This is a genomic window from Streptomyces sp. AC602_WCS936, from assembly GCF_019049125.1.
GTDB lineage: Bacteria > Actinomycetota > Actinomycetes > Streptomycetales > Streptomycetaceae > Streptomyces.
The window spans coordinates 78222-134271 of record NZ_JAGMUF010000035.1; the positions used below are offsets into that span (position 1 = coordinate 78222).

At 72.2% G+C, this 56050-nt stretch carries 57 protein-coding genes (1 of these 57 running past the window's edge); 30 read left to right on the forward strand and 27 right to left on the reverse strand.

Annotation, left to right across the window (positions count from 1 at the left end; all coding sequences use genetic code 11):
- Positions 1-128: 128 nt before the first annotated feature.
- From KUM03_RS13615 to KUM03_RS13640, 6 genes are all read right to left on the reverse strand, one after another.
- A complete protein-coding gene (locus KUM03_RS13615) occupies positions 129-1502 on the reverse strand; it encodes an amino acid permease (RefSeq protein ID WP_254399291.1) in 1374 nt (457 codons plus the stop codon).
- A gap of 140 nt (positions 1503-1642) precedes the next feature.
- Positions 1643-2101, reverse strand: coding sequence for a MoaF N-terminal domain-containing protein (locus tag KUM03_RS13620; RefSeq protein WP_217247697.1), 459 nt, complete (start codon positions 2099-2101; stop codon positions 1643-1645).
- Between the two features lie 125 nt (positions 2102-2226).
- Entirely contained in the window at positions 2227-3102 is an 876-nt protein-coding gene (locus KUM03_RS13625) for a tyrosinase family protein (RefSeq protein WP_217248059.1), read from the reverse strand.
- Positions 3103-3166: 64 nt separating this feature from the next.
- Complete coding sequence (locus tag KUM03_RS13630; protein ID WP_217247705.1) at positions 3167-3601, reverse strand: tyrosinase cofactor; 435 nt, start codon at positions 3599-3601, stop codon at positions 3167-3169.
- 32 nt (positions 3602-3633) lie between these two features.
- Positions 3634-5169, reverse strand: coding sequence for an FAD/NAD(P)-binding protein (locus KUM03_RS13635; RefSeq protein WP_217247708.1), 1536 nt, complete (start codon positions 5167-5169; stop codon positions 3634-3636).
- Positions 5170-5212: 43 nt separating this feature from the next.
- Positions 5213-6022 (reverse strand): class II aldolase/adducin family protein, encoded by an 810-nt coding sequence (locus KUM03_RS13640; protein WP_217247710.1) that lies wholly within the window; start codon positions 6020-6022, stop codon positions 5213-5215.
- A 481-nt stretch (positions 6023-6503) separates the two neighbouring features.
- Between KUM03_RS13640 and KUM03_RS13645 the strand changes: the two genes are divergently transcribed.
- Complete coding sequence (locus KUM03_RS13645) at positions 6504-7397, forward strand: glycosyltransferase family 2 protein (RefSeq protein WP_217248065.1); 894 nt, start codon at positions 6504-6506, stop codon at positions 7395-7397.
- 30 nt (positions 7398-7427) lie between these two features.
- Here the strand turns inward: KUM03_RS13645 and KUM03_RS13650 are convergent, their stop codons facing one another.
- Both KUM03_RS13650 and KUM03_RS13655 read right to left on the reverse strand, forming a co-directional pair.
- Positions 7428-9122 carry a bifunctional 3'-5' exonuclease/DNA polymerase gene (locus KUM03_RS13650; RefSeq protein WP_217247712.1) on the reverse strand — a complete coding sequence of 565 codons (1695 nt, stop codon included), beginning with the start codon at positions 9120-9122 and terminating at the stop codon, positions 7428-7430.
- Positions 9123-9182: 60 nt separating this feature from the next.
- Positions 9183-9944 (reverse strand): Clp protease N-terminal domain-containing protein, encoded by a 762-nt coding sequence (locus KUM03_RS13655; protein WP_217247714.1) that lies wholly within the window; start codon positions 9942-9944, stop codon positions 9183-9185.
- 91 nt (positions 9945-10035) lie between these two features.
- Here KUM03_RS13655 and KUM03_RS13660 point away from each other — a divergent pair, with 91 nt between their 5' ends.
- Positions 10036-11175, forward strand: a complete 1140-nt coding sequence (locus KUM03_RS13660; RefSeq protein WP_217247716.1) for a DUF2786 domain-containing protein — start codon at positions 10036-10038, stop codon at positions 11173-11175.
- 24 nt (positions 11176-11199) lie between these two features.
- Here KUM03_RS13660 and KUM03_RS13665 read toward each other — a convergent pair whose 3' ends face one another.
- Genes KUM03_RS13665 through rpmB form a run of 3 tightly spaced genes read right to left on the reverse strand, consistent with a single transcriptional unit; the run spans position 11200 to position 12457 of the window.
- On the reverse strand, positions 11200-11862 hold the full coding sequence (locus tag KUM03_RS13665) for a hypothetical protein (protein WP_308406318.1): 663 nt from the start codon (positions 11860-11862) through the stop codon (positions 11200-11202).
- 53 nt (positions 11863-11915) lie between these two features.
- Positions 11916-12221 (reverse strand): 30S ribosomal protein S14, encoded by a 306-nt coding sequence (rpsN, locus tag KUM03_RS13670; RefSeq protein WP_217247719.1) that lies wholly within the window; start codon positions 12219-12221, stop codon positions 11916-11918.
- Complete coding sequence (gene rpmB, locus KUM03_RS13675) at positions 12221-12457, reverse strand: 50S ribosomal protein L28 (RefSeq protein ID WP_217247721.1); 237 nt, start codon at positions 12455-12457, stop codon at positions 12221-12223. The genes rpsN and rpmB overlap by 1 nt, the downstream gene beginning before the upstream one ends.
- A 73-nt stretch (positions 12458-12530) precedes the next feature.
- Here rpmB and rpmG point away from each other — a divergent pair, with 73 nt between their 5' ends.
- The 5 genes from rpmG to KUM03_RS13700 all read left to right on the forward strand — a co-directional run bounded on the left by rpmG (position 12531) and on the right by KUM03_RS13700 (position 14962).
- A complete protein-coding gene (rpmG, locus tag KUM03_RS13680) occupies positions 12531-12695 on the forward strand; it encodes a 50S ribosomal protein L33 (RefSeq protein WP_019329852.1) in 165 nt (54 codons plus the stop codon).
- Positions 12696-12700: 5 nt separating this feature from the next.
- Positions 12701-12955, forward strand: a complete 255-nt coding sequence (locus KUM03_RS13685) for a type B 50S ribosomal protein L31 (RefSeq protein ID WP_100046021.1) — start codon at positions 12701-12703, stop codon at positions 12953-12955.
- Positions 12952-14139: a GTP-binding protein gene (locus tag KUM03_RS13690; RefSeq protein WP_217247723.1), complete on the forward strand. Its 1188-nt coding sequence runs from the start codon at positions 12952-12954 to the stop codon at positions 14137-14139. Before KUM03_RS13685 ends, KUM03_RS13690 begins: the two co-directional genes overlap by 4 nt.
- 5 nt (positions 14140-14144) lie before the next feature.
- Positions 14145-14378: a 30S ribosomal protein S18 gene (rpsR, locus tag KUM03_RS13695; protein ID WP_217247725.1), complete on the forward strand. Its 234-nt coding sequence runs from the start codon at positions 14145-14147 to the stop codon at positions 14376-14378.
- A gap of 305 nt (positions 14379-14683) precedes the next feature.
- On the forward strand, positions 14684-14962 hold the full coding sequence (locus KUM03_RS13700; protein ID WP_217247727.1) for a DUF397 domain-containing protein: 279 nt from the start codon (positions 14684-14686) through the stop codon (positions 14960-14962).
- Between the two features lie 75 nt (positions 14963-15037).
- Here KUM03_RS13700 and KUM03_RS13705 read toward each other — a convergent pair whose 3' ends face one another.
- The gene (locus KUM03_RS13705) at positions 15038-15538 is read right to left on the reverse strand and encodes an ATP-binding protein (protein ID WP_217247729.1); all 501 of its coding nucleotides are present in this window, start codon (positions 15536-15538) and stop codon (positions 15038-15040) included.
- A 356-nt stretch (positions 15539-15894) separates the two neighbouring features.
- Here KUM03_RS13705 and KUM03_RS13710 point away from each other — a divergent pair, with 356 nt between their 5' ends.
- The 5 genes from KUM03_RS13710 to KUM03_RS13730 all read left to right on the forward strand — a co-directional run bounded on the left by KUM03_RS13710 (position 15895) and on the right by KUM03_RS13730 (position 20738).
- Positions 15895-16719 carry a helix-turn-helix transcriptional regulator gene (locus tag KUM03_RS13710; RefSeq protein ID WP_217248075.1) on the forward strand — a complete coding sequence of 275 codons (825 nt, stop codon included), beginning with the start codon at positions 15895-15897 and terminating at the stop codon, positions 16717-16719.
- 83 nt (positions 16720-16802) lie between these two features.
- Positions 16803-18263: an aldehyde dehydrogenase family protein gene (locus KUM03_RS13715; RefSeq protein ID WP_217247737.1), complete on the forward strand. Its 1461-nt coding sequence runs from the start codon at positions 16803-16805 to the stop codon at positions 18261-18263.
- Positions 18264-18294: 31 nt separating this feature from the next.
- Complete coding sequence (locus tag KUM03_RS13720; RefSeq protein ID WP_217247739.1) at positions 18295-18939, forward strand: PadR family transcriptional regulator; 645 nt, start codon at positions 18295-18297, stop codon at positions 18937-18939.
- A gap of 99 nt (positions 18940-19038) precedes the next feature.
- The gene (locus KUM03_RS13725) at positions 19039-19980 is read left to right on the forward strand and encodes an ATP-binding cassette domain-containing protein (protein WP_217247742.1); all 942 of its coding nucleotides are present in this window, start codon (positions 19039-19041) and stop codon (positions 19978-19980) included.
- On the forward strand, positions 19977-20738 hold the full coding sequence (locus KUM03_RS13730) for an ABC transporter permease (RefSeq protein ID WP_308406319.1): 762 nt from the start codon (positions 19977-19979) through the stop codon (positions 20736-20738). The genes KUM03_RS13725 and KUM03_RS13730 overlap by 4 nt, the downstream gene beginning before the upstream one ends.
- 6 nt (positions 20739-20744) lie before the next feature.
- On the opposite strand, the gene KUM03_RS13735 is transcribed toward KUM03_RS13730, so the two are convergent.
- Complete coding sequence (locus KUM03_RS13735; RefSeq protein ID WP_217247744.1) at positions 20745-22172, reverse strand: glutamate decarboxylase; 1428 nt, start codon at positions 22170-22172, stop codon at positions 20745-20747.
- A 99-nt stretch (positions 22173-22271) separates the two neighbouring features.
- Here KUM03_RS13735 and KUM03_RS13740 point away from each other — a divergent pair, with 99 nt between their 5' ends.
- Positions 22272-23033, forward strand: coding sequence for a MerR family transcriptional regulator (locus KUM03_RS13740; RefSeq protein WP_217247752.1), 762 nt, complete (start codon positions 22272-22274; stop codon positions 23031-23033).
- Positions 23034-23054: 21 nt separating this feature from the next.
- Here KUM03_RS13740 and KUM03_RS13745 read toward each other — a convergent pair whose 3' ends face one another.
- Positions 23055-23420 carry a YbjQ family protein gene (locus KUM03_RS13745; protein ID WP_073726677.1) on the reverse strand — a complete coding sequence of 122 codons (366 nt, stop codon included), beginning with the start codon at positions 23418-23420 and terminating at the stop codon, positions 23055-23057.
- 132 nt (positions 23421-23552) lie between these two features.
- Here KUM03_RS13745 and KUM03_RS13750 point away from each other — a divergent pair, with 132 nt between their 5' ends.
- A complete protein-coding gene (locus tag KUM03_RS13750) occupies positions 23553-24404 on the forward strand; it encodes a DedA family protein (RefSeq protein WP_217247761.1) in 852 nt (283 codons plus the stop codon).
- A 118-nt stretch (positions 24405-24522) separates the two neighbouring features.
- On the opposite strand, the gene KUM03_RS13755 is transcribed toward KUM03_RS13750, so the two are convergent.
- Positions 24523-26229, reverse strand: coding sequence for a threonine/serine exporter ThrE family protein (locus KUM03_RS13755; protein ID WP_217247763.1), 1707 nt, complete (start codon positions 26227-26229; stop codon positions 24523-24525).
- A 126-nt stretch (positions 26230-26355) separates the two neighbouring features.
- On the reverse strand, positions 26356-26847 hold the full coding sequence (locus tag KUM03_RS13760; RefSeq protein WP_007452023.1) for an inorganic diphosphatase: 492 nt from the start codon (positions 26845-26847) through the stop codon (positions 26356-26358).
- Positions 26848-26971: 124 nt separating this feature from the next.
- On the opposite strand from KUM03_RS13760, the gene dacB reads away from it, so the two are divergent.
- The 7 genes from dacB (at position 26972) to KUM03_RS13795 (ending at position 35657) form a co-directional block, all read left to right on the forward strand.
- Positions 26972-28531: a D-alanyl-D-alanine carboxypeptidase/D-alanyl-D-alanine-endopeptidase gene (dacB, locus tag KUM03_RS13765; RefSeq protein WP_217247773.1), complete on the forward strand. Its 1560-nt coding sequence runs from the start codon at positions 26972-26974 to the stop codon at positions 28529-28531.
- Between the two features lie 104 nt (positions 28532-28635).
- On the forward strand, positions 28636-29763 hold the full coding sequence (locus KUM03_RS13770) for a zinc-dependent metalloprotease (RefSeq protein ID WP_217247776.1): 1128 nt from the start codon (positions 28636-28638) through the stop codon (positions 29761-29763).
- Positions 29764-29954: 191 nt separating this feature from the next.
- Entirely contained in the window at positions 29955-31001 is a 1047-nt protein-coding gene (tilS, locus tag KUM03_RS13775; RefSeq protein WP_217247778.1) for a tRNA lysidine(34) synthetase TilS, read from the forward strand.
- A gap of 96 nt (positions 31002-31097) precedes the next feature.
- Positions 31098-31637, forward strand: a complete 540-nt coding sequence (gene hpt / locus KUM03_RS13780; protein ID WP_229831030.1) for a hypoxanthine phosphoribosyltransferase — start codon at positions 31098-31100, stop codon at positions 31635-31637.
- Between the two features lie 194 nt (positions 31638-31831).
- Positions 31832-33871 carry an ATP-dependent zinc metalloprotease FtsH gene (gene ftsH / locus KUM03_RS13785; RefSeq protein WP_217247786.1) on the forward strand — a complete coding sequence of 680 codons (2040 nt, stop codon included), beginning with the start codon at positions 31832-31834 and terminating at the stop codon, positions 33869-33871.
- Between the two features lie 122 nt (positions 33872-33993).
- Positions 33994-34599, forward strand: a complete 606-nt coding sequence (folE, locus tag KUM03_RS13790) for a GTP cyclohydrolase I FolE (protein WP_217247788.1) — start codon at positions 33994-33996, stop codon at positions 34597-34599.
- Between the two features lie 98 nt (positions 34600-34697).
- Positions 34698-35657 (forward strand): hypothetical protein, encoded by a 960-nt coding sequence (locus KUM03_RS13795; protein ID WP_217247790.1) that lies wholly within the window; start codon positions 34698-34700, stop codon positions 35655-35657.
- A gap of 10 nt (positions 35658-35667) precedes the next feature.
- On the opposite strand, the gene KUM03_RS13800 is transcribed toward KUM03_RS13795, so the two are convergent.
- From KUM03_RS13800 to KUM03_RS13825, 6 genes are all read right to left on the reverse strand, one after another.
- Positions 35668-36156, reverse strand: coding sequence for a DUF3180 domain-containing protein (locus KUM03_RS13800; protein WP_217247792.1), 489 nt, complete (start codon positions 36154-36156; stop codon positions 35668-35670).
- A gap of 71 nt (positions 36157-36227) precedes the next feature.
- Positions 36228-36839 (reverse strand): 2-amino-4-hydroxy-6-hydroxymethyldihydropteridine diphosphokinase, encoded by a 612-nt coding sequence (folK, locus tag KUM03_RS13805; protein ID WP_217247794.1) that lies wholly within the window; start codon positions 36837-36839, stop codon positions 36228-36230.
- A complete protein-coding gene (folB, locus tag KUM03_RS13810; RefSeq protein WP_217247809.1) occupies positions 36836-37195 on the reverse strand; it encodes a dihydroneopterin aldolase in 360 nt (119 codons plus the stop codon). The genes folK and folB overlap by 4 nt, the downstream gene beginning before the upstream one ends.
- Positions 37196-37423: 228 nt before the next feature.
- The gene (locus KUM03_RS13815) at positions 37424-37957 is read right to left on the reverse strand and encodes a nuclear transport factor 2 family protein (RefSeq protein WP_217247812.1); all 534 of its coding nucleotides are present in this window, start codon (positions 37955-37957) and stop codon (positions 37424-37426) included.
- Positions 37954-38820 (reverse strand): dihydropteroate synthase, encoded by an 867-nt coding sequence (folP, locus tag KUM03_RS13820; RefSeq protein WP_217247814.1) that lies wholly within the window; start codon positions 38818-38820, stop codon positions 37954-37956. Before folP ends, KUM03_RS13815 begins: the two co-directional genes overlap by 4 nt.
- 335 nt (positions 38821-39155) lie before the next feature.
- Positions 39156-40961 carry a phosphatidylglycerol lysyltransferase domain-containing protein gene (locus KUM03_RS13825; RefSeq protein WP_217247822.1) on the reverse strand — a complete coding sequence of 602 codons (1806 nt, stop codon included), beginning with the start codon at positions 40959-40961 and terminating at the stop codon, positions 39156-39158.
- Between the two features lie 170 nt (positions 40962-41131).
- Here KUM03_RS13825 and KUM03_RS13830 point away from each other — a divergent pair, with 170 nt between their 5' ends.
- Positions 41132-42256, forward strand: coding sequence for an esterase family protein (locus KUM03_RS13830; RefSeq protein ID WP_217247824.1), 1125 nt, complete (start codon positions 41132-41134; stop codon positions 42254-42256).
- A 129-nt stretch (positions 42257-42385) separates the two neighbouring features.
- Positions 42386-43642, forward strand: coding sequence for a hypothetical protein (locus KUM03_RS13835; RefSeq protein ID WP_217247828.1), 1257 nt, complete (start codon positions 42386-42388; stop codon positions 43640-43642).
- 25 nt (positions 43643-43667) lie between these two features.
- On the opposite strand, the gene KUM03_RS13840 is transcribed toward KUM03_RS13835, so the two are convergent.
- Together KUM03_RS13840 and KUM03_RS13845 are read right to left on the reverse strand one after the other, a co-directional pair.
- Entirely contained in the window at positions 43668-44957 is a 1290-nt protein-coding gene (locus KUM03_RS13840) for a PH domain-containing protein (protein ID WP_217248079.1), read from the reverse strand.
- Between the two features lie 446 nt (positions 44958-45403).
- Positions 45404-45925 (reverse strand): PH domain-containing protein, encoded by a 522-nt coding sequence (locus KUM03_RS13845; RefSeq protein WP_217247836.1) that lies wholly within the window; start codon positions 45923-45925, stop codon positions 45404-45406.
- 31 nt (positions 45926-45956) lie between these two features.
- Here KUM03_RS13845 and KUM03_RS13850 point away from each other — a divergent pair, with 31 nt between their 5' ends.
- Positions 45957-47108 carry an NADH-quinone oxidoreductase subunit D gene (locus tag KUM03_RS13850; protein ID WP_217247838.1) on the forward strand — a complete coding sequence of 384 codons (1152 nt, stop codon included), beginning with the start codon at positions 45957-45959 and terminating at the stop codon, positions 47106-47108.
- Here KUM03_RS13850 and KUM03_RS13855 read toward each other — a convergent pair.
- Positions 47073-48224, reverse strand: a complete 1152-nt coding sequence (locus tag KUM03_RS13855) for an SAM-dependent methyltransferase (RefSeq protein ID WP_217247859.1) — start codon at positions 48222-48224, stop codon at positions 47073-47075. The two genes, KUM03_RS13850 and KUM03_RS13855, sit on opposite strands and share 36 nt — an antisense overlap.
- 118 nt (positions 48225-48342) lie before the next feature.
- Here KUM03_RS13855 and KUM03_RS13860 point away from each other — a divergent pair, with 118 nt between their 5' ends.
- Positions 48343-49548, forward strand: a complete 1206-nt coding sequence (locus KUM03_RS13860) for a sensor histidine kinase (RefSeq protein ID WP_217247861.1) — start codon at positions 48343-48345, stop codon at positions 49546-49548.
- Positions 49549-49619: 71 nt separating this feature from the next.
- Positions 49620-50294 carry a response regulator transcription factor gene (locus tag KUM03_RS13865; RefSeq protein ID WP_073726709.1) on the forward strand — a complete coding sequence of 225 codons (675 nt, stop codon included), beginning with the start codon at positions 49620-49622 and terminating at the stop codon, positions 50292-50294.
- Between the two features lie 48 nt (positions 50295-50342).
- Here the strand turns inward: KUM03_RS13865 and KUM03_RS13870 are convergent, their stop codons facing one another.
- Entirely contained in the window at positions 50343-51449 is a 1107-nt protein-coding gene (locus tag KUM03_RS13870) for a DUF5937 family protein (RefSeq protein WP_217247864.1), read from the reverse strand.
- Positions 51450-51606: 157 nt separating this feature from the next.
- Here KUM03_RS13870 and KUM03_RS13875 point away from each other — a divergent pair, with 157 nt between their 5' ends.
- Positions 51607-51822: a hypothetical protein gene (locus KUM03_RS13875; protein WP_217247866.1), complete on the forward strand. Its 216-nt coding sequence runs from the start codon at positions 51607-51609 to the stop codon at positions 51820-51822.
- A 41-nt stretch (positions 51823-51863) separates the two neighbouring features.
- Here KUM03_RS13875 and KUM03_RS13880 read toward each other — a convergent pair whose 3' ends face one another.
- Positions 51864-53030 carry a low specificity L-threonine aldolase gene (locus KUM03_RS13880; RefSeq protein ID WP_217247874.1) on the reverse strand — a complete coding sequence of 389 codons (1167 nt, stop codon included), beginning with the start codon at positions 53028-53030 and terminating at the stop codon, positions 51864-51866.
- Between the two features lie 198 nt (positions 53031-53228).
- Here KUM03_RS13880 and KUM03_RS13885 point away from each other — a divergent pair, with 198 nt between their 5' ends.
- The 3 genes in view from KUM03_RS13885 to KUM03_RS13895 are tightly spaced (each overlapping or abutting the next) and all read left to right on the forward strand, a layout consistent with a single transcriptional unit that may run on beyond the window.
- Positions 53229-54386, forward strand: a complete 1158-nt coding sequence (locus tag KUM03_RS13885; protein WP_217247876.1) for a Rossmann-like and DUF2520 domain-containing protein — start codon at positions 53229-53231, stop codon at positions 54384-54386.
- Positions 54383-55390: a pantoate--beta-alanine ligase gene (panC, locus tag KUM03_RS13890; protein ID WP_217247879.1), complete on the forward strand. Its 1008-nt coding sequence runs from the start codon at positions 54383-54385 to the stop codon at positions 55388-55390. Before KUM03_RS13885 ends, panC begins: the two co-directional genes overlap by 4 nt.
- Positions 55387-56050: the beginning of an L-aspartate oxidase gene (locus KUM03_RS13895; protein ID WP_217247881.1), read on the forward strand. It continues 1070 nt past the right edge of the window; 664 of the gene's 1734 nt are visible here — the first part of the coding sequence; the start codon lies at positions 55387-55389; its stop codon lies beyond the right edge, outside the window. The genes panC and KUM03_RS13895 overlap by 4 nt, the downstream gene beginning before the upstream one ends.

Here is a 56050-nt window from a genome sequence, read left to right on the forward strand (position 1 = left end):
CGCGCACGTACGAGCCCGGACCCGCGCACGTACGAGCCCGGACCCGCGCACGTACGAGCCCGGACCCGCGCACGTACGAGCCCGGACCCGCGCACGTACGAGCCCGGGCCCTCGCCGCCTCGCCGCCGTCAGCCGGCCCCCCTGCGCTGCCGGATCCAGCCCGCGAGCGCGGGCACCACGGCCACCGCCGCGGCCGAGAGCACCTGACCGCGGGTGCTGTCCTGCAGGTACATCGTCACGACGATCACCACGATCGCGAGCGCGCAGGAGACCGCGAGCGGTGAGACGCGGCCCAGCGCGCGACGGTGCAGCACCAGATACGACACGGTGATCGCCAGCCACATGAACAGCATGGTCCCGCCCATGGTGCGCGCGAGAAGGTCCAGCACCGCGCCCGGCCACACCGCGGTCGCCGCCACGGAACCGTAGCCGACGACCGCCGAGGCAAGCACGGCGCGGCGCGGCGTCCCGGACCGCGAGGTGCGTGCGAGGGCCCCTGGCGCGTCGCCGCGCCGCGCGAGCGAGTGCACCATGCGGGACGTGCCGTACAGGTTGGCGTTGAGCGCGGACAGCAGGGCGATCAGGACGACCGTCTCGGTGACCCGGCCCGCCCCGGGGATCCCCAGCCGGTCGAGGACTTGGGCGTACGGGCTGACGCCGGGCCGCGCCGCCGTCCAGGGCAGCAGGGCGACGACGACGGCCCCCGACCCCAGGTAGAAGAGCGCGATCCGCCAGATCGCCGAGCGGACCGCACGCGCGATGGCCCGGCCCGGCTCGGCGGACTCGGCGGCGGCCATGGCGATGACCTCCATCCCGCCGAAGGCGAAGACCACGGTCAGGAGTCCCGTGAGAATGCTGATCGGTCCGTTCGGGAGCAGCCCGCCGTGGCCGGACAGCGCGCTGGGCCCCGGCTCCGGGTGACCGGGCAGGCGGCCGGCCAGGGCCACCACGCCGATCGCGATGAAGACGACGACGGCGCTCACCTTCAGGGCCGCGAACCAGAACTCCGCTTCCCCGAAGGACTTCACCGACGCCAGGTTCACGCCGACCATGACGCTCAGCAGGACCGCCGCCGCCAAGGTCAGCGGGATACACGGCAGCATCCCGTGGACGATCCCCGCGGCCGCGAGGGACTCCACGGCGATGGCGGCCGCTGTGATCACCGCGTACATCCAGCCCGTCATCACTCCGGCCCAGCGGCCCAGGGCGCGCTCGGCGTAGACCGAGAACGCGCCGGAGACGGGTTCGCGGATCGCCAGGGTGCCGAGCATCTTCATGATGCCCAGCGCCAGGGCGGCGGCCAGCAGGAACGAGATCAGCACCGCGGGCCCTGCCGCGGCCAGGCCCTGTCCCGAGCCGACGAACAGCCCGGCGCCGATGACTCCGCCCAGGGCCAGCATGGTCAGATGCCGCTGGGCAAGACCGGCGCGCAGGCCGTCACCCCGCTGCGGGTCGCCGTCTTGCTGCGGGTCGCGGTCTCGCTGCGGGTCGCCGTCTCGCAAGGTGCGCTCTTGGGCGGATGGGGTTCCGCTCCCCCGTACGGTCACTTCACGTGCTCCCTCGATGCATCGCGGACGCCGGGCACGCCCGTGCTGCGAGGGCAGGGGCGAACCCGGCGTCCGCGAATGGGTCGGGCGAAACCTCAGAGGATGCGCTGCAGGGTGGCCGTGTGCGCCTCGCCGACCCGGCCCTGCTCGGTCTCGAAGGTCATGAAGATCGAAACGGTGTTGTGCACGGTGTCGAAGACATGCGAGACCGTGATGCCGGAGTCCTCGATCCAGTTGACGTGGTAGACACCGTCACCCACCCGCGTCACGGTGATGTCCTCATCGCCCGACTGCCCCTTCATCGGGCCCTCCAGGGCCTCCCAGTGGAGCTTGGCACCGTCCGCGGAGTACGAGTTGCGGAAGACGATGCCGTTGTCGAGCCGCAGGTAGTACGCGTGGCCCGCGAAGGCCGGCAGCTCGGTGTGGTGCGTGGTGGCCACTGAGGCCACCGGAGCCGCGGTGGAGTGAGGGGTCGCGGAGGCCACCGGGGCGGCGGTGGCGAGTGCCACGGCGGCGACCGGGAGGACGGCGGCGGTCAGGATGCGCTTGCGCATGATGCTCCTCAGCGTGGAAGGAAATAGATGTAAGGGGAGATGAAGTATGTGAAGACCGCTGACGCGAGACGTCAGGCGTGGACGGCGGGCGTGGACGTCAGGGGTGAGATCTCACTCCTGAGACCTCACGCGTACGTGTAGAACCGCGTGTGGTCCAGCATCTGAGCGGGCGAGACACCCCACGGTTCGAGCCGCTCGTCGAGCGAGACCACACGCCCGTACTGCGGGTCACCCGAGGCGATCGGCTGCTCGGGCAGATACGGCGGCTCCGCGGGGTGCCGCTTCTGCCAGCGCGCCCACAGCAGGTCGATGAAGGCGTGGTGGAGCCAGAAGGTCGGGTCGTTGGGCGAGGTGCCGCCCGTCATCTGGCCGCCCACCCAGGCGTGCACCCGGTTGTGAAGTGTCCAGCCGACGTTGGCGCCCACCGTCCAGCCCTCGGCCTGGTTGCGGAAGCCGCGGGTGCTGATGGTCGAGTCGTACGGGTACGTGTCGTAGACCGGGTCGGCCATGGCGGCTTCCAGATCGGCGGGGGACGGCAGCGTCACGCCGCCGGCGAAAGCGCCGAAGTCCCGCATGAGAAAGGTGTCGTCGGTGACCTGCACGGTGATGGGCCAGTCACCCGATCTCCCGGCGAACGGTCCGTCCATGACCTGGTGGTCGCCCTCGCGGCCGTTGCCGCCGAGGAAGTCGGGGGTGTACGGGGACGGCGGGGTGCCGCCGCTGCCCTGGTCGAGGGTCCAGTCCCAGTAGGGCAGGGTGACGGAGTCGTCGACCTTGCGCAGTTCGTTCTCGAACGAGATCAGCATCTGCCGGTGCCAGGGGAAGAAGCTGGGTGCCATGTGGCCGAAGCGCTTTCCGGGTTCGCCGTCCGCCACGAAGTAGTGGTGGTGGATCCGGACGTATTCGTCGTACACACCCCCCTTCTTCACGGCCAGAAGGGCATCGACGAGGCGCTTCTTCTCCTGCGCGGTCAGGTTCTTGACGTTCTTCCGGGTGTGCACAGCCATGTCTTCTCCAGTCCTGCGCGGCTCGGCGGGATCGGTGGTCACTCGGCGGGACCGCCGGTCAGTGGTGGCCGGCCCCGGCCATGTGGGCCAGCTGGGCGGTCGGACCGAGCTGGTCGACGGCGGCCCTCACGCAGGCGCGCGCGGTGGGATACGACATGTAGTGGGTGAGCATGCTCATGTACTCGCCGTTGGCGCGGCGCATGAGGTGCAGCGAGCGGCCGTCGATCCTGCAGTCCATCGGCGGGACCGGGGAGGACGAGCGGGCCGCGGAGAGGGCGACGGCCAGCGGCGCGCCTTCGATACGGCGTCCCTTGTAGATCTCGTCGAACGGTGCGGCCGGATCGGTCCGTGGCCTCGGCGGGCCCGACGGGGCGAGGGCGGCGGCCCTGGAACCGGCAGTGGCGGGACGGGCGGCGACGGCGCCGAGGGCGACGACTGCCGCTGCGGTACCGCCGGCGCGTATGGCCTGGCGGCGGCTGATGCTCTGGGGCAACGGTGCTCCTTGGTAAGGGGCTTCGGGTGAGGTCAAGCCGCGTCGGACAGGGTGGCCCGGCGGGTGCGGACGAGGTCGCTGACGGCGGTGACGATGTCGTGGGCGCGATCGACGACCGAGATCATCCCGGAGGTGAAGAAGAGCGCTCCGCCGCTGATGTCGCCGATGGCGTACGCCTGACCGGCGCCGTGCTCCTGGCCGGTGCCGCGCAGCGCGGAGGTCGTCGGCACGATGTCCAGGCCCCCGGCGGGGTGGTGGGCGGCGATGCCCTGCTCCACCAGGTCGGCGATCAGGCCCTCGGCCCGTTCGGGGATCCGGTGGCCGGGGGCCGACACGGCGTTGATCACCGTGTCGGTGCCGAAGGACTCGTACGCCGTGGTGACGAGGAGGCCTCCGCCTTCCGGCCGGGCCGCCACCGACCGCAAGCCGGACCGGACGCGAAGCCGGCCCTCGTCGATCAGGCTCAGCAGCGTACGGGCGTTGTGCGGCGGCATCGGGCAGCAGAGCGACATGATCGCGCGGTAGTGGCGGGCGCGGACGGTCTCCTGGTCCCGCTCGCGCAGCAGCGGCCACGCGTCGGGGCCGGTCGTCGGCACGGAGTTCTGCATCACCCGCATCCCGAGGTCGGGATCGTCGAGCTCCGCGTAGTGGCGGCGCAGCCGGGTCACCGGGTCCTCGTGGTCGGCCGATTCGATCTCGGCGACGACCTTGGCCGGGTCCGCGCCCAGGTCGCTCAACTCCTGTGCGAGCAGGGCGAAGACCTGATCGAGCCCGATCCTGCGGTCCACGGACTCTCGGGCGAGGCGGTGGACGGCATCGGGCGTGAAGTGGTCGTTCGGCGGGTCGACGGGGCGCTGGCGTACGGCCGGCAGGCAGCCGTTGCGCGAGACCATCGTGACCGGCCCGGTGTGGCCCGCGGCGGCCAGCGCGACCACGCAGTCCACGGCCGCGAGCCCGGTACCGATGACGGTCACGGACGCGTCGGGGCTGATCATCCGCACCTTCTCGGCCAGCGGGTACGGGTCGGCCACGAACCCCGGAGCGCCCGCGAGACCGTAATGGTCGGCCGGTATGCCGGGGCCGACGGAGCAGATGACGTGGTCGAATCCGTAGGTGCGGCCCGCGGAGTCGGTCAGCCGCAGCCCACCGCCGTCGACGCGTTCGGCCCGTGTGACGGCCTGCCGGATCAGCACGACCGGCCAGCCCTTCGACCAGAGTTCGGACACGGCGTTCTCCGCCGTGTGCTCCAGGTAGGAGCCGTAGACATGGCGCGGCGGGAAGAAGCCGGGTTCCGTCCACGCGCCGGTGTGGTACGGCAGTCGGCGCTCCGCGAGGTAGCGGGCGAAGCTGTCCGGTTCGCAGGTGGCGGACATGTGGTCCGGCGGGATGTTGACCAGTACGGCGTCGGTGTCGTGCTGGTAGGCCCGCCCGCGCCACAGGTTGCGCGTGGGCTCGAACACCGTGATCTGGGCGGGTGGCAGACCGGTTTCGCGGGAGAAGCGATCGAGGAGGCTGACCGCCGCGGCGCCGCCGCCCACGATGGCTATACGCGGATGGGAAGAGGTCATGGACTGCTCGTCCTTCGAGGTCGGTAAGGGCCGGTGAGCGCGTTCACTCTTCGAAGAGGTCGGGCTGTTCGGCGGTGATCTCGTCCCAGAGGACGTTGAAGGAGAAGCGGCCCAGCTGTTCGTCGCCGAATCCGTCCCGGGCGGCGAGGGCCTGTTCGTGGCTCATGGGCCGCGGCTCACCCGCGGCATGGGCGGCGAGCTGCATCTGGGCGCAGCCCTCGTAGGTGAAGAACCAGTGAACGGCTTCTTCCAGCGAGCCGCCCACGGTGATCAGGCCGTGGTACTTGAGCAGCAGGGCCCGCTTGTCGCCGAGCCTGGCGGCGATGTCCTCGCCGTGCTCGACCGCGACGGCGGGCCCGTCGTAGTCTCCGTAGAACACCTGGTTCTCGTAGAACGCGGCGGATTCCTGGTCCAGCGGATCGAGCAGGCGCTCGAGCGAGGCCAGTGCACGGGAGTACGCGGTGTGGCCGTGGGCGATGGCCTCGGCGCCGGGGCGTTTGTGCAGTTCGGAGTGGATGGTGAAGGCGGAGGGGTTGACCTTGCCGGTGCCCTCGACGACGTTCCCCCTGGCGTCCACACAGATCAGGTCCTTGACCTTGACCAGTGAGAACGAGACCCCGAACGGATTGACCCAGAAGCGGTCGTGGTGCTCGGGGTCACGCACGGAGATGTGCCCGGAGATGCCCTCGGCGTAGCCGGCCTTGCCGAAGAGCCGCATCGCGGCGGCCAGACGCTGTTTGCGCCAACGGCGCTCCTGTGCGACATCGGCGAACTCCTTGTCGGCGGGGATCGGCAGGCCCGTCGCCGTGTCCGCCAGGTGGTTGCCGCGCGGGTCGGCAGTGGTCGCAGTCATCCACAGCTCCTTGATCAGTCGGGACGGCGCACGGCACCGGACAGCTCGGGTGCCGCGCCCCTTCACGAAAACTGATCATGGTCGGCCCCCGGCGCACCCATTCGGGCAAATGGAGCATTTGAGGCTGCGTGATCATGTAGTGCACATCTCGGCAAGGAGCAGCAGGGCGCCGGGGGCGGGCCACGAGGGCGGCAGAGCCGTACGGGCGCGCCGAGACGCCCCGGGCGGGCCGCCTGAAGCGGCCTCCGTGCGGTCGAGGACCGAGACGATGGAAGGGGGCATGTCAAGCACATCGCCGCCACTGCGGAACAGGTGTGTGCCGGTGACGGAACAGGTGTGTGCCGGTGACCGCCGCCAGTGCGGCGAACCGCGGAGCCACCGACGGGCGTACGCCGTGAATCGTGTTCCTGAACGGTTAGCATCGCGCACACGCTGTCGGCCGGAACGAGGTGAGGGCATGGGCGAGGACACGGGCCGGGGCATCGATGCGCCGAGGATCGCCGTCGCCGTGGTCACCATGGGGAACCGGCCCGCCGAGGTCGACGCCCTGCTGGAGTCGGTGGCCAAGCAGGACGTGCCGCCCGCCCGGGTCGTGATCGTCGGCAACGGCTGCCCGCTGCCGGAGTTCGCCGCACGGCTGTCGTTGCCCGGCGAGGTCACGGCGATCGAGGTCGACGAGAACCTCGGCTGTCCCGGCGGACGGAACGTGGCGCTGGCGCGGCTGCGGGAGTTCGGCGACACCGACGTGGTCGTGGAACTGGACGACGACGGGCTCCTCGTGGACGCCGATGTGCTGCGCCGCGTCGGGGAGCTGTTCGCCGCCGACGAGCGGCTCGGCATCGTGGGCTTCCGGATCGCCGACGAGCACGGCGAGACACAGCAGCGGCACGTCCCCCGGGTCGGCGCCTCCGATCCCATGCGGGGCGGGTACGTCACCGGGTTCCTGGGCGGCGGGCACGCGCTGCGGTCGGCGATGCTCGACGAGGTCGGCGACTGGCCCGCCGAGTTCTTCTTCGCGCACGAGGAGACCGACCTGGCCTGGCGCGCCGCCGACGCCGGCTGGCGCATCCTCTACGCGCCCGAGCTGCTGCTCCAGCATCCGAAGACCTCGCCCGCGCGGCACGCCGTCTACTTGCGCGTCAACGCCCGCAACCGCGTCTGGCTGGCCCGGCGCCGGCTGCCGCTCCCGCTCATCCCCGTCCACCTCGGCGTGTGGATGCTGCTCACGGTGGCGCGCAACCGGTCGCTCGGCGGGCTGCGGGCCTGGTTCGGCGGGTTCGTGGAGGGGATGCGCAGGCCCGCGGGGGAGCGGCGGCCGATGCGGTGGCGGACCGTGGGACGGCTCACGCGGCTGGGGCGGCCGCCCGTCATCTGACGGCGGGCGGGCGGGGTGCCCGCGCGCCGCTCACTTGGCGTCGGCGTAGCACTCCACCACCGCCGTGGTGAACGGAAACCGCACCGGCGTCCGGCCGAACGTCAGCCGCCCCGCCAGCTCCGCCGACTCCCGTATCGCCGCGACGACGGCGTCGGCCTCCTGCCTCGGACAGTGCACGATCACCTCGTCGTGCTGGAAGAAGACCAGCTCCGCCGCCTTGTCCGCACAGGCCTGCCGCAGAGCGGCGAGCAGCAGCAGCGCCCAGTCGGCGGCGCTGCCCTGGACCACGAAGTTGCGGGCGAAGCGGCCCCGGGCGCGGGCGTCGGTGGAGGCGTAGCCGGGCACCCACTCCTGTGGGCCGGGGCCGTCCGGCTGCCGCTCCTCCTGCGGGATGCCGGCCTCCTCGGGCGCGTCGTCGGAGGAACCGGCAGCCGGCGGGCAGGTGCGTCCCAGCCAGGTCCGCACGAGTCGCCCCTCCTCTCCCGCGCGGGCCGCGTCGTCGACGTAGGCCACCGCGCGGGGGAAGCGGCGTCTGAGCGCGGCGAGGTTCTTCAGGCCGTCGCCGGAGGTCTGGCCGTAGACCGCGCCGAGCACGGCGAGCTTGGCCTGGTCGCGGTCGCCGGAGAAGGCGCGGTCGGAGACGGACTGGTAGAGGTCGGTCTCCCGGCCGGCCACCTCCATCAGGCCGGGGTCCCGGGAGATCGCCGCCAGTACCCGCGGCTCCATCTGGTCGGCGTCGGCGACGACCAGGACCCAGCCCGGGTCGGCGACGACGGCCCGCCGGATCACCTTGGGGATCTGGAGTCCGCCTCCGCCGTTGGTCACCCAGCGTCCGGTGACGGTGCCGCCGGCCAGGAACTCGGGGCGGAAGCGGCCCTCGCGCACCCAGTCCTGGAGCCAGGACCAGCCGTGGGCGACCCAGATCCGGTACAGCTTCTTGTACTCGATCAGCGGCTTCACGGCCGGGTGGTCGACGGACTCGATCTCCCACCGGCGGGTGGAGCCGACCTTGATCCCGGCCTGCGCGAACGCCTTGACCACGTCCGCGGGCAGGTCGGGCCGCACCCGGCGGCCGAAGGCGGCGGACACCTCCTCGGCCAGCTCCGCCAGGCGCCGCGGCTCGCCCCCGCCCGCGTACCGCTCGCCGAGCAGGTCGTGCAGGACCTCGCGGTGCACGTCGGCCCGCCAGGGCAGCCCCGCGCGGTTCATCTCGGCGGCGACCAGCATCCCCGCCGACTCGGCGGCCGTCAGCAGCCGCAGCCGGTCGGGGTGCGCGGACCGGTCGTGCCGGCGCTGCTGCTCGGCGTAGACGGCGAGCAGGTCGTCCAGGGGCAGGTGGACGGCCTGGGGTTCGAAGAGCGAGGACTGGGCGCCTGGCTCGGCGGAGCGCTGCGGCGGGTCGGGCGGTACGGGGCCGCCGCGCAGCCGGGCCAGGGCGGCGGCGGCCGAGCGGGGCTGCCCGTAGTGCCCCTCGTGGCCCAGCAGGAGGGTCTCGGCGGCCTCCACGTCGTAGCACCGCTCCACCCGCACCCCTTCGGCGAGCAGGCGCGGGTGGATCTCGGAGGTGGACCGCCACACCCAGCGCGAGACGTCCGGCCGGGCGCGCACCGCCTCGGCCGGGCCGGGCTCCCGCCGCACCGGTCCCGCGGGCAGCCCGCCGGGGCCGAGGGGGGCGACCTCCACGCCACCGTCCTCGGCCACGGCGAGCGCCCACCGGTCGGCCATGTCGCGAGTGTCGCAGGAGGGACTGACAACGGCCCCCGCAGTGACCACCGGGGCGCCGGCTCAGCCCTCCTGCCGGCCGGCCTCCGTCCCCTCCGACTCCTGGGCCACCTCGATGAACTGGGCCAGCGCCTCGGTGACGTACCGCTCGGTGGCCTCCTTGCCGAGGCCGAGCCCGCTGAGCACGCCCTCGCCGTGCTCGTGCTCCAGCAGGGCGAGCAGGATGTGCTCGGTGCCGATGTAGTTGTGGCCGAGGCGCAGGGCCTCGCGGAAGGTGAGTTCGAGGACCTTCTTGGCGGCGGGGCCGTAGGGCACCAGTTCCGGGACCTCCGCCGCGGCGGGCGGGAGCGCCGCGGTCGCCGCCTCCCGCACCGCGTCCGGCGTCACGCCCTGGGCGGCGATCGCCTTGGCGGAGAGGCTCTCGTTCTCCGTCAGCAGGCCGAGGACCAGGTGCTCGGGCAGGCCCTCGGTGTTGCCGGCGGTCTTTGCCGCGTTGTGGGCGGCCATCACGGCGTTGCGGGCGCGGGGCGTGTAGCGGCTGAAGCCCTGGTTGGCGTCCAGGTCGGCGGACTCCTTGGGCACGAACCGCTTCTGCGCGGCCTGCCGGGTGACGCCCATGCTCTTGCCGATGTCCGTCCAGGAAGCGCCGGAACGCCGGGCCTGGTCCACGAAGTGGCCGATGAGGTGGTCGGCCACCTCACCGAGGTGTTCGCCGGCGATGACGGCGTCCTGGAGCTGTTCTAGGGGCTCCGCGTGCACCTTCTTGATCGCCGTGATGAGTTCGTCGAGGCGTACGGATGACGTGGTGCTCGGTTTCGTCGTCATGTGTCAACCGTAGGTTGCGCCCCTGCTGGTGTCAACCGAAGGTTGACAGTTGGTGGGATCCGGCTCCCGGAGGCCGTGGCACCATCGCCGGGTGAGTACGCCCCGCACCGTCGACCGTGCCTTCGAGACCGCCCTGTACGACACCGGCGACGCCGCCCTCGACGGCGCCGCCTCGCTGCTGGCCGCCGACCCGGCGGCGGACGCCGAACTGGCCCGGCGGGGCGAGGAGTTCGTGGCGACCGCCTGGCGGCGCGGCTGGCAGCCCGCCGACCTCGTACGGATCGTGCGGCGCGAGCTGGACGACGCGCACGTGCGGCTCGTGGCGGCACTGATCCGCGCCCAGGTGCCGCACGACCGCCCGCGCGGGCCCCGCTGGACCGCCCAGCTCGAAGCCGTGCCGGACCAGGCACCGCCCCGCACCGACCGTTTCTCGCACGCCACCGCCGTACTGGAGCTGTACCGCCTGCTGCTGCGGCTGCCCGTGCTCGAACCGCTGGAAGGGCCGCGGGTGCCGGGGGCACCGCGCGGCGAGGCCCGGCCGGAGTCCCGTGCCCTCGCGCGTATCCGCGCGCTGCTCGCCAAGGCGGAGGCGACCGGGTTTCCGGAGGAGGCGGAGGCGCTGAGCGCCAAGGCGCAGGAGCTGATGGCCCGGCACAGCGTCGACGAGGCGCTGCTGGCGGCCGGTGCCCTCTCGCCGGACGCGCCGGGGGCCTGCCGGATCGGGGTGGAGCCGCCGTACGAACAGGCCAAGGCGGTGCTGCTGGACGCGGTGGCCGACGCCAACCACTGCCGCGCGGTGTGGAACGAGGCCCTCGGCTTCTCCACCGTCGTCGGCTTCGAGGGCGACCTGGAGTCGGTCGAACTCCTCTACACCTCGCTGCTGGTGCAGGCCGAGGCCGCGATGGCGAAGGCCGAGGCGGCGCAGCGCGCCGGCGGGCGCAAGCGGACCAAGACCTTCCGGCAGTCGTTCCTCGCCGCGTACGCGCACCGCGCGGGCACCCGGCTCCGTGCGGCGGCCGAGGCGGCCACCGCCGAGGGCGGTGCGGCGGCGGGCGTGGACCTCCTGCCGGTCCTGGCCTCCCGCGAGGTCGCGGTCACCGACCGGCTGGAGCGCCTGTTCCCGGAGACGACCACGACCCGCCTGCGCGGTGTCACCGACGCGGCGGGCTGGACGGAGGGCACCCGCGCGGCCGACGACGCGCGGGTCGAGCGCCGACGGCCGCTGCGGTAGCGCACCGCGCGGTGGCGGCCCGGCTCAGGAACCGAGGCCCTCGGTCGGCAGGCCGGGCGGCAGCGAACCGCCCTCGGACCGGGTGTACGTCTCCTCGCCGACGCCGCCCTCCCACGTCACCCTGAGCGAGGTGTCGTCGACCGACTCGACCGTGCCCCTCGCCCGGTCGTCGCTGCCGGCGGTGCACTTCAGGCGGATCGTCCGGGTGCCGGACTCCTCGCCGGCGGTGCCGCTGCACACGGTCCCGCCGGTGGCGAAGAGGGCGGCCTTGTCGCCGGTGACCATCAGCGCGACCGCCTGGCCGTCGGCGGTGGCGAGCCAGCTGCCCTCCAACTCCCCGGCAGCGGAGGACGATCCGCCCGTGCTCCCGCCGCTCTCCGGGCTCGTGCTCGCCGAGGCGCTGGGCGCCGCCGACGACTTGTCACCGCCGGAGCCGCCGCCCGAGCCGCCGTCGCCGGAGTCGCCGGAGTCGCCGCTGTCGGTGCACGCGGTCAGCGCCAGGGCGCCCATCAGCCCGGCGGCCACGGCCGCGGCCCGCACGGACCGCCGGGCCGACCGCCCGCGCGGGCCCCCGGTGCCTTCGGGCGCACTTACAGCCGTACGCGTAGCCGTGCTCTCAGCCGCGCCCTTGGCCGTGCTGGTCGCGTTCGCCGTGCTCGCCGCGCTGTCCACCGTCACCCATGTCACCGCAAGCTCCAAGCTGTTGCCGGACGGCCGTTCGGCCCCATGACAGCCGCAAGCTACCAGGAGGCCTTGCGCACCCCGGGGAGATGCCCGGCGTGCGCCTGCTCACGCAGGTTCACCCTGGACAGTCCGAAGGTGCGCAGATAACCGCGCGGGCGCCCGTCGACCTGGTCGCGGTTGCGCACCCGCGTGGGGCTCGCGTCGCGGGGCTGCCCGCGCAGTTCCCGCTGGGCGGCGAGCCGTTCGGCCTCCGTGGAGGACGGCCGGCGGACGATCTCCTTCAGTTCGGCCCGTCGCGCGGCGTACCGCGCGACGGTCCGCTGCCGCTGCTCGTTCTTCGCGATCTTGCTCTTCTTCGCCATCAGATCCTCACTCCCCGGGCACGGATGCGCGCCACCGCCGCCTCGACGCCGATCGTGTCGACGGTCTTGATCCCCTTCGCGCTCAGCTTCAGCCGGACGTGCCGCTTCTCGCTCGGCAGCCAGTAGCGCCTGGTCTGGACGTTGGGGTCGAAGCGGCGGGAGGTCCGCCGGTGGGAGTGCGAGATGCGGTTGCCGAAGCCGGGTCGGGCTCCGGTGAGCATGCAGTGGGCGGACACGGTGACGTACCTCTCCTTCGGGCCGGGGGATCCCTAGCTGTTAATGGAATTCATTTTCAGTAAGATAGCAGCCATGGCACGCAACGAACTCCGCCCGGTCATCAAACTCCGGTCCACCGCCGGGACCGGCTTCACCTACGTCACCCGCAAGAACCGGCGCAACGACCCGGACCGCCTGGTCCTGCGCAAGTACGACCCGGTGGCCGGCCGCCACGTCGACTTCCGAGAGGAGCGCTGAACGCGATGCGCAAGGGAATCCACCCCGAGTACCGCCCGGTCGTCTTCCGCGACCGCGCCGCCGACTACGCCTTCCTCACCCGCTCGACCATGACGAGTGAGCGCACGATCGAGTGGGAGGACGGCAACACCTACCCGGTCGTCGACGTGGAGATCTCGAACGTCAGCCACCCCTTCTACACCGGCACCGCCCGCGTCCTGGACACCGCCGGCCGCGTGGAGCGCTTCGAGCGCCGGTACGGGAAGCGGGGCGGGGCATGAGCGGGCCGGAGCGCCCGGCCCTGCCCGTGGTGATCGTCGGCGGACTGCACGCCGACGCCCGCAAGGCGGCCGTGGCCCGGCTCCTGGCCGACGTGCCCGGCAGCGTCGTACTCCACCACGACCTCGCCACCGCCACCGCGGGCACGGTCGTACGGACCGTGCGGGACGCCACCGGCATCCGCTCCGCCGGCGAGGCGCCGCTCGTCAACGACTGCGCCTGCTGCGCCCTGCGCGAGGACCTCGTCCCCGAGCTGGCACGGCTCGCGCACGCCGGAGACACCCCGCTGGCGGTCGTCGAGCTGTGGGACTCCGTGGAGCCCAAGGCGATGGCCGAGGTGGTGACGGCCGGCGGCTTCACCGTCACCGGCGTGATCACCGCCGTCGACCCGGCCCTCGTGCTGCCGTACCTCGGCAACGGCGACGACCTCGCCGAGGGCGGCCTCGCCGCCGCGGCCACCGACCAGCGCACCGTCGCCGACACCTTCGCGCGCCAGCTGGAGTACGCCACCGTCCTCGCCCTCGCCGACTCCCCTCAGGCCGACGACGAGGACCGCGAGCTGCTGGCCCAGCTCCACCCGACGGCCCGCCGGGTCCCGATCGGGCAGGCCGGCCCGGCGAGCGGCCACGGCGACCGGAACGGCTCCTCCTCCCCGCTGGCCCGTGCCGCGCGGGCAGGCTTCGACGTGGAGGCCGCGGCCGCCGCCCAGCACCCGGCCTGCGCCCTGCTGCCCGCCGAGGCCGACGCACACGGCGTCTCCACCCTGGTGTGGCACAGCCGCCGGCCCTTCCACCCGGAGCGGCTCTACGCGGCGCTGGAGGACCTGACCTGTGCCGCGGCCCGCAGCCGGGGCCGGTTCTGGCTCGCCGACAAGGCGGACACGCTGCTGCACTGGGACGCCGCGGGCGGGGCGCTGTGCGTGGAGAGCGCGGGGCCCTGGCTCGCCTCGCTGCCCGACGCCGCGTGGGAGATGGTCCCGCCCGTGCGCCGCGCCGCCGCCGCGCTGGACTGGCACCCCGAGCACGGCGACCGCTGCCAGCACCTGGTCTTCACGTCCCCCGGACTCGACCGCGACGGCCTCGAACGGCTCCTGGAGTCCTGCCTGCTGACCGACGCCGAGTACGCCGCGGGACAGGCCGCCTGGGAGCGCCTGCCGTCCGCCTTCGACACCCTCCTGGAGGTCTGAGACCCATGCCCCGCAAGAGCGACCGCAAGCCCGCCAAGCAGCGGCCCAATCCGCTGGACCAGGCCTCAGTGACGTACATCGACTACAAGGACACCGATCTGCTGCGGAAGTTCATCTCCGACCGCGGCAAGATCCGCAGTCGCCGCGTCACGCGTGTGACGTCCCAGCAGCAGCGGCAGCTGGCCAGGGCGATCAAGAACGCGCGGGAGATGGCGCTGCTGCCGTACTCCGTGCGCTGACCTGCGCCGCCGGCCGTCCACCGGCGCCGGGACCCGGGGGTCCGCTCGACCGAGCGGGCCCCCGGTGGTGTTGCAAGTTGTTGCATGTTCTCCGAATTCGGGGGCATACGGGGGAACGGGTTTGCCGGGGCGGGCGTCACATAGTGCAGGACTCGGTAAAGCGGTCGTCAAAGCTGTAACTGCGGGAACACCCCGCGTGCACGTGCATTTGCTCATGCATCTGCACGTGAACAGGGTTATGATCCGGATCAGTTGACCACTGCATCAATGGCCACATCAGCCAGTGCACCACCGGGGAGCGACCTGTGGACCACGACGTGTACGACGTGTACGCCGCTGACGACGCGTCCGGCGTGTACAACGGCATGGCCGCCACGCAGTTGCACGACGTGGCCTGGCAGAAGAGCCGGCACAGCAACTCGCAGGGGTCGTGCGTGGAGTTCGCGCGGCTGCCCGACGGCGCGGTGGCGGTGCGCAACTCCCGCTTCCCCGACGGGCCCGCGCTCGTCTACACGCGCGCCGAGATCGAGGCCATGCTGCTGGGCGTCAAGGACGGCGAGTTCGACCACCTGGTCACGAGCTGACACGCGTCCGACCGCGGCGCGGAAAGGCGCCGCGGGTGCCACGGGTGCCACGGGTGCCGAGGGCGCCGCGACGGATCACGCGCCGGGCTGCGGCAGCCGGAACAGCGCCCAGACCACCTTGCCGTCGAGTGTCCCGGCGAGCGGGTGCCAGCCCCAGCCGTCGCTGAAGGAGTCGACGAGGAACAGTCCCCGCCCCGACTCCGCCGAGAAGTCGTCCGTCTCGCGGGCCACCGGGCTGTCGTGACTGGGATCGCGCACCGCGCACACCAGCCGCTCGGGCCAGCGCATCAGGTGCAGCCGGACGGGGCCGCCCCGTTCCGCGTCGCGCGGGGTGTCGGCGGGCAGCGCGTGGCGCAGGGCGTTGGTGACGAGTTCGGAGACCACGAGGCAGACGTCGTCGAAACGGTCGCTCATGCCCCAGCCGTCGAGCGTTCTGCGGGTGAACCCCCGGGCCTCGCGCACCGCTTCGAATCTCGGTGGCAGGGCGCAGGAGGCGGCGTTGGAGACGGCCGCGGGGTCGAGTGGCGGAAGGCCCTGCCGTAACGGCTCGAGCATGGTCGATCCATTCGTCCCCATGCGAGGCACTCCCGAAATTCGCGGTCCGAGGCGATGCGGCGCGGTGGTGCGGGACCATGGTTTCGGATGCGTACCGCAGATGCAAGGGCAGATGCACGTGCACGTGACCGAAATGGACCTGCCCGTACCGCTTGTTGGTCAATTTTTCCGTCATCTTCGCCCGCTCTTCATCTCCGTCCGCGGCCGGTTCCGGGCCGTTCCGTGCATGATCCTGCACGTTTCCTTTGGCTCGATTCCGTTTCCGTAACCGGACGAGTACTGCTCGGAGTGTTTTAGTGGCAGACTTCGGCCCCTGAAGACGGTTGGGGAGGCTGGCGAACGTGAGCGCGGGAGAGCCCGGATCGGTGGTGCGGCGCATGCTGCTCGGATCACAACTCAGGCGACTGCGTGAGACGCGGGGGATCACGCGGGAGGCGGCGGGCTACTCGATCCGCGCCTCCGAATCGAAGATCAGCCGGATGGAGCTGGGCCGGGTGAGCTTCAAGACGAGGGACGTCGAGGACCTGCTGACGCTGTACGGCATCACGGACGAGCAGGAGCGCAACTCCCTGCTCTCCCTCGCCAAGGAGGCCAACGTCGCGGGCTGGTGGCACAGCTACTCCGACGTCCTGCCCAGCTGGTTCCCCACCTACGTCGGCCTGGAGGGCGCCGCCTCGCTGATCCGGGTCTACGAGGTGCAGTTCGTGCACGGCCTGCTGCAGACCGAGGAGTACGCCCGCGCGGTCGTCCGGCGCGGCATGAAGGGCGCCGGCGAGGCGGACGTCGAGCGGCGGGTGACGCTGCGCCTGGAGCGGCAGAAGCACCTGGTCGCCGAGAACGCGCCCGAGTTCCACATCGTCCTGGACGAGGCCGCGCTGCGCCGCCCGTACGGCGACCGCGCGGTGATGCGCGGCCAGCTCCAGCACCTCATCGAGATGTCGGAACGCCCCAACATCCGGCTCCAGGTCATGCCGTTCGGCTTCGGCGGGCACTCCGGCGAGAGTGGCGCGTTCACGATCCTCAGCTTCCCCGAGTCCGACCTCTCGGACGTCGTGTACCTGGAGCAGCTGACCAGCGCCCTGTACCTCGACAAGCGCGAGGACGTCACCCAGTACGAGACCGCGCTGAAGGAACTCCAGCAGGACAGCCCGGGGCCGGACGAGAGCCGGGACCTTCTGCGAGGCCTTCTCCAACTCTCCTGAAACATAAGTACGATGACGCTCAATCAGGCCGTCGGCTCCGCGGGTGTGGCGGCCGGCGGCAGCTATGGGGATTGAGGGATCACATGTCGTCGTACTTCACCGACCTCGCCCAGCAGTACATCGACGGCGAGTGGCGCCCGGGCACCGGCTCCTGGGACATCATCGACTTCAACCCGTACGACAACGAGAAGCTGGCCTCGGTCACCATAGCCACCGTCGACGAGGTCGACGCCGCCTACCGGGCCGCCGAGCGCGCGCAGAAGCAGTGGGCGGCGACCAACCCGTACGCCCGCCGCGCGGTGTTCGAGAAGGTGCTGCGCCTGGTCGAGGAGCGCGAGGGCGAGATCAGCGAGGCGATCATCGCCGAGCTCGGCGGCACCCGCCTGAAGGCCGCCTTCGAGCTGCACCTCGCCAAGGAGTTCCTGCGCGAGGCGGTCCACCTGTCGCTGGCGCCGGAGGGGCGGATCATCCCGTCGCCGGTCGACGGCAAGGAGAACCGCGTCTACCGGGTGCCGGTCGGTGTCGTGGGCGTCATCAGCCCCTTCAACTTCCCCTTCCTGCTCTCCCTCAAGTCGGTCGCCCCGGCCCTCGCCCTCGGCAACGGCGTCGTCCTCAAGCCGCACCAGAACACGCCGATCGTGGGCGGCACCCTGGTCGCGAAGCTCTTCGAGGACGCCGGTCTGCCGGGCGGCCTGCTGAACGTGGTCGTCACCGACATCGCGGAGATCGGCGACGCCTTCCTGGAGCACCCCGTCCCCAAGGTCATCTCCTTCACCGGCTCGGACAAGGTCGGCCGCCACGTGGCCACCGTCTGCGCGGCCAACTTCAAGCGCTCGGTCCTCGAACTCGGCGGCAACAGCGCGCTGGTCGTCCTCGACGACGCCGACGTCGACTACGCGGTCGACGCCGCCGTCTTCAGCCGGTTCGTCCACCAGGGTCAGGTCTGCATGGCCGCCAACCGCGTCCTGGTCGACCGCGCGGTCGCCGACGAGTTCACCGAGAAGTTCGTCGCCAAGGTCGCCGGCCTCAAGGCGGGCGACCCCCGCGACCCGTCGACGGTCATCGGTCCGGTGATCAACTCCTCGCAGGCGGACGCCCTCTCGGGGGTCGTCGAGCAGGCGCTGGCCGAGGGCGCCACCGCCCTGGTGCGCGGCACGGTCACGGACAACCTGGTCGAGCCGTCGGTCCTGACCGGCCTGCCCGCCGACTCCGCCCTGCTGCAGCAGGAGGTCTTCGGGCCGGTCGCCTTCCTCGTCCCCTTCGACGGCGAGGAGGAGGCCGTGCGCCTGGTCAACGACACCCCGTACGGCCTGAGCGGCGCCGTGCACACGGGGAACGTCGAGCGCGGCGTCAACTTCGCCAAGCAGATCGACACCGGCATGTTCCACGTGAACGACGGCACTGTGCACGACGAGCCGATCGTGCCGTTCGGCGGCGAGAAGCACTCCGGGATCGGCCGCCTCAACGGCGACACCATGCTGGACGCCTTCACCACCCAGAAGTGGATCTCGGTGCAGCACGGGCGCAGCGGGTTCCCGTTCTAGTCGAGGTCCCGGGTCGGCCTAGTCTGGACCCATGTCAGTGATCCGACTCCTGGTGCTCGGCGCGGTCCGCCAGCACGGGCGGGCCCACGGCTACCAAGTGCGCAACGACCTGGAGTACTGGGGCGCGCACGAGTGGTCCAACGCCAAGCCCGGCTCGATCTACCACGCGCTGAAGCAGATGGCCAAGCAGGGCCTGCTGCACGCGCACGAGATCGCGCCGTCGACCGCCGGCGGCCCGCCGCGCACCGAGTACGAGATCACCGGGCGGGGTACGGAGGAGTACTTCACCCTGCTGAGGGAGTCCCTCACCGCGTACGACCAGAAGCCCGACGTGCTCTCCGCCGGGCTCGGCCTCATGGTCGACCTCGGGCGTGAGGAGGTGCTGGGCCTCCTCGAGGAGAGGATCCGCGCCATCCAGAAGTGGCGCAGGTCCGTCACCGAGTACTACACGCCCGAGGACGGCCCCGGCCAGCTCGGCCACATCGGCGAGATCATGAACCTCTGGGTGCACTCCGCCGACCACGGCGCCGAGTGGACCCGTGCGCTGATCGAGCGCATCCGGAGCGGTGCGTACACCTTCGCCGGAGAGGGCGAGCCGTTCGTCGGGATCCTGAGCGAGGGCGAGGAGAACCCGTACGGGGCGGGGGAGCCGGGCCCCGGAGAGCACGACCGATGAAACGGATCGGCTAATCAAGTTTGACTAACCGTCTCGACGGGCATACGCTCTCCGCGAGCAAGTAGTCAAGTTTGACTAATCGAGCTTCGAGGAGAGTCAGTGACCGACGCGGCGATCACCGTCGAAGGGGCACGCAAGAAGTACGGCGACAAGAACGCGCTGGACGGTCTCGACCTCACGGTCACGCGGGGCACGGTGCACGGGGTGCTGGGTCCGAACGGCGCGGGCAAGACGACCCTGGTCCGTGTGCTGTCCACCCTGCTCCGCCCGGACGCGGGCCGCGTCGAGGTGGCCGGCCACGACGTCGTCACGCAGGCGTACGCCGTGCGCCTGCGCATCGGCCTGCTGGGTCAGCACGCCGCGCTCGACGAGGAGCTCGGCGGCCGGCAGAACCTGGAGCTGTTCGGCCGCCTGCACCACCTGGGCGCCCGGCGGGCACGCGCGCGTGCCGACGAACTCCTGGCCCGCTTCGACCTCACCGACACCGGACGCAAACCGGTCAGCGCCTACAGCGGCGGCATGCGGCGCCGCCTGGACCTGGCCGCGTCCCTCATCACCGACCCGGAGGTGCTCTTCCTGGACGAACCGACCACCGGCCTCGACCCGCGCAGCCGAGCGGAGGTGTGGGACTCCGTCCGCTCCCTGGTCGGCGGCGGTACGACGGTCCTGCTCACCACCCAGTACCTGGAGGAGGCCGACCAGCTCGCCGACCGCATCTCGGTCGTCGACGCCGGCCGGGTCGTCGCCGACGGCACGGCCGACGAGCTCAAGGCCGCCACCGGCGGCGACCGTGTCGACGTCGTGCTGCGCGACGCCGGACAGCTGGACGCCGCGGTGGCCCTGCTGCCCCTGACCGGCGTCCGCGTGGACGCCGACCGCCGACTGATCAGCGCACCCGTCACCGACCGGATGACGGCCCTCTCCAGCGTCGTACGGGCACTGGAGGAAGCCGGTCTGGAGGCCGAGGACGTGGCCCTGCGCCGCCCGACCCTGGACGAGGTCTTCCTGCACCTCACCGACCGCACCAAGGAGGCCGCGTGACCACCTTCGCCCTGACCGACTCCTGGACCATGACCCGCCGGGAGCTGGCCCGCTGGGCGCGGCAGCCGGTCCCGGTCGTCGTCAACCTGATCTTCCCGATCATGCTGCTGCTGATGTTCGGCTACCTGGTCGGCGGCGGCCGGGGCGTGACCGGCGAGTACGTCGACTACCTCGTCCCGGGGATGCTCGCGCTCACCATGGCCTTCGGCCTGGAGGGCACGATGATCGCCGTCACCCGGGACCTCGACAAGGGCGTCGTCGACCGGTTCCGCTCCCTGCCCATGACCAACGGCGCGGTGCTGGTGGGCCGCTCGGTCGCCGACATGCTCCAGTCGGTGGTCGGCCTCGCGGTGCTGATCGCCGTCGGGTACGCGCTCGGCTGGCGGGCGCACGGCAGCGCCGGCGCCTTCCTGGGCGCGGTGGGCCTGCTCCTGCTCTTCCGGTTCGCGATGCTGTGGGTCGGCATCCACCTCGCGCTGGTCGCGGGGAAGCCGGAGATGGTGCAGGCGGTGCAGATCCTGGTCTGGCCGGTCGGCTTCCTCTCCAACGCCTTCGCCACCCCGGACGCCATGCCGGGCTGGCTGGGCACGCTCGTCCAGTGGAACCCGATGTCCCAGACCGCGACCGCCGTACGCGACCTGTTCGGCAGCCCCGGCGGCGAGAGCGGCCACGTGTGGGCGGCGATCGTGTGGCCGCTGGCCATCATGGCGGTGTTCTTCCCGCTGGCGGTGCGCCGCTTCGCCCGCCTGAGCCGGTAGGAACCCCTAATGGTGGAAGCCGGTCGCCGCACCCCTGTCCCGGGTCAGCGGGTGCGGCTGCCGGCGCAGCTCCGGAAGCAGCCGCTCCAGCTCCTCCACCAGCAGGTCCGCCATGTCGGCCGAGAAGCCGTTGCGGCACACCACGCGCAGCACGGACAGGTCCTCGCGGTGCGGCGGGAAGGTGTACGCGGGCACCAGCCAGCCGCCTTCCCGCAACCGCCGCGAGACGTCGAACACGTCGTACGCCGTCACGTCACCGGCCGTCGTGAAGGCGAACACCGGCAACTGGTCGCCGCGCGTCAGCAGCCGGAAGTCGCCGAGCGCCGCCACCCGCGCGGCCGTCGACCGCGCGATGTCCCGCGACGCCTGCTGCACCGCCCGGTAGCCCTCCCGTCCCAGCCGCAGGAACGTGTAGTACTGCGCGACCACCTGCGCGCCGGGGCGCGAGAAGTTCAGCGCGAAGGTCGGCATGTCGCCGCCCAGGTAGTTGACCCGGAAGACCAGCTCCTCGGGCAGCGCGTCCGCGTCCCGCCACAGCGCCCAGCCCACGCCCGGGTAGACGAGCCCGTACTTGTGCCCCGAGGTGTTGATCGACGCGACCCTCGGCAGCCGGAAGTCCCACACCAGGTCCTCGTCCAGGAAGGGCGCGACCATGCCGCCGGAGGCGCCGTCCACGTGTACCGGGACGTCGAGGCCGGTGCGCTCCTGGAGGGCGTCCAGGGCGGCGCACAGGTCGGCGACCGGCTCGTAGGACCCGTCGAAGGTGGAACCGAGGATGCCGACGACCCCGATGGTGTTCTCGTCGCACAAATCGGCGGCGGCCTGCGGGTCGAGGTGGAAGCGGTCGCCCTCCATCGGCACCTGCCGGGCCTCCACCTCCCAGAAGTTGCAGAACTTCTCCCAGCAGACCTGGACGTTCACACCCATCACCAGATTGGGCCGCACGTCCTTCGACGGGTACCGGTCAGGATTGCGCAGCGCCCAGCGCCGCTTCAGCGCCATCCCGGCCAGCATGCACGCCTCGCTCGACCCGGTGGTCGAGCAGCCCACGGCCGCCGACGGGTCGGGCGCGTGCCACAGGTCGGCGAGCATCGCCACGCAGCGCCGCTCCAGCTCGGCGGTGCGCGGGTACTCGTCCTTGTCGATCATGTTCTTGTCCCGGCACTCGCCCATCAGCACCCCGGCCTGCGGCTCCATCCAGGTGGTGACGAAGGTGGCCAGGTTCAGCCGGGCGTTGCCGTCGAGCATCAGCTCGTCGTGGACCAGCCGGTACGCGGTCTGCGGCGGCAGCGGGGAGTCGGGGAGGCGGTGCGTGGGCGGGGCCTCGGTCATGCCGCCGAGAGGGTTCGCCTGGCCGTGGAACGGGTTCACGGCGAGCCGGCGCCGGGCGCGCTCTGCGTCCTGCGGCGGGTGGGGCCCGTGATGCAGTGGCATGCGACCGACGGTAGGTCCGGGACCCGGGCCGCGCACCCGGGCTTGCACCTCACGTCGCGTGAGGCGGCAGCGTGGAGGGCGTCAGAGAAAGGAGCGGAAGTGAGCTACTCCGTGGGACAGGTGGCCGGCTTCGCCGGAGTGACGGTGCGCACCCTGCACCACTACGACGACATCGGCCTGCTCGTACCCAGCGAGCGCAGCCGTGCGGGCCACCGGCGTTACAACGACGCCGACCTCGACCGGCTGCAGCAGATCCTGTTCTACCGGGAGCTGGGCTTCCCGCTCGACGAGGTCGCCGTCCTGCTCGACGACCCGGACGCGGACCCGCGCGCGCACCTGCGCCGCCAGCACGAGCTGCTGACCGCCCGGATCGAGAAGCTGGAGAAGATGGCGGCGGCCGTGGAGCACGCCATGGAGGCACGCAGCATGGGCATCAACCTCACGCCCGAGGAGAAGTTCGAGGTCTTCGGCGACTTCGACCCGGACCAGTACCAGGAGGAGGTCCAGGAACGCTGGGGCGACACCGACGCCTACCGCCAGTCGCGGCAGAAGACCGCCTCGTACACCAAGGAGGACTGGCAGCGTATCCAGGACGAGGCCGACGAGCTCACCCGGCGCTTCGTCGCCCTGATGGAGGCCGGTGAGCCCGCCGACTCCGAGGCGGCCATGGACGCCGCCGAGGACCACCGGCAGGGAATCGCCCGCAACCACTACGACTGCGGGTACGAGATGCACACCTGCCTGGGCGAGATGTACGTCTCGGACGAACGTTTCACGCGAAACATCGACGCCGCGAGGCCGGGCCTCGCCGCCTACATGCGCGACGCGATCCTCGCCAACGCCGTCCGGCACACCCCCTGAGCGGTGGGCGTGGCCCGGGGCTCACTCCCGGGCCACGACCACCGCCGTCCCGTACGCGCACACCTCGGTGCCCACGTCCGCGGCCGCCGTCACGTCGAAGCGGAACGCCAGTACCGCGTTGGCGCCACGCGCGCGTGCCTGCTCGACCAGCCGCTCCATCGCCTCGTTGCGGGTCTCGACCAGCGTCTTGGTGAGCCCGCGCAGCTCGCCGCCGACCATCGACTTCAGCCCGGCGCCGATCTGGCTTCCCAGGTGCCGGGAGCGCACGGTCAGACCGAAGACCTCCCCGAGCACCTCCTGCACCCGGTGGCCCGGAAGGTCGTTCGTGGTCACGACGAGCACCTCGGGCCCGGGGCCCTGTCCGCCGCCGTATTCTTCAATACCCATGGTTCTCAGGTTTCCCCCGGCAAGGTCACAGTGCACCCCGAGGAATCCCTTGGAACCTGGAACCCGACGGCTGCGTTGTACGTTTGGGCAGCCAGGTCCCGCCCGCCCCCCAGCAGCAGGAGCCACAATCCCGTGACCACGCTTGCGCTCGGCCCCGAGTGGCTGAGCCCGGACTACCTGATCGAGACCTTCGCTCTGCCGGGCATCCTGCTCATCGTCTTCGCCGAGTCCGGACTCTTCGCGTTCCTGCCCGGCGACTCGCTGCTGTTCACCGCGGGCCTGTTCGTCGCCCAGGGCGAGTACATCAGCCAGCCGCTGTGGCTGGTGTGCACCCTGATCGTGCTGGCCGCCGTCATCGGCGACCAGGTGGGCTACATGATCGGCAAGTTCCTCGGCCCCAAGCTCTTCAACCGCCCCAACTCCAAGCTCTTCAAACAGGAGAACCTGGACAAGGCGCACGAGTTCATGGAGAAGTACGGCCCCAAGGCGATCGTCCTGGCCCGCTTCGTACCGATCGTGCGCACCTTCGCCCCCATCGTGGCGGGCGCCGGCCGCATGCAGTACCGCACCTTCCTCACGTACAACGTCATCGGCGGCGTCGCCTGGGGCTCGGGCGTCACCCTCGCGGGCTACTGGCTCGGCCAGATCGAGTTCATCCGCACCAACGTCGAGCCCATCCTCGTCCTGATCGTCGTCCTCTCGGTCGTCCCGATCGCCATCGAGTACCTGCGCGAGCGCAAGAAGAAGAATCAGCAGCCCGCGGCGGCCCCCCAGCCCACGGCGCCCCAGGGCTGGCAGCAGCCGCAGCCCGCGTACCCGGTGATGGACGACGCCACGACCCAGCTCCGCCGGGTGGACCCGTACGACCAGCCGCAGCAGCCCCAGCAGCCGCAGCAGCCGCAGCAGCCGTACGCCCAGCAGTACCCGCAGGGCTACGACCAGCAGCCATACGGCGACCAGTACCCGTACAACCAGGGTCGCTGACACCCCCAGGGGCGCGGGGCCTGTGTCGGTATGCGGCTCCGCCGCGCGGGCGCGACCAACCACGACGTACCCGCAGCCGCCTACGAGCCCTTCCTGCCGAGCTCGTAGGCGACCGGCGCTAAAACCCCCGCGTCCGCTTCGCCGCCCGGCGCCCCGCCGCACTCGCCGCGCCCGGCACCTTCAGGAACAACCGCGAGATCTCCCCACCCAGGTTCACCCCGATCGCGATGGCCATCGCCAGCGCCACCGCGTTGGACAGCGACAGCAACCCCGAGTCGACCTCGCTCTGCGCGATCCCCAGCAGACCGAAGTACGTCGCCGAACCGGGCAGCAGCGGCCCGATCGCCGCCGTCGTGTACGGCAGCGCCGACGCGAACCGGTACCGGGACATCAGCTGCCCGAACAGGCCCACGAGCCCCGCCGCGGCGGCCGTCGAGGCCACCGGCGAGATGTCGCCGGCGAAGTGCATGGCGCCGTAGACGCACCAGGCGACGCCGCCGTTCAGGGTCACCGCCAGCACGGTGGACCGTTCCTGCTGGAGCAGGATCGCGAAGGCCAGCGACAGCAGCATCGAGGCGAAGATCTGCACGAACGGTTCGTCACCGGTGCCCAGCTTGGCGTCCGGGTTCAGTTCGGCGCCCAGCTGGACGCCGAAGTACAGCACCACCAGCACCCCGGCGACGATGCTGACGAAGAAGTACATGACCTCCAGCAGACGCGCCGCGGCGGTGATGTAGAAGCCGGTCAGGCCGTCCTGCACCCCGGCGACCAGCGCCCGCCCGGGCAGCAGCGCGAAGAGGCCACCGGTGATGACCGCGGACGCCTTCACGTCGACGTGCGTCACCGTCAGCACGACGCCCATCGCGGCCGGCGGCATCGCGGCCACCGCGAACTGGTAGAACTCCGGCAGCCCGCGTCCGGCGCACAGCCACGCCAGCCGGTCGCCGAGCATCGAGCCGAACATCGCCGCGAAGAACACGGTCAGCCCGCCACCGACCAGCAGCGAGGCCGCGCCCGCGAGCAGACCGCTCGCCACGGTCAGCACCCAGGTGGGGTACGGGTGGCGGTTGCGGCGGATCTCCGCGAGGCGCCGGTAGGCCTCCTCCAGGGAGATCTGCGTGTCCGGGTCGCTGAGGTCGTCCACCAGGTGGAAGACGGCCGCGAGCCGCGTGTAGTCGGTGCCGCGGCGGCGCACCGTCCGCGACGCCGTCACCGGGTCCTCCACCAGGGACGGCTGGTGGGAGATCGACAGCAGGGTGAAGGTGACGTTCGGCTCGCAGCGGTCGAGGCCGTAGGAGCGGCAGACGGCGAACATCGCCGCCTCCACGTCCTCGGCGCCCTCACCGCCCGCCAGCAGCAGCTCCCCGATGCGCAGCGTCAGGTCGAGCACGCGCGGCACGGCGGGGCCGGTCTCGTCGTCGTGCTTCTGGGACGGCTCGGGAGCGGGCCGGTCGGCCACCGGCATGCGCAGCATCGCGCGCATCCGGTCCTGCCAGGGCACGTCCGTCAGGTTCACCGCCGGGAAACCGCTCGCCGGGGTGAAGACGGCCGGCGACCACGCGTGGTACGTGCTCGGCATGCTGAACGCCGAGCCCTCGAACTCCGCGGGCGTTCCCGCCGGCGCGTCCAGCCCCTCCGGCAGCGCGAACTCGGAGGTCGTCTCGGACTCCGTGACAGTGTGCCGGGAGACCGCCAGTCCCTGCGGGATCTCGAACTCGGACGTCGTCGACGACTCGCCGTCGGCCGACGTGCCGACGCCGCTGGGCGGCCGGAAGGCACTGTGCGCCTCGTCCGACTGCGGCTTGCGGTCCTCCGCCTCCGTCACCTGCGCAACGCTCCCTGGGCCCTCGTACGACACACCCTCCTGTAGCCCTCAGTATGCGCACCCAAACGTGAACGGGCCGCACGCGTGCGCGTGCGGCCCGTTACGGAAGGGATTCAGGAGGCGTGCTCAGTGGCCGCCCTGGTCCTTGAAACGCTTGTAGGACCGCTCGATCTCGGCCTCGGCGTCGGTGCGGCCCACCCAGTCGGCGCCCTCGACGGACTTGCCGGGCTCCAGGTCCTTGTAGACCTCGAAGAAGTGCTGGATCTCCAGGCGGTCGAACTCCGAGACGTGGTGGATGTCACGCAGGTGCTCCACACGCGGGTCGGTCGACGGGACGCACAGCAGCTTGTCGTCGCCGCCGGCCTCGTCCGTCATCCGGAACATGCCGATCGCGCGGCAGCGGATCAGGCAGCCCGGGAACGTCGGCTCGTCCAGGATGACCAGCGCGTCCAGCGGGTCGCCGTCCTCGCCGAGGGTGTTCTCGACGAAGCCGTAGTCGGTCGGGTAGGCGGTCGAGGTGAACAGGCGGCGGTCCAGGCGGATACGACCGGTCTCGTGGTCCACCTCGTACTTGTTCCGCGAACCCTTCGGGATCTCGATCGTGACGTCGAACTCCACCGGACGCTCCTCCATGATCAGCACATAGTTCTGGTGGTTAAGTGTCCCTCACGCAGGTGTGTGATCGCGAAAGGGGCTGGTGGTAGTGCCAGAGCTGAGGCCTTGGCGGGCCGCGAGACCGCGTGTGGCGCGGGCCGCGCGTGCCGTCCGACCACGTCTCGCACGCGCCGCGCGGGCCGCCGAACCGCGGGTCGCACGGTTCGCACGGGCCACGGCGCCGCGGCTCGACCGGGTCACGAGGCCCAAGACCTGGCAGTACACCGCCGGTGCCGCCACGGCCGGGCTGGCACTGGCCGCCGGTGTGGTGACCGCCGCCGGCCCCTGGGACTCCACGGGTCAGCGTACGGCCGAGCGGGAGCGGGCAGTCGCCCTGGAGCGCACGGGTGGCGCAGATCACGGCCGCGGACCGGACGGCTCCGGTACGACGTCCGGCTCGCCCCGCCCCGCGCCCAGTGCCCCGTCCGTCCTCACCGGCCTCGGCGGCGCCTCGGGCGGAGTTCCGCGCGGCGCCGAGGCCGTGCCCGGCGGCACGTCCCTGGCCGACGTCCTCGGACCGCTGATGGAGGACCCGGCGCTCGGCGGCAGCCGCGGGGCGGCCGTCGTCGACCTCACCACTGGCAAGCGCCTGTACGGCCGCGGCGCCGGCACGGCGCTCACCCCCGCCTCCACCACCAAGATCGCCACCGCCGTCGCCGCGCTCACCGCCCTCGGCCCCGACCACCGCCTCACCACCCGCACCGCCCTGGAGGCCGACACCGGCGAACTCGTCCTCGTCGGCGGCGGCGACCCCACCCTCACCGCGCGGAAGGACGCCCGGGGCCTCGCGAGCCTGCGCACCCTCGCCGAGAAGACCGCCACCGCCCTCAAGAAGCGGGACGTGCGCGAGGTGACGCTGTCGTACGACACGACGCTCTACGCCGGTACGGAAATGCACCCGATCGGAGTCAACGAGAACCTCGCCCGCGTCACCGCCCTGATGGCCGACGAGGCCCGCACCGACGACTCCACCAGCGGCCCCGCCCCGCGCGTGTCCGACCCGGCCGCCGACGCCGCCCGCACCTTCGCGGGCTTCCTGGAGCGGCACGGCATCACCACCTCACCCCCCGGCCCTTCCAAGGCCACCGCCCGCGCGGACACCCTCGCCACCGTCTCCTCGCCCCCGCTGTCGGCGCTGGTCGAGCGGATGCTGACCAACAGCGACAACGACCTGGCCGAGGCCCTGGCCCGCCACACCGCCGTGGCGAGCGGCGAAAGCGCCGACTTCGACGGCGTCTCGGCGGCGATCACGGCCCGCCTGGAACAACTGGGCCTGCCCGTGGGCGGCGCCCGCTTCCACGACGGCAGCGGCCTGGACCGCACCGACCGCATCACCGCCGACCTCCTCACCGCCCTGCTCGCCAAGGCCGCCGACCCGTCCCGCCCCGAGCTCCGCCCGGTCCTCACCGGTCTCCCCGTCGCCGGCTTCACCGGCACCCTGAGCGGCCGCTACACGGACGGCGCGGCCGGTGTCGTACGCGCCAAGACCGGCACCCTGACGGGCGTCAACACCCTCGCCGGCACGGTCGTCACCCCCGACGGCCGCCTCCTGGGCTTCGCCTTCCTGGCCTCGGACACGACGAACGCGTGGGAGGCCCAGACGGCCCTGGACCGACTGACGACGGCCCTGGCGTCCGCAGCGCCGTAGCCACGAGCCGCCGCCCCGCGCAGCTGCGGGCAGTCGTGCCGCCCCCCCACCCCACCGCCCGCCACAGCCTGCCCCCAGCGGCAGCGCTCACGTACGGTTGAGGAATGACGAGCATCGGCGCATCCTCCGGCATGGTCGACTGGAACCTCGCGGTGGCGACCGCGACCCGGCTCGTACGGCCGGGCCCCGAGGTGAGCCGCGACGAGGCCAGGGCCGTCGTCGCGGAACTCCGCCGCCACGCCAAGGCCTCGGAGGAGCACGTCCGCGGCTTCACCCGCCTGGCCACCGAGGAGGCCCACGACACCCCCGTCCTCGTCGTCGACCGCCCGGGCTGGGTCCGGGCGAACGTCGCCGGGTTCCGGGAGATCCTCAAGCCGCTGCTGGAGAAGATGGAGGAGCGGCGCGGCGGCGGCGCGGGCAACGCGGTGCTCGGTGCCGTCGGCGGCAAGGTCACCGGCGTGGAGCTGGGCATGCTGCTGTCGTTCCTGTCCTCCCGGGTCCTCGGCCAGTACGAGACCTTCGCCCCGGCCAGCCGCGAGCTGCCCGCCGGCGCGAACGGCGGCGGCCGGCTCCTCCTCGTCGCGCCGAACATCGTGCACGTGGAGCGCGAACTCGACGTCGACCCGCACGACTTCCGCCTCTGGGTGTGCCTGCACGAGGAGACGCACCGCACGCAGTTCACCGCGGTGCCCTGGCTGCGCGACCACCTGGAGGGCGAAATCCAGTCGTTCCTCTCGGAGACCGACGTCGACCCCATGACCGTGCTGGAGCGGGTCCGCGAGGCCGCCCAGACCCTCGCCGGGGGACGCCCCGAGGGCGAGGAGGACGACGGCGGCCGGTCGCTGGTGGAGCTGGTGCAGACCCCGGCCCAGCGGGAGGTCCTCGGCCGGCTCACCGCCGTGATGTCGCTCCTGGAGGGACACGCCGACTTCGTGATGGACGGCGTCGGACCGGCGGTCGTGCCGAGCGTCGGGGAGATCCGCGAGAAGTTCCAGCAGCGCCGCGCCAAGGGCGCCTCGCGCCTCGACCTGGCGCTGCGCAAGCTGCTCGGCCTGGACGCCAAGCTCCGCCAGTACCGGGACGGCGAACGCTTCGTGCGGGCCGTCGTCGAGGAGTGCGGCATGGACGGCTTCAACCGCGTCTGGACCTCGCCCAACACCCTCCCCACCAAGGCGGAGATCTCCAAACCGGCGGACTGGATCGCGCGGGTGCACCGCAAGCCGGAGTCGTGAGCCCCGCGCGGCGGGCGTGAACGAATTCGGCCGACGGCAGTCGAACGCCCCTCCAATCACCCGTCCGAGGGACCGTGGGCTCTCGACAGGCGTGCGATGCTCGGGGAACGGCCCGTTTCTGTCACCATCTACACACTCTGCGTGACCGAACCTCGGGCTCACCCCCGACAACTTCATGAAGGGCACCGGACATGGGTCCCCATCCTGCGGTCGCGGCGATACGCCTGGCGGTCCGCCGCGTCCTCCACGACATCCTCACCGAACTGAACACCCCGGCCGGCGTACCCGCCACGACGGCCGCCGAGCGCATGCCCGAGCGCCCGCCGACGCCGCTCGTGCTCGTGGCCTGCTCCGGCGGCGCCGACTCCATGGCGCTCGCCTCCGCCCTCGCCTTCGAGGCCCCCCGCCTCGGCGTCCGCGCCGGCGGCGTCACCGTCGACCACGGCCTGCAGAGCGGCTCCGACCTGCGCGCCGAAGAGGTCGTCCTGCGCCTGCGCGAACTCGGCCTGGACCCCGTCGAGGCCACCGCCGTGAGCGTCGGCCGCTCGGGCGGGCCCGAAGCCGCCGCCCGCGACGCCCGCTACGCCGCCCTGGACGACGCCGCCGCCCGCCACGGGGCCGCCGCCGTCCTGCTCGGCCACACCCGCGACGACCAGGCCGAGACCGTCCTGCTGGGCCTCGCCCGCGGCTCCGGCATCCGCTCCCTGTCGGGCATGGCCGCGGTCTCGGGGGCCGGCGGCCGTTACCGGCGCCCCTTCCTCCAGGTCGACCGGCAGACCGCCCGCAAGGCCTGCATGGTCCAGTCCCTGCCCGTCTGGGACGACCCGCACAACGCCGACCCCGCCTACACCCGCTCCCGGCTGCGCCACGAGGGCCTGCCCGCCCTGGAGAAGGCCCTCGGCAAGGGCGTCGTCGAGGCCCTCGCCCGTACGGCCCAGCTCTCCCGGGACGACGCCGACGCCCTCGACGCCTGGGCCCGGCAGGCCGAGGCCGGCGTCCGCGACGCCTCCGGCGTGCTGGAGTGCGCCAAGCTCTACGCCCTGCCGCCCGCCGTACGCCGCCGGATCCTGCGCCGCGCCGCCATCGACGCCGGTGCTCCGGCCGGCGCCCTGTTCGCCCGCCACATCGAGGAAGTCGACCGGCTGATCACCGGCTGGCGCGGTCAGGGAGCCATCAACCTCCCCGGGAAAGTCGTCGCCCGGCGGCAGGGTGGCAGACTGGTGATTCGGCAAGGCTGAATCCGGACCCTCCCACCGATCCCGTACACGGATCGCCGGGGCGCTCCGGAGTGGCCGGTGGGACGACCGAAAGTGATGCGGGTGGACGCGAACGACATGGGTGCCGACCTCGAGAAGGTACTCATCACCAAGGAAGAGATCGACGCGAAGCTGGCCGAGCTGGCCGCGAAGATCGACGCGGAGTACGCGGGCAAGGACCTGCTCATCGTCGGCGTGCTCAAGGGCGCCGTGATGGTCATGGCCGACCTCGCGCGCACGCTGTCCACCCCCGTCACGATGGACTGGATGGCGGTGTCCTCGTACGGCGCGGGCACCCAGTCCTCCGGCGTGGTGCGGATTCTCAAGGACCTCGACACCGACATCAAGGGCAAGCACGTCCTGATCGTCGAGGACATCATCGACTCCGGCCTGACCCTGTCCTGGCTGATCTCCAACCTCGGCTCGCGCGAGCCCGCCTCCCTCAAGGTGTGCACGCTGCTGCGCAAGCCCGACGCCGCGAAGGTCGCCATCGACGTGGAGTGGGTCGGCTTCGACATCCCCAACGAGTTCGTCGTCGGCTACGGCCTCGACTACGCCGAGAAGTACCGCAACCTGCCGTTCGTCGGTACGCTCGCGCCCCACGTCTACGGCGGCTGACACGGCCCTGTGGCGCGCTCCACGGTGTTTCGGGGGGCGACCGGGAACCCCGGAGGCCCCCGCGCCGTTGGAGCATGCAGACGGGACGTCAGCGGTCCCGTGCGGCTGAGGGCCGCTCCGCTGGGGTACCGTCAGAAGAACTGTCTTATCAAACTCACTATGGCAGGAGGGACGGGGCGCCACCGCTCCGGAGGATGGACGTGAAGCGATACTTCCGTGGGCCAATCATGTGGATCGTGCTGGCCGTCCTTGCCGTGGTCGTGTTGATGCAGGTCGTCGGCTCGTCCGGCGGCTACAAGACGGTGGACACGGGCCAGGTCGTCCAGGCGATCAACGACAACAGGGTCGAGTCGGCCAAGCTGACCACCGGCGACGAGCAGAAGATCCAGGTTCAGCTCAAGGACGGCCAGAAGGTCGAGGGCAGCTCGAAGATCCAGGCGAGCTACATCGGCAACCAGGGTGAGACGCTCGCCGGCACCCTGCAGAACAAGTACCAGGACAAGCAGATCCCCGACGGCTACACGGTGTCGCCGTCGAAGCAGAACCCGTTCGTCGGGATCCTGCTCTCTCTGCTGCCGTTCGTCCTGATCGTGGTCGTCTTCCTGTTCCTGATGAATCAGATGCAGGGCGGCGGCTCCCGGGTCATGAACTTCGGCAAGTCCAAGGCCAAGCTCATCACCAAGGACACCCCCAAGACGACGTTCACCGACGTCGCCGGATCCGACGAGGCCGTCGAGGAGCTCCACGAGATCAAGGAGTTCCTGCAGGAGCCGGCCAAGTTCCAGGCCGTCGGCGCCAAGATCCCCAAGGGCGTGCTGCTGTACGGCCCGCCCGGTACCGGCAAGACCCTGCTCGCGCGCGCCGTCGCGGGCGAGGCGGGCGTGCCGTTCTACTCGATCTCCGGTTCCGACTTCGTCGAGATGTTCGTCGGTGTCGGTGCCTCCCGGGTCCGTGACCTGTTCGAGCAGGCCAAGGCGAACGCCCCGGCGATCGTCTTCGTCGACGAGATCGACGCGGTCGGCCGCCACCGCGGCGCCGGCCTCGGCGGCGGTCACGACGAGCGCGAGCAGACCCTGAACCAGCTGCTCGTCGAGATGGACGGCTTCGACGTCAAGGGCGGCGTGATCCTCATCGCCGCGACGAACCGGCCCGACATCCTCGACCCGGCGCTGCTGCGCCCCGGCCGCTTCGACCGGCAGATCGCCGTCGACCGCCCGGACATGCAGGGCCGTCTGGAGATCCTCAAGGTCCACCAGAAGGGCAAGCCGGTCGCCCCGGACGTCGACCTGTCGGCCGTCGCCCGCCGTACGCCCGGCATGACCGGTGCCGATCTGGCCAACGTGCTGAACGAGGCCGCCCTGCTGACGGCCCGCAGCGACCAGAAGCTGATCGACAACCACATGCTGGACGAGGCGATCGACCGCGTGGTCGCGGGCCCGCAGAAGCGGACCCGGATCATGTCGGACAAGGAGAAGAAGATCACCGCGTACCACGAGGGCGGTCACGCCCTGGTCGCGGCGGCCTCACCGAACTCCGACCCGGTCCACAAGATCACCATCCTGTCCAGAGGCCGGGCCCTGGGCTACACGATGGTGCTCCCGGACGAGGACAAGTACTCGACCACGCGCAACGAGATGCTCGACCAGCTCGCCTACATGCTGGGCGGCCGCGCGGCCGAGGAGCTCGTCTTCCACGACCCGACGACGGGCGCGGCCAACGACATCGAGAAGGCCACCGGCCTCGCTCGCGCGATGGTCACGCAGTACGGCATGACCGAGCGTCTCGGTGCGATCAAGTTCGGCGGCGACAACAGCGAGCCGTTCCTCGGGCGTGAGATGGCCCACCAGCGCGACTACTCGGAAGAGGTCGCCGCGCTGGTCGACGAGGAGGTCAAGACCCTCATCGAGACGGCGCACAACGAGGCCTGGGAGATCCTGGTCGAGAACCGCGACGTCCTCGACAACCTCGTCCTCGCACTGCTGGAGAAGGAGACGCTGGGCAAGGAGGAGATCGCCGAGGTCTTCGCGCAGATCGTCAAGCGCCCGTCCCGGCCCGCCTGGACCGGCTCCTCGCGCCGTACGCCGTCGACCCGTCCGCCGGTGCTCTCCCCCAAGGAGCTCGCCCTGACGAACGGAGCGAACGGCGCGCCGGCGGCGATCTCCACGGCCAAGAGCGCCACGCCGGAGCCGGCCCCGGCACCGGAACGAGCCCCGGAGGACCGTCCGGAGAGCTGACCCAGCTGCTCCCGGCGGCCCCACCAGGCCCGGAATGTATGCCGCGCCCCCCAGGTTCTAGCCTTGGGGGGCGCGGCATTTCCGTATGCCGACCGCAGGACAGGACAGGAACGAGGCACCAGATGACCGACCCCGTGACGCTGGACGGCGAGGGCCAGATCGGCGAGTTCGACGAGAAGCGGGCCGAGAACGCCGTACGCGAACTGCTGATCGCGGTCGGCGAGGACCCGGACCGCGAGGGGCTGAGGGAGACGCCGGCGCGGGTGGCGCGGGCGTATCGGGAGCTTCTGGCGGGACATGCGCAGGAGCCCGAGGACGTACTGACGACGACGTTCGACATCGGGCACGACGAGATGGTCCTGGTGAAGGACATTGAAATCGTCAGTCTGTGCGAGCATCACATGCTGCCGTTTCACGGTGTAGCTCATATCGGGTACATTCCGGCAGCGAGTGGCAAGATCACCGGACTGTCGAAGCTCGCACGTCTGGTTGAGGTTTTCGCGCGCCGCCTGCAGGTGCAGGAACGTCTCACCACACAGGTCGCCGACTCGCTCATGCGTATTCTCGAGGCCCGGGGCGTGATCGTCGTCGTCGAGGCCGAGCACATGTGCATGTCGGTGCGCGGGGTTCGTAAGCCGGGTGCCAAGACCACGACGTCGGCGGTACGTGGCCAGCTTCGGGACGCGACGAGCCGGGCCGAGGCAATGAGCCTGATACTGGCACGCTGACCTGATTGTCAGTGGTGCCCGATATCGTCCTTGATCAGTGGCTCGGCCGCTGATCAAGGGGGATATCTGTGGCGTACGGACTGCCCAGCAAACAGACGGTGAACGCTGTCGAGGGGCGCTTGCAGGCGCGAAACGTACGCGTCGGCTCCCGACTGTGGGTGTTGGACGGGGAGCGCACAGTCCCCACCACGGTCGCGGCGGTCACCACCGCCCGCGCCCGCGAAGTGGTGGACGTCGTGACCGATCACCTGACGCTCACCGTGGCACCCGATCAGATGTTGGGCACGCCGGATGGATGGGTTCATGCGAGGGATGCCGCGGGAACCGTTCTCGCCTGGACGCAAGCACGGAAGCTATGTCGCACACGGTTGACCGTCAAGCCGGGATATGAGCTGGGCTACTTGATCGGGGCCAACTGCGCGGACGGGACCGTCGGCAGGAACTACGTTTCGTTGGTGGTCAATGACGAGGCGTTCGCCTCGCGCTATGCGGCGTGCCTCACGACCGCCACCGGGCTGTCTGCCCGTCTGGAGGCGGTGGAGCGCCCTTCTGGGTACCTTCAGCGGGACGTTCCGGGCTTTCGTGTCCGTGTCGTGTCGTCGTACCTGGCCGACCTGATGAGGCAGTACGTCGGTGGCGACGCACACCACATGCGGCAGAGGTTTCCCAGAGTGGTCCTCCGGGACAGGGAGACCTTCGAAGGCTTTCTGGACGGCTACACGGACGGCGACGGATACCGTTCCAAGAGCTGGTCGGGTCGAGTGCTCGTGAGCGGGAACGTGCCGTTTCTTTCCGACCTGGCGCAGGTGGTGGGTGCGCGATTCACTCCGCGGAGCAATGGACCGGCATCACATCTGGTCGTGGTCGACGGTTGGCCTTCGCGAGGCACGTTCCAGGCCGAGCGGCATCCACTGCAGCTCCGAGAATCCTGCTGGGCCCAGGTGCATGAGGTGCGGCTGCGGACCACGGTGAACAAGCCGTTCACCCTGTACAACTACCGACTGGACCCACACCCCGGCTTCCTGGTCAACGGACACCTGGCCCGCCAGCCCTGGTGAGCCGGGCACGTCAGGCCGCCGTGGCCGTGCCCGGGTGGTCGTCGTCCTCGTCCTCCGGGAGGCGGCAGACGCGCTCCAGGAAGAGGGCGGCCGCTATGACGGCGATGCCCGCCACCACCGAGAAACCGGCGTAGACGGCCTGGTCGCGGCGGGCGGGTACATCCAGGTACTCCAGCAGGAAGGCCCCCGTGCCGCCGTACATCCCCGCGACCAGGGCGGCCACCAGGGCGCTGGCCTGGCCGAAGACGACCGCGCGGGCCGCCATCATCGGGTCGACGCCCTTGGCGCCCGGCACACGCTCCCGCTGGGCCTTCAGGCGGGCGCGCAGCGAGAGCGCGGTGGCGAGCAGGATGACCGCGATCAGGGCGAGAACGATGGGGGCGGCCAGGGGGACGCTCGGGAGGCTCCCGATCGAGTTCCACAGGCGGGCGCCCGCCCAGGACAGGATTCCGGCGACGAGGAACACGCCGACCAGCACCCTGATGCGCAACTCTTTCACGGTGTTCCGTGTCCCTTCGGTTCCCCTGTGCCGGTCTTCGGCGTGGCCGTCGGCCTCGTCGACTTTAACGACTACTCGGGCAGCCGGAGTTCCAGGTCGGTGCGGGGTGCGACGCCCTCCCGGGTGACGGCGTCGAGGAGATCGGCGACCGGGCCGTGTCCCGGCAGCTGCGCGTCCGGGTCCACGTCGTGCCAGGGGGCGAGAACGAAGGCGCGTTCGTGGGCGCGCGGATGGGGGAGCGTGAGCTGCGGGTCGTCGGACACGACGTCCGCGTAGGCGACGATGTCGACGTCGAGGGTGCGCGGGCCCCAGCGCTCGTCGCGGACCCGGTGGAAGGCCTCCTCGACCGCGTGCGCCCGCTCCAGCAAGGAGGACGGGGGCAGGGTGGTCTTGAGGATCACGACCGCGTTGAAGTACGAGGGCTGGCTGTCCGGGTCGACGCCCCAGGGCTCCGTCTCGTACACCGGCGAGACCCCTTTGACGCGCACGCCCGGGGTGTCCTCCAGGGCGTCGATCGCCCCCTGGAGGGTCTCCAGGCGGTTGCCGAGGTTGGCGCCCAGGGCGACCACGGCGCGCTTGGGGTTGGACAGCGTGGTGTCGGCCGCGTCGACCTGCTCGATGACGGAGGCGGGCACCGGCTGTACGGTCGGGTCGCTGGGACCCTTGGTGAAGGGGGCGCTCATACACGGCTCCGGATGATGGTGACGGTCACGTCGTCGAAGGGGACGGTGATCGGTGCGTCCGGCTTGTGGACGCAGACCTCGACCTCCTCGATCCCTTCGTGCTTCAGACAGACCTGGGCGATGCGCTCGGCGAGTGTCTCGACGAGGTTGACGGGCTCGCCCTCGACGACGGCCACGACCTCCTCGGCCACGATGCCGTAGTGCACGGTCTTCGCCAGGTCGTCGTCGGCCGCGGCCGGCCGGGTGTCCAGGCCAAGGACGATGTCCACGAGGAAGGTCTGGCCGTCCTCGCGCTCCTTGGGGAACACACCGTGGTGCCCGCGGGCCTTCAGGCCGCGCAGCGCGACACGATCCACGCGAATCACTCCTGCAGTCGTCGGTCTCGGCCGGCGCGTACCACGTGCGGGCGGTACGGCGGCCTCGGTCGAATCTACCCGCGGGCACCGACAGCGCCGGGACACGGGGTGTGTGGGGGCGGGCGGACACCGGGAGGTTTCATCCCGCGTTTGCCCTGGCGGCCCCGGTGGATCACGGGTTGGTAGCCGCCCATACCCGGTGGTCCGTGATTCCAACCACTTCTTGGATCAGGGTTCACCCGGACCGGTCAGGGGTGGGTTCCCGGGGCCCTCGTCGTCGTCCTCGTCCTCGGTCTCGGCGAGTACCGGGGAGGCGTGGTGGGACCAGAGCTTCCAGCCGGCGGGCGTGCGCCGGTACGTGTTGGTGGCGACCACGAGCTGGCCGACGAGCGGGCCGAGCTCGTCGTCGCCCTCCGGGGCGGGGCCGCCGCTGAGGATGTTCTCGGTGCAGGTCACCAGGGCGGTGTCGCCGGTCACGGAGACGTGTACGTCGGTGAGGAAGAACTGGATGTAGTCGGTGTTCGCCATGATCAGGGCGTAGGAGCGCAGGACCTCGCCGCGGCCCGTGAGGACCGGCCAGCCGGGGTGCACGCAGGAGACCACGCCGGCGTCGGCCGGGTCGTGGTACGACTCGTCGACGCCCAGGTCGGACGGGGTGAGCCAGAACTCGGAGACCTTCTCGAAGTCGCCCTGCTCGAGTGCCTCGTAGAAGGCGGTGTTGGCCGCCTCGACCTGCTCGACGTCCACGTGCGGGGCGCTCACCGGGCTCCCTCGACGGCGCGGGCGACGCGTACGGCGTCGGCGGTGGCGCGTACCTCGTGCACGCGTACGGCCCACGCGCCGGCGTGCGCGGCGAGGGCGGAGACGGCGGCGGTGGCCGCGTCGCGCTCCCGCGCGGGCGGCGGAGCGGCGTCGGGGCCGCCGGCCAGGACCCGGCCGAGGAAGCGCTTGCGGGAGGCGGCGACGAGGAGGGGGTGGCCGAGGGCGTGGAGGCGGTCGAGGTGGGCGAGGAGGACGAGGTCGTGCTCGGCGTCCTTGGAGAAGCCGAGGCCGGGGTCGACGACGACGCGGTCGGGGGCGACGCCGCCGTCGAGGACGGCCTCCACGCGGGCGCGCAGCTCGTCGACGACCTCGGTGACGACGTCGGCGTAGGTGCCGCGGACGTTGCCGCCCTCCAGGAGGCCGCGCCAGTGCATGACGACGAAGGGGGCGCCGGCGTCGGCGACGACCGGGATCATGCGGGGGTCGGCGAGGCCGCCGCTGACGTCGTTGACCAGGGCGGCGCCGGCGGCGAGTGCCTGGTCGGCGACGGAGGCGCGCATGGTGTCGACGGAGATCGTGACGCCCTCGGAGGCCAGGCCGCGCACGACCGGGACGACACGGCGGAGCTCTTCGTCCTCGTCGACGCGGGTGGCGCCGGGGCGGGTGGACTCACCGCCGACGTCCACGAGGTCGGCGCCTTCGGCCACCAGGTCGAGGCCGTGCTTGATGGCGGCCGTGGTGTCGAAGAAGCGACCGCCGTCGGAGAAGGAGTCGGGGGTCACGTTGACGACTCCCATGACCGCGCAGCGGTCCCATGCGGTCAGTCCCGCGAGGTGGTGGCGGCGGGCGGTCTGCTTGCTCATGCGTCAAGCGTAGGCCTCCGGCGGTGGTGCGGTGCGGGGTGCCTGGTTGGTGGGGGTGCGGGTAGCGGGCGGTGTGTGGTCTGCGGGTCGGGGCCGCGCCGGGTGGTGCCACGCCGTCCCGCCTAGCTGCGGGCCGCCGTCCCGCCTAGCTGCGGGCAGTCGTGCCGCTGGGGCGGCACGGGTGGGCGCAGCGGCACCCCGCAGCGCCGGGCCGCGCGACCCACCCCCACGGCCACACCGGCGCCGGGTGACCAAGAACGCCGGGTGCCGTCACCCACCCCGACGCCCACCCCTACGCCGGGTGACCTGTGAACCCCGGACCCCGGAGCCCACCGCTACGCCGCCCGCGCCCCCCGCTCCGAAACCCCGTGCGGGCACGGCCGCCGCGTCGGTGTGCCCCGGCGCAGGAACCGCGGCAGGGTCAGTGTGACGAAGCCCTCGGCCTGCATCGCGGCGAAACCGATGCGGGGGAGGTCGGCGGAACGGCGGTAGACGACGAAACGCGGTTCCCAGCGGGGGCGGAACTTGGCGTTGAACTTGTACAGCGACTCGATCTGGAACCAGCGGGAGAGGAACACCAGCAGACCTCGCCATGCCCGGAGGACCGGGCCCGCGCCGATCTTCTCGCCCCGTGCGAGCGCCGCGCGGAACATCGCGAAGTTCAGGGACACGCGGGCGATGCCCAGCTTCGGGGCGGCCTGGAGGGCGGCCACGATCAGGAGTTCGTTCATGCCGGGGTCGGCCGCGCGGTCGCGGCGCATCAGGTCGAGGGAGACGCCGTCCGTGCCCCACGGCACGAAGTGCAGGACCGCCTTGAGGTCGCCGAACTCGCCGGGTTCGGTGTCCTGCTGGTGGGCCGTCGCTATCAGGCAGTCGCCGTCGGAGGGGTCGCCGATGCGGCCGAGGGCCATGGAGAAGCCGCGCTCGGTGTCCGTGCCGCGCCAGGCGTCGGCGGCGCGGCGGACGCGGTCCAGTTCGGCGTCGGACAGGTCAGCCACGCGTCGTACGCGGGTCTGGTAACCGGCGCGCTCGATGCGCTTGACCATCTGACGTACGTTGCGCATCGCGCGGCCGGTGAGGGAGAAATTTGCCACGTCCACCACCGCCTCGTCGCCGAGTTCCAGGGCGTCGAGTCCGGTCTCGCGGGTCCAGACCTCGCCGCCGGTCTCCGAGCAGCCCATGACGGCCGGGGTCCAGGAGTGGGCGCGGGCCTCGTCCATGAAGCGTTCGATGGCGCCCGGCCACGCCTCCACGTCGCCGATCGGGTCGCCGCTGGCCAGCATCACGCCGGAGACGACCCGGTAGGTGACGGCCGCCTTGCCGCTGGGGGAGAAGACGACCGCCTTGTCTCGGCGCAGCGCGAAGTGGCCGAGGGAGTCGCGGCCGCCGTGCCGGGCGAGGAGGGCGCGCAGGCGGGTCTCGTCGTCCTCGGTGAGGCGGGCCGCAGGGTGTTCGGGGCGGAAGGCCAGGTAGATGGTGGTGATGGCGGTGAGGAGGCCGAGGGCGCCCAAGGAGAAGGCGACCGTCCATGAGGTGGTGCCCCGGTAGTCGACCGGGCCCTCGACGCCGAACAGGCCGTACATGACGTGGGTGATGCGGTCGGCCAGGCTCGGGTCGCCGACCATGCGGTGCGGGTGGGCGTTGACGACGAGCAGGCCGAGGAGCACGGAACCGGCGGACATGAGGACGAAGTTGGCCAGTGCCCGCCAGCGGCTGCGGGGGTCGGGGAGTGCTGAGAACTGGTCGCGGTGGCGCAGGAGGGGGGCGAGCAGGGCGAGGGAGATGAGTACGCCGAGGAGTGAGTGGCGGTAGGTGAACTGGGCGACGGCGCCGAGGGGGAGCAGGGCCACGGCCGCACGCCAGGCCCGGCGCTTGCGGCGCTTGAGGCCGTGGGCGAGCAGGAGGAGCAGGACGCCGGCGCTGAGGGAGAGGGCCGCGGCGAAGGGGCCGAAGGAGCCGGGGAGGACCTCGGCGAGGGCGTGCACGCGGCTGTGCCGGAAGCGCGGGAAGACTCCGGCGGCGATGTCCAGCAGGCCCACGAGCGCGCAGGCGCGGCCGACGAGGAGGGGGACGGTCTCCGGGCGGGGGCCGCGCAGTACTCGTCGTAGGCCGGTGGACTTGGCCGGAACCGCACCCGACATTTCCTCATCTGTCCTGACAGACATCGCACCTGTGGTTCTGCGAGAGATCGTGGATCCGGGCCCGTTTCGGGCATCCGGCGACATTGCGACCTCTAGGACGGTGTCTCGGGTGGAGAGGTTCACTCCGCCTGTCGGAAAGCCCCTTGGAAAGCACAGGCAGGTAGCAACGCATGGGTCTCACGAGCGACAAGGTGCTGGCGCTGGCGGTGGTGTCCGGCGTGCTGCTGTTCGCCGGCACGGTGTGGTGGTGGCCACGGCTGGGCCGGCGGAGCGTACGGGCCGTGCTGGGGCGGGTGGGGCTGTTGCTGGGTACTCAGGTGGCGGTGTTCGCGGCGGTGGGGCTGGCCGCCAACCAGGCCTTCGGGTTCTACGGGAGCTGGGCCGACCTGTTCGGGCGGGTGGACGGCCAGGGGGTGGTCGTGGATCACTCGGCGGGTGGGGGCGGCCCGTTGCGGGTCGTGGGTGAACGGCGGGTGACACCGGCGGGCGGGGGGCGGCCGGAGGTTGCCGGGCGGGTGCAGGAGATACGGGTCGTGGGCCGTACGACACGGATCGCGTCGCCCGCGTACGTGTATCTGCCGCCCGAGTACTTCCAGGCGCGGCACCGTGCGCGTACCTTTCCCGCCGCCGTCGTACTGACCGGTTATCCGGGGACCGCCTCGGCGCTGGTGGACAAGCTCCGTTATCCGCGCACGGCGTTCGATCTGGCCAAGGCGGGGCGGATGCGGCCGATGATTCTGGTGATGCTGCGGCCCACCGTGGCGCCGCCGCGCGACACCGAGTGCGTGGACGTGCCGGGCGGCCCGCAGACGGAGTCCTTCTTCGCCAAGGACCTTCCCGAGGCCGTGAGTGCGCACTATCGCGTCGGCAAAGGGCGGGGGAGCTGGGGAGTCGTCGGCAACTCGACCGGTGGCTACTGCGCTCTGAAGCTCGCCATGCATCACCCCGAGGTGTTCGGAGCGGGGGCCGGGCTGTCCGCCTACTACGACGCGCCCAGCGATCCCACCACGGGCGATCTCTTCCAGGGAGACAAGGGTGCGGAGAATCGGGCAAGTCTGTGGTGGTGCATCAAGAACCTGCCCGCACCGGACACTTCATTGCTCGTCAGCAGCAGCCGGTCCGGTGAGACGAACTACAAGGACACGGTGAAGTTCATCGATCTGGTGAAGGAACGGAAGCCGACGCGGATCTCGTCGATCATCCTGGAAAGCGGCGGGCACAACTTCAATACCTGGCGCCGCGAGATTCCCGCGACGCTGGAGTGGCTGAGCGGGCGGATCGGCGGCCGGTCTTGAAATGATCTTGAGGTAATTCGGGCGTCGGCGGCCTTGTGGAATGCCGGTGGCGTGTGAACACCTTCGAGATGGCTGTGTTTTTGCGGGGCGGGGCGCCAAGATTCGCCTACGCGCGGTAAGTTTCTGGCCATGCCACGTGGACGTCACCGCCATTCCCCGCCCCTGCACAGGCTGCTTCCGCCGTCGGCGATCGCAGGCGTCTCCGTCGTCTGCGCCCTCGGCCCCTGGGTGTTCAGTGAAGCGACGGTCCTGCGCGCACTGGCCGCGGCCGCCGCGGTGACGGCCGTCGCCGGCGCGGTCGTCATGCGGCACTGGGACGCCCAGGCGGGCAAGCGGGTCGCCGACCTCACGCGCGCGCGGGCGAGCGACGAGTGGCGCTACGAGGAACGGGTCGCCGAACTGGAGTCCGACCTGGAGGAGTCGCGCGAACTGCGCCAGAAGCTGGAGCACCGGCTGCGGGCCAAGCGCACCGAACTGGCGGGGCTGCGCAACGAGCACGCCTCCCTGCTGCGGCGTTACGCCACCGCCGAGACCGAGCGGGCCAGCGCGCTGGAGGGCCGTCGGCTGCTGGAGATAGAGGCTGTGCCGCAGGTGCCCGCGCTGCCGGCCGCCCGCCCGGCACCGGACGAGGACCCGGTGGCCGGGGACTCGGTGGCCGAGGACCCGGTGGCCGAGGACGCGGCGGTCGAGGACGCGGCGACCGACGCGGCCGCCGGGGAAGTCCCCGCCGTCTTCTCTCCCGAGGGCTCCCGGTTGTTCCTGCGGGCGAACGCGGCACTGGCCCGCTTCGCCGAGGACGCGCCCGCAGGCGACCGCGACTCCGGCGACCGTGACTCCGGCGACCGTGACTCCGGTGACGGCGACTCCGGTGACGGCGGAGGCGATGACGGGAACGGTGGCGGGGAGCGCGCGGCGGCGGACGGCACCGCGCGGGAGGACGAGGCGCAGGGGCAGCCCGAGGCGGCCGGCGGACACGAGCGCACCGCCGCCGCCTCCTCCCCCACGGCCGAGCCCGACGAGCGGCCCGCGCAGCCCACCGCGCCCACCGGACAGGCCACCGGTCACTACACGGTGCCGGCCGCGGTGGCGGTCGTACCGTCGGCCCCGGCGCGGCGCCCCGTGGTCGAGGGCGGCTTCGACTTCTTCGGCACCAAGGACGACCAGGAGGGCACGTCGTCGTCGCCCGAGACCCTGGAGACCGTCCAGAACGAGGACCTCGCCGACGTGGTCGGCCAGGAGGCCCTCGCCCTGCACAAGGCGGAGAAGGAGGCGGGCTTCAAGCCGGCCGGCGAGGAGTCCCGGGACGTGGGCCAGGTGATCGACCTGACCGCCCACGACGAGACGGAGCAGATCGACGTGCAGGGGCTGCGCAGCGCCGTGTCCTGACCGCACGGGGCGGTGTGTGGGGTTCTCAGGCCATCCACCGGTCCGGCAGCGCGTCCCGGCGGCCGGTCCGGGAGCGTTCCGCCTGGGCCCGCAGGAGCTCCGCCGCCTCGTCGGCGTCGCGCAGACGCGCGGTCACCGTCTTGTTCGCCCCCGTGTCCACCCGTACGTCGGCCAGCCGCAGTGCCCGCTGCCACGGGCCGTGGGTGCGGCGGACGCTCTGCACCTTGGCGTGCGGCACCAGGGCCAGGCTGCGGCGCAGCAGCCCGTACCGGGCGGCGAAGACCGTGTCGGTGACGGCGAGGCCGTAGCCCCGCCACCACAGCGGCCGGCAGCGTGCGGCTCGGCGTGGCGGGCGCGACAGCTCCGGGTCGGTCGGCACGGTCACCCCGGGCAGCACGCGCGCCACGACCGACTCCGCGATCTCGCGCGGGGCGACCGGCAGCAGCACGGAGTTCGACGACCCGGCCACGTCCAGCTCCACCCGCACCCAGCCCCGCCGCCGCCACAGCAGCGGCTCCACGATCCGCACGGTCTGCACCCGGCCCGGCGGCACCGTCTCGTGCGCGCGGTCCAGCAGCCCGTGATCGAGGCGCAGCCCGTCCGGGGACTCGGCCACCGTCCAGTCGTACTCTCCGACGAACCGGCCCGCGCTGCTCGCTCCCGCGGCGCCCAGCAGCGGCAGGGCGGTCGCCAGGACCGTCCACAGGTTGTGGGTGGCGAGCCACAGGAGTGTGGGGACGACGACGGCGGCGATCAGCGTGCCCCAGGTGGCGCCGGTCAGCAGCAGCGAGACGGCCAGCACACGCGGCGGTACGCGCAGCAGTTGCCGGGAGGGTGCCTCGCCGACCTCGTGGGCGGTCTCGGGGGCGAGGCCGGCGGCGCGGGCGAGCAGTTCGGCCCGCAGCGCGCGGGCCTCGCCGGCGCCCAGGAAGGCCAGTTCGTCCTTCTTGCCGGTGCCTATGACGTCGAGTTTGAGTTTGGCGACCCCCGCGACGCGGGCGAGGAGGGGCTGGGTGACGTCGATGGCCTGGATGCGTTCGAGGCGGATGTGGGCGGTGCGCCGGAACAACAGCCCGGTGCGGATGCGCAGCTCCGTGTCGGTCACCGCGTAGTGGGTGAACCACCAGGTCAGGAAGCCGTACAGGGCGGCGGCCGGGATCAGTACGGCGAGGCCGATCAGCAGGTGGGTCGTGGTCAGCCGGGTCAGTTGGCGCTGCGCCTGGTCGGGGTCGTGCACGGCCCACCCGACCAGCACGGCCACCGGCGCCCACGCCCGCCGCAGGGGCGTGACGGGGTGCAGCCGGCGCTCGGTGATTCCGTCTCCGGGTGACGTGGGGCCCGTGCCGGATTCCTCTGGGCCGGGTGTCGCGGGGCCTGTGCCGGCCTCTCCCGTCCCGGGTGACGTGGGGCCCGTGTCGGATTCCTCTGGGCCGGGTGTCGCGGGGTCCGTGTCGGATTCCTCCGGGTCGGGTGTCGCGGGGCCCGTGCCGGATTCCTTTCGGGCCCGCGCCGCCGGGCCCGCGTCGGCCGTTTCCGTCGTGGGTGCGGCGGGGCGCGGGTCGGAGTTTTCCGTCCGGAGGGAGGCGGGGTGCCGACCGGGTTCCTCCGGCCCCTGTGTGGCGGGGCGTGGACTGGGGGCGTCCGTCTCGGACGGCGCCGCCGGGCCCGCGCCGGCCGTTTCCGGTGCGGGTGTCGCGGGGCGGCTGCGGGAGTCTTCCGTCCCCGGTGTCACCGGGCCCGTCTCCTCCTCCCCGGGCGTCGTCACAGCCCCGCCGATCGGGCCTCGCCCAGCTCGGTGAGCCGGTCGCGGAGCCGTTCCGCCTCGGCCGGGTCGAGGCCCGGGATGGTCGCGTCGGTCGCGGCGGCCGCCGTGTGCAACTGGACGCTGGCCAGGCCGAAGTGCCGCTCGACCGGCCCGGACGTCACCTCGACCAGCTGCATGCGCCCGTACGGGACGACGGTCTCCTCCCGCCACAGCACACCCCGGCTGATCAGCAGGTCGTCGGCGCGCTCGGCGTACCGCCAGGAACGCCAGTTGCGCTCCAGCATCACCCAGCCCCACACCGCGAGGGCCGACGGCAGCAGCGCGAGGAACGCCCAGGCCGGCCCCAGGAACAGGCCGGGCAGCAGGCCCGCGGCGACGGTGAGCAGCCCCAGCCACACCACCAGCAGCAGGCGTCGCATCCGCAGCAGTCCCGGCGGCAGGCCGGTCCACACCGGCTCCTCACGCGCGGCTTCCGTCGCTCCCGCCGTGCCCGTGTCGTCAGGGCTCCCCGTCTCCATGGGGCCAGCGTACGTAGGGGAGACTGGGTGCATGACTCCTACGACGGAGACCACGGTCGGCATCGGCGGCGCCGCGGAGAGCACCGACATGGTGCTCAACATCGGGCCCCAGCACCCGTCCACGCACGGAGTGCTGCGGCTGCGGCTCGTCCTGGACGGCGAACGCATCGTCCGCGCGGAGCCCGTGATCGGCTACATGCACCGCGGCGCGGAGAAGCTGTTCGAGGCCCGTGACTACCGTCAGATCATCGTGCTCGCCAACCGCCACGACTGGCTGTCGGCGTTCTCCAACGAGCTGGGCGTGGTCCTCGCCGTGGAGCGCATGCTCGGCATGGAGGTCCCCACGCGCGCGGTGTGGACGCGTACGCTGCTCGCCGAGCTGAACCGGGTGCTCAACCACCTGATGTTCCTCGGCTCGTACCCGCTGGAGCTGGGCGGCATCACCCCCGTCTTCTACGCCTTCCGGGAGCGCGAGGTCCTCCAGAACGTCATGGAGGAGGTCTCCGGCGGGCGCATGCACTACATGTTCAACCGCGTCGGCGGCCTGAAGGAGGACCTGCCCGCCGGATGGGCCGCACGCGCGCGTGGTGCCGTCGCCGCCGTTCGCTCGCGCATGGACGTCTTCGACGACCTGGTGCTCGGCAACGAGATCTTCCGGGGGCGCACGCGCGGGGTGGGCGCCCTGAGCCCGGAGGCCGTGCACGCGTACGGCGTCAGCGGGCCCATCGCCCGCGCCTCCGGCGTCGACTTCGACCTGCGCCGCGACGAGCCGTACCTGGCCTACGGCGAGCTCCAGGACACCCTGAAGGTCGTCACCCGCGCGGAGGGCGACTGCCTGGCCCGCTTCGAGTGCCTCCTGGAGCAGACGCACAACGCCCTCGACCTCGCCGACGCCTGCCTGGACCGCCTGGCCGAGCTGGCGCCCGGGCCGGTCAACCAGCGGCTCCCGAAGGTGCTCAAGGCGCCCGAGGGCCACACGTACGCCTGGACCGAGAACCCGCTCGGCATCAACGGCTACTACCTCGTCAGCAAGGGCGAGAAGACCCCGTACCGGCTGAAGCTGCGCTCGGCCTCGTACAACAACATCCAGGCGCTCGCCGAGCTGCTGCCCGGGACGCTGGTCGCCGACATGGTGGCGATCCTCGGGTCACTGTTCTTCGTGGTCGGGGACATCGACAAGTAGGGCCTCGGCGTCGACGGGCCCGACCGGCTGGAGCAGCCACCGGAAGTCGCCGAGCCCGCCCGCCGCGGTCAGCTCGGCGCCCTCGGAGGCGCCCGCCAGCGCGCGGACGTACGCCGCCGGGTCGGTGGAGGCCAGCGCGAGCGGGGGGCGTACGCCTGTGATGCCGAGGGCGCGCAGGACCTCCCGCTGGGGGCGCGACAGCGCGTCGGGGAGCGTGCGCTCCGGAGTGCGCTTCCCGGCGGCCTCGCACGCGTCAGTGCGTCTCACGGCGGCCTCGCACGCGTCAGTGCGTTTCACGGCGGCCGCACACGCGTCCAGTGCCACGTGCGCGGTGATGTCGCAGGACCCGTCCGGCACGGGCGGCGTCTCCCTCCCCTCGCGGAAGCCCGTCAGCGTCCCGAACGGCGGGCGGGTGGCCGTGGTGTGCGCGTAGTCGGCGGCCACGGCGAGCCCGGCGTCCAGGGCCGCGACGGCCCGGGCCCAGGCGGCGTCCCGGGGGAGCCCGATCTCCGCCCGCAGTCCCTCCTCGCCGGTCAGCGGCCACCACCGGGCCAGCCACCGCGCCTCCGCCCCGGCCACCGGCTCCCCGAGCCGCTCGGTCCCGTCGCCCCGGACCAGCACCCGCCGGGCCACTCCGGCGGAGTCCACCTCCGCGACGTCCACCGGCACGTTGTCCAGCCACTCGTTGGCGAACAGCAGCCCCGTCGTCCCGCGCGGCGGCTCGGTGAGCCACTCGATCCGGTGGTCCAGCCCGTCCGGGCGGTCGGCGATCTCGACGGCGTACGCGCGCGTGCGGGCGGCCACGTCGGCGGGCAGCGCGGCCAGCACCCCGGTGACCAGCTCGCCGCGGCCGGCCGCCATGTCCACGAAGTCCAGCGGCGCGGGCCGCCCCAGCGCCTCGTCGACCCGGCACAGCAGCCGCGCCACCGCACCGGCGAACAGCGGCGACGCGTGCACGGACGTCCGGAAGTGCCCGGCCGGTCCGCCGGGCGCGACGCGGTAGAAACCGGCCGGTCCGTAGAGGGCGTCCTGCGCGGCCTCTCGCCAGCCTCGCCAGTCCTGCCCGTCCTCATGCGCCCCGCAGGCCTCTTCGGGCCCACCTGTCCCAGCTGTCACAGACCCAGGCTAGGGGTACAGAGGAACGGAGCCTCCACCTTGCGGAGTATGCGTGGAGGCTGCGGATCGGCCCTCCGGTTGACCCCTGCACCTATCCCGCTTCCCTACGCTGGGTTACGTGCAGCGCCTCTACGACTTCATCCGCAGACACCCGACCGGGGTCGACAGTTTCTGGGCCCTCGTCCTGCTCGGTATTTCCCTGGTGTCCCTGACCGCCCCGCAGCCGCGGGGCGCGGGCACGGACACCACGGCGCTGCTCGTCGTCTTCTCCGTCCCGCTGTGCCTGGTGATCGCGCTGCGGCAGCGGATGCCGGAGAAGATGCTGATGCTCGCCCTCGCCCTCGGCGTGGGGCAACTGGTGCTGGACGTCTCCACGCTCCCGGCCGACTTCGCCTTCCTGGTGATCGTCTACACCGTCGCCGCGACCGGAGCCCGCTGGGCCTCCCGGACCGCGCTCGCCGTGGGCCTGTGCGCGGCCCCCGTCGCCCAGCTGCGCTGGGCCGACGGGGAGCTGAGCATAGGGGCCAACATCGCCATAATGGTCTTCCAGACGGTGCCTTTCGCCCTCGCCTGGGTGCTCGGCGACTCCATCCGCACCCGCCGTGCCTACTTCGCGCAGCTGGAGGAGCGGGCCGCCCGGCTGGAGAAGGAGCGCGAGGCGCAGTCCAAGGTCGCGGTCGCCGCCGAACGCGCCCGGATCGCGCGCGAGCTGCACGACGTCGTCGCGCACAACGTCTCCGTGATGGTGGTCCAGGCCGACGGCGCCGCCTACGTCATGGACGCCGCCCCCGACCAGGCGAAGAAGGCTCTGGAGACCATCTCCTCCACCGGCCGCCAGGCCCTCGCCGAGATGCGCCGCCTGCTCGGCGTGCTGCGCACCGGCGAGCACGAGGAGGCCGGCGAGTACGTGCCGCAGCCCGACGTCCAGCAGATCGAGGACCTCGTGGAGCAGTGCCGCAGCTCCGGCCTGCCCGTCGACTTCAAGGTCGAGGGCACCCCGCGCGAGCTGCCCAGCGGTGTCGAGCTCACCGCGTACCGCATCGTGCAGGAGGCGCTGACCAACACCCGCAAGCACGGTGGCCCCAACGCGGGCGCGAGCGTGCGGCTGGTCTACTTCGACGACGGCCTCGGTCTGCTCGTCGAGGACGACGGCAAGGGCGCCCCGCACGAGTTGTACGAGGAGGGCGGCTTCGACGGCCAGGGCCACGGCATGATCGGCATGCGGGAACGGGTCGGCATGGTGGGCGGCACCCTGGACGCGGGCCCGCGTCCGGGCGGAGGATTCCGCATCAGCGCGCTGCTGCCCCTGAAACCCGCACACTGAACCACCGCGCCCTTACGCGCGTACCGCGTTGACACCTGTAAGACCGCAAGCCCCGCATGGAAGAGGCCTCGATGACGATCCGCGTAATGCTCGTCGACGACCAGGTGCTGCTGCGCACCGGGTTCCGGATGGTGCTCGCCGCGCAGCCGGACATGGAGGTCGTCGCGGAGGCGGGCGACGGCGTCGAGGCCCTCCAGGTGCTGCGTTCGACCGCCGTGGACGTCGTGCTGATGGACGTCCGCATGCCCAAGCTCGACGGCGTCGAGACCACCAGCCGGATCTGCGTGGACCCGGCGGCGCCGAAGGTGCTGATCCTGACCACCTTCGACCTCGACGAGTACGCCTTCTCGGCGCTGAAGGCGGGCGCCTCCGGCTTCATGCTCAAGGACGTGCCGCCGGGCGAACTGCTCGCCGCGATCCGTTCCGTGCACAGCGGAGACGCGGTGGTCGCGCCGTCGACCACCCGCCGGCTCCTGGACCGCTTCGCGCCGATGCTGCCGGCCACCGGCCAGGAGCCCCGGCACAAGGAGCTCCAGCGGCTCACCGAGCGGGAGCGCGAGGTGATGGTGCTGGTCGCGCAGGGCCTGTCCAACGGGGAGATCGCGGCCCGGCTGGTGCTGTCCGAGGCGACGGTGAAGACCCACGTGGGCCGCATCCTGACCAAGCTGGACCTGCGCGACCGGGTGCAGGTGGTGGTCCTCGCGTACGAGACGGGGCTGGTGCGGGCGGGCGGCGGGCAGGGCTGACGGGCGTGCGGGGCCGGTCGGGCCCCGATCGGACCGCCCGCCCCGTGATCAGCGGAGTATGCCCTCCAGGAAGTCGCTGCCCAGCCGCGCCACCACCGTCACGTCCAGCTGGTGCAGCACGTACCGGCCGCGGCGGCGGGTGGTGATCAGCCCCGCCTTCTTCAGCACCCCCAGGTGCCGGGATATCTCCGGTGCCGTCATGCCGTGCGCCTGCGCCAGCTCGCTCGTGGTGTAGGCGCTGCGGGCCAGGTGGCGGCAGATCCGCATCCGGACCGGGTGGGACAGTGCGGTCATCCGCAGGGTGAGCTGCTCGACCGACGGCGGTGAGGCCAGCTCCGGGGAGGCGACCGGGTAGTGCAGCACCGGCTGCCAGTCGTGCCGGTGCAGGACCATCAGGTGCGGCCAGCCCAGGCTGGTCGGGACGAGCAGGAGGCCGCCGCTCCCGGTCGCCGAGCGGCCGTCGCCCAGCTTGTCGACCGTGATCCGCGCGGCGCCCTCGTCCAGGGAGACGGCCGGGGACACGGCGGCCAGTGCCTCGGCCAGGCCCTTGCGGCGCAGCAGCTCCGTCTTGTGCCGGGCGTCGGCCGCGAGCTGGTGGCGCAGCCGGGACCAGGCCTCCGCGAAGAACGCCTCGTCGCAGTCCTGCGCGAACTGCCGCAGCCACCCGCGGATGCGCGGCGGGTCGGCCAGCAGCCGCTCGCTGAACCGCAGCTGCTGCGGCCCCCGCGCGGCGGCCAGGTCCAGCGCGCGGCGGCGCGCCTCGGGGTCGGCGAGCGCCGAGACGCCACCGGTGCTGTACGGCAGCGCGCAGGTGAACTCCAGGGCCGCGTCCACGAACTGCTCGTCGGACAGCTTGTCGAGCAGGTCCAGGTCCTCGGCGAGGGTGGCGCCGGGCAGCGTGCCCCCGCCCGGCACGCCGGCGAAGGGCATGAACAGGTCCGAGAACGTCGTCCGCCACAGGAAGTCGGCCTCGCACATCCGGTCGGCCAGATGCGAGTCGAGCCGCGCGGTCACGCCCGTCGCCCAGCCCTGCAGTCCCGGGTGGTGCCCCGGCTCGGACAGGGCGTGCAGCGCCATGCCCAGCTCGGCCAGGGGCGAGGGCACGACGGCGATCCTCTCCGGCCGCAGCCCCGTGATGTCGATGCGCACGCTCATGCCCTCATGGTGCACCCCGCCACTGACAACGCCGCCGCCGATTGACCGCCGCCGTCAATCGACGGGACCGCGGCTCGCCGCGGGCGCAGTCTGGAGCCACGGGGCAGCCGCGGAGCCCGACTTCCACTCCCACGTCCCCTGGAGAAGGCGATCCGTCATGAGCATCACGCAGCAGTACCTCCTCGACACCTACCGCGCCCGGCAGCTCGGCGAGCCCGCGCCGCCGGCACCCGGCACCCTGGACCGGCAGGTCGTGCGCGAGTGGCGCGACCACCGCCGGTTCCGGGCCGTGCTCACCGGCCGCCCCGCGCACGGCCGCCTGCGGCGCGCCCTGCGCCGGTGGTGGGCCCTGCGGCCGCGCGCCCTGGGCTGAGCCCGGGACCCCGGTGACCCCGGCGCCCCGCGCACGGTCGGTCAGAGCTTCAGCCTGGCCGCGAAGTCGGCGACCGCCGCCTTCACGTCGTCGGACGTCCACTCCAGGCCCGCCGACTCCACCCCGATCTCGGTGAAGGCGATCCCCGGACCACGGCTGTCCCAGGGCAGGGAGAAGAGCATCGTCCCGGTCTCCTCGCCCTGCCGCAGCGCGGCCTCGCCCGCGTCGTCGGCGTCGCAGGGCAGCCAGACCTGGAACTCGTGGGTGTGCGGCACCTCCGGGTGCACCCGCGCCCACGGGAACCCGGCCGCCGCGAAGCCCTCGCGCAGCTCGGCGGCCACCACGCGCGCGTGGGCCACGTACTCGGGCAGCCGGGGCAGCTCGCGCTCCAGCCCCGCGAGCGCGGACAGCACCGTGGGGAACTGCTGGAACAGCAGGCCGCCGTACCGGTGCCGCCAGGCCTTCGCCTCCTCGACCAGTGTCCGGGGACCGGCCAGGGCGGCACCGCCGTAGCCCTTGAGGGACTTGTAGTACGAGACGTACACGCTGTCCGCCAGGGCGGCGATCTCGGTGAGCGGGCGGCCGAAGTGGACGGTGCACTCCCACAGGCGGGCCCCGTCGAGGTGGACGACCGCGTCGCGCTCCCGCGCGGCGGCGACGACCTCGGTCAGCTCCTCCCAGGTGGGCAGCAGGAAGCCGGCGTCCCGGAGCGGCAGTTCCAGCATCAGCGCGCCGAACGGTTCGTCGAAGCCGCGTACCTCGTCGGCGGTCGGCTGCCTGGGCTCGTCCGTCAGCCGTACCGGGCGCAGTCCGCCGACCCGGCTGAAGGCGTCGCGCTCGTGCACCTCGGGGTGGCCCAGCCCGTGCAGCGCGACGGCCGGATTGCCGGTGCGGCCCGCCCAGCAGCGCAGGGCCACCTGCTGGGCCATGGTGCCGGTCGGGAAGAAGGCGGCGGCCTCGGTGCCGAGCAGGGCGGCGGTCTTCTCCTCCAGCGCCGCCACGATGCCGTTGCCGTACATGTCGGAGGGCTCGTCGAGGTCGTACAGCTCGTCGGCGTCGTCCAGCAGCGCCATGCGCTCCCGCAGGGACGTGATGAATCCAGGGCGCGCCAGCAGGCGCTGTGCGTCGCGGTGGACGGCCACGCGTCGTGCACGAAGCCGCCGGTACCGTTCCTCGGTCGTTTCAGCTTGCTCTGCCGTATCGCTCATGCCGGGATCATGCCGCGCGGGCCGCGGACGGGGCACCCTGGTTTCGCCGCGGCCCGGCACGCACCGCGGCGTGTGTCCGGCCGCCGTGCGGAAACCCACAGCCTGTGGACGACCGGACGTGCCCCGAACCAATCGCGTTAACATGACGAGAAATCGTCCGGTACCCCGAGCGGACTGGAACGGGAAGGCCGCCGTCGCGTGAACACAACCCCACAGCCAGACCCCAAGGACCGCCCCGCGCGGCTCACCGTAGGCGTCGTCGGCGCCGGACGCGTGGGCCCCGCGCTGGCCGCGTCGCTCCAGCTCGCCGGGCACCGCCCGGTGGCCGTCTCCGGGGTCTCCGACGCCTCCAGACGCCGCGCCGGGGCACTCCTGCCCGACGTGCCGCTCGTCCCGCCCGCCGAAGTACTCCAGCGCGCCGAACTGGTCCTGCTGACCGTGCCCGACGACGCCCTGCCGGGGCTGGTCACCGGGCTCGCCGAGACGGGGGCGGTGCGGCCGGGACAACTGCTCGTGCACACCTCCGGGCGGTACGGCGCGAGGGTCCTGGACCCCGCCCTGCGTGCCGGCGCCCTGCCCCTCGCCCTGCACCCGGCGATGACCTTCACCGGCACCCCCGTGGACGTCCAGCGCCTGGCCGGCTGCTCCTTCGGCGTCACCGCGCCCGAGGAGCTGCGGCTGGCCGCCGAGGCGCTGGTCATCGAGATGGGAGGCGAGCCCGAGTGGATCGCCGAGGAGCGGCGCCCGCTGTACCACGCCGCGCTCGCACTCGGCGCCAACCACCTGGTCACCCTGGTCGCCCAGTCCATGGAGCTGCTGCGCACGGCCGGCGTCGCGTCCCCCGACCGGATGCTCGGCCCGCTGCTGGGCGCCGCCCTCGACAACGCCCTGCGCTCCGGCGACGCGGCCCTCACCGGACCCGTCGCGCGCGGGGACGCGGGCACGGTCGCCGCGCACATCGAGGAGCTGCGCGCACACGCACCGCAGGCGGTCGCCGGCTACGTGGCGATGGCCCGCGCGACCGCCGACCGGGCCCTGGACCACGGCCTGCTGAGGGCGGAACTCGCCGAGGACCTCCTCGGGGTACTCGCCGACGGGACCGGAACGGCAACCGCAACCGCGACCACGGCCGACGGACCCGACGGACCCGACGGACCCGACGGGCCGGACGGGCCCGGCGGCGCGACGCGAGCCCTCGCCCCCACCGACGACGACCCCACGGACCCGGAAGACACCACCGGCACCGAAAGCGGCACGACGGGCACCGACAACCCCACCGGAACCGAAGACCCCACGGGCACCGGCGACACCGGCGGCACAGACGGCACCGACGGCACCGAGGGAGACGCCCGATGACCACCACCACCCCGCCGCCCGTCCTGCTGCGCACGGCCGACGAACTCCACGCGCGCGTGCGGCACGGCCGCCGGGCCGTCGTGATGACCATGGGCGCCCTGCACGAGGGCCACGCCACGCTGATCCGCACGGCCCGCGACCTGGCCGGCCCGGACGGCGAGGTCGTCGCCACCGTCTTCGTCAACCCGCTCCAGTTCGGCGCCGGCGAGGACCTCGACCGCTACCCGCGCACCCTGGACGCCGACCTGAGGATCGCCGGGCAGGCGGGCGCGGACGCCGTCTTCGCCCCCTCCGTCGACGAGGTCTACCCGGGCGGCGAACCCCAGGTGCGCGTCACCGCCGGCCCGATGGGCGAACGCCTGGAGGGCGCCTCCCGCCCCGGCCACTTCGACGGCATGCTGACCGTCGTCGCCAAACTGCTCCACCTGACCCGCCCGGACCTCGCCCTCTACGGCCAGAAGGACGCCCAGCAGCTCGCCCTGATCCGCCGCATGGTCCGCGACCTGAACTTCGGCGTGGACATCGTCGGCGTCCCCACCGTGCGCGAGGACGACGGCCTGGCCCTCTCCAGCCGCAACCGCTACCTCTCGCCCCAGGAGCGCCGCACCGCCCTCGCCCTCTCCCAGGCGCTGTTCGCCGGCCTCGACCGGCACGCCGCCCAGGAGGCGCTGCGCGCGCGGGCCCGCGAGGTGCCCGCCACGCACGCGCGTGCCGAGGCGCTGAGCGCCCTGGGCGAGTCCCGCGCGGCGGCCGACGCCCACGCCGTCTCGAACGCGTCCCCGGGCACCCCGGGAGCCGTACGCGCCGCCGCCCGCCTGGTGCTCGACGACGCCGCCCGCCTCGACCCGCCGCTGGAGCTGGACTACCTCGCCCTGGTCGACCCGTCCGACTTCACCGAGATCGGCGACGACCACACCGGTGACGCCGTCCTCGCCGTCGCCGCCCGGGTCGGCGCGACCCGGCTGATCGACAACGCACCCCTCACCTTCGGAGCCGCCTCGTGACCAGCACAGGCATACGACTGCACGCCCCCGCGCCCGGCTGGGCCATCGCCGCGGACGTGGTGGTCGTCGGCTCCGGAGTCGCCGGCCTCACCGCGGCCCTGCGCTGCGAGGCGGCGGGCCTGCGGACGGTCGTCGTCACCAAGGCCCGCCTCGACGACGGCTCCACTCGCTGGGCCCAGGGCGGCATCGCCGCGGCCCTGGGGGAGGGCGACACCCCCGAACAGCACCTGGACGACACCCTGGTCGCGGGCGCGGGCCTGTGCGACCAGGAGGCGGTCCGCACCCTGGTCACCGAGGGGCCGGACGCCGTACGCCGCCTCATCGCGACCGGCGCGCACTTCGACGAGTCCACCGAGGGCGGCCTGGCCCTCACCCGCGAGGGCGGCCACCACCGCCGCCGCATCGCTCACGCGGGCGGCGACGCCACGGGCGCGGAGATCTCCCGCGCGCTGGTCGAGGCGGTCCGCGCGCACGGCATCCGCACCGTCGAGAACGCCCTCGTCCTGGACCTCCTCACGGACGCCGACGGCCGCACGGCCGGCGTCACCCTGCACGTCATGGGCGAGGGCCAGCACGACGGCGTCGGAGCCGTCCACGCCCCCGCCGTGGTCCTCGCCACCGGCGGCATGGGCCAGGTCTTCTCGGCCACGACGAACCCCG

What these genes read in the sequence shown, in the direction of transcription:
- KUM03_RS13620 (WP_217247697.1), bottom strand. Translation starts at nt 2,101, where the DNA reads ATGCGCAAGCGCATCCTGACCGCCGCCGTCCTCCCGGTCGCCGCCGTG.
- KUM03_RS13635 (WP_217247708.1), bottom strand. Translation starts at nt 5,169, where the DNA reads ATGACCTCTTCCCATCCGCGTATAGCCATCGTGGGCGGCGGCGCCGCG.
- KUM03_RS13640 (WP_217247710.1), bottom strand. Translation starts at nt 6,022, where the DNA reads ATGACTGCGACCACTGCCGACCCGCGCGGCAACCACCTGGCGGACACG.
- KUM03_RS13650 (WP_217247712.1), bottom strand. Translation starts at nt 9,122, where the DNA reads ATGGCCGACCGGTGGGCGCTCGCCGTGGCCGAGGACGGTGGCGTGGAG.
- KUM03_RS13655 (WP_217247714.1), bottom strand. Translation starts at nt 9,944, where the DNA reads ATGACGACGAAACCGAGCACCACGTCATCCGTACGCCTCGACGAACTC.
- rpsN (WP_217247719.1), bottom strand. Translation starts at nt 12,221, where the DNA reads ATGGCGAAGAAGAGCAAGATCGCGAAGAACGAGCAGCGGCAGCGGACC.
- rpmG (WP_019329852.1), top strand. Translation starts at nt 12,531, where the DNA reads ATGGCACGCAACGAACTCCGCCCGGTCATCAAACTCCGGTCCACCGCC.
- KUM03_RS13685 (WP_100046021.1), top strand. Translation starts at nt 12,701, where the DNA reads ATGCGCAAGGGAATCCACCCCGAGTACCGCCCGGTCGTCTTCCGCGAC.
- KUM03_RS13690 (WP_217247723.1), top strand. Translation starts at nt 12,952, where the DNA reads ATGAGCGGGCCGGAGCGCCCGGCCCTGCCCGTGGTGATCGTCGGCGGA.
- rpsR (WP_217247725.1), top strand. Translation starts at nt 14,145, where the DNA reads ATGCCCCGCAAGAGCGACCGCAAGCCCGCCAAGCAGCGGCCCAATCCG.
- KUM03_RS13705 (WP_217247729.1), bottom strand. Translation starts at nt 15,538, where the DNA reads ATGGGGACGAATGGATCGACCATGCTCGAGCCGTTACGGCAGGGCCTT.
- KUM03_RS13710 (WP_217248075.1), top strand. Translation starts at nt 15,895, where the DNA reads ATGCTGCTCGGATCACAACTCAGGCGACTGCGTGAGACGCGGGGGATC.
- KUM03_RS13715 (WP_217247737.1), top strand. Translation starts at nt 16,803, where the DNA reads ATGTCGTCGTACTTCACCGACCTCGCCCAGCAGTACATCGACGGCGAG.
- KUM03_RS13720 (WP_217247739.1), top strand. Translation starts at nt 18,295, where the DNA reads ATGTCAGTGATCCGACTCCTGGTGCTCGGCGCGGTCCGCCAGCACGGG.
- KUM03_RS13735 (WP_217247744.1), bottom strand. Translation starts at nt 22,172, where the DNA reads ATGCCACTGCATCACGGGCCCCACCCGCCGCAGGACGCAGAGCGCGCC.
- KUM03_RS13745 (WP_073726677.1), bottom strand. Translation starts at nt 23,420, where the DNA reads ATGGGTATTGAAGAATACGGCGGCGGACAGGGCCCCGGGCCCGAGGTG.
- KUM03_RS13770 (WP_217247776.1), top strand. Translation starts at nt 28,636, where the DNA reads ATGACGAGCATCGGCGCATCCTCCGGCATGGTCGACTGGAACCTCGCG.
- tilS (WP_217247778.1), top strand. Translation starts at nt 29,955, where the DNA reads ATGGGTCCCCATCCTGCGGTCGCGGCGATACGCCTGGCGGTCCGCCGC.
- hpt (WP_229831030.1), top strand. Translation starts at nt 31,098, where the DNA reads ATGGGTGCCGACCTCGAGAAGGTACTCATCACCAAGGAAGAGATCGAC.
- ftsH (WP_217247786.1), top strand. Translation starts at nt 31,832, where the DNA reads ATGGACGTGAAGCGATACTTCCGTGGGCCAATCATGTGGATCGTGCTG.
- folE (WP_217247788.1), top strand. Translation starts at nt 33,994, where the DNA reads ATGACCGACCCCGTGACGCTGGACGGCGAGGGCCAGATCGGCGAGTTC.
- folK (WP_217247794.1), bottom strand. Translation starts at nt 36,839, where the DNA reads ATGAGCGCCCCCTTCACCAAGGGTCCCAGCGACCCGACCGTACAGCCG.
- folP (WP_217247814.1), bottom strand. Translation starts at nt 38,820, where the DNA reads ATGAGCAAGCAGACCGCCCGCCGCCACCACCTCGCGGGACTGACCGCA.
- KUM03_RS13825 (WP_217247822.1), bottom strand. Translation starts at nt 40,961, where the DNA reads ATGTCGGGTGCGGTTCCGGCCAAGTCCACCGGCCTACGACGAGTACTG.
- KUM03_RS13830 (WP_217247824.1), top strand. Translation starts at nt 41,132, where the DNA reads ATGGGTCTCACGAGCGACAAGGTGCTGGCGCTGGCGGTGGTGTCCGGC.
- KUM03_RS13835 (WP_217247828.1), top strand. Translation starts at nt 42,386, where the DNA reads ATGCCACGTGGACGTCACCGCCATTCCCCGCCCCTGCACAGGCTGCTT.
- KUM03_RS13845 (WP_217247836.1), bottom strand. Translation starts at nt 45,925, where the DNA reads ATGGAGACGGGGAGCCCTGACGACACGGGCACGGCGGGAGCGACGGAA.
- KUM03_RS13850 (WP_217247838.1), top strand. Translation starts at nt 45,957, where the DNA reads ATGACTCCTACGACGGAGACCACGGTCGGCATCGGCGGCGCCGCGGAG.
- KUM03_RS13865 (WP_073726709.1), top strand. Translation starts at nt 49,620, where the DNA reads ATGACGATCCGCGTAATGCTCGTCGACGACCAGGTGCTGCTGCGCACC.
- KUM03_RS13870 (WP_217247864.1), bottom strand. Translation starts at nt 51,449, where the DNA reads ATGAGCGTGCGCATCGACATCACGGGGCTGCGGCCGGAGAGGATCGCC.
- KUM03_RS13875 (WP_217247866.1), top strand. Translation starts at nt 51,607, where the DNA reads ATGAGCATCACGCAGCAGTACCTCCTCGACACCTACCGCGCCCGGCAG.
- KUM03_RS13880 (WP_217247874.1), bottom strand. Translation starts at nt 53,030, where the DNA reads ATGAGCGATACGGCAGAGCAAGCTGAAACGACCGAGGAACGGTACCGG.
- panC (WP_217247879.1), top strand. Translation starts at nt 54,383, where the DNA reads ATGACCACCACCACCCCGCCGCCCGTCCTGCTGCGCACGGCCGACGAA.